This is a genomic window from Pseudomonas sp. dw_358 (assembly GCF_018449655.1).
In the GTDB taxonomy this organism is placed as follows: Bacteria; Pseudomonadota; Gammaproteobacteria; order Pseudomonadales; family Pseudomonadaceae; genus Aquipseudomonas.
In genome coordinates this window covers 115344-172610 of sequence record NZ_JAAVUX010000010.1, presented here as the reverse complement: position 1 = coordinate 172610, position 57267 = coordinate 115344, and the positions used below count along the sequence as shown (strand labels likewise).

Here is a 57267-nt window from a genome sequence, read left to right as displayed (position 1 = left end):
ATGGCAACGTCATTCACCTGGGCGAGCGCGACTGCTCCATTCAGCGGCGCCACCAGAAAGTCGTCGAAGAATCACCGTCACCCGCGGTAGACAGTGACCTGCGCAGCCGCATGGGCGAGGCCGCCGTGCAGGCCGCGCGGGCAATCAACTACGTGGGCGCCGGTACCGTCGAGTTTCTGCTGGACGCCTCGGGCGAGTTCTATTTCCTTGAAATGAATACCCGCCTGCAGGTCGAGCACCCCATTACCGAACTGGTCACTGGCCTGGATCTGGTGGCGCTGCAACTCGACGTCGCCGCCGGCGGCAAGCTGCCGCTGCGCCAGCAAGACGTCAAGATGACCGGGCATGCCATTGAGGTGCGGCTGTACGCCGAAGACCCGGCCAAGGGCTTTCTGCCACAAACCGGTGAGGTGCTGTTGTGGCAACCCTCGACCTTGCCGGGCGTGCGCACCGATCATGGCCTGAAGGCGCGCGATCGGGTGTCGCCGTTCTATGACCCCATGGTCGCCAAGATCATCGCCCATGGTGCCGATCGCGAGATCGCCCGCCGCCGCTTGCTGGCCGGCCTGGCCGACACCGTGCTGTTCGGGGTCACCCATAACAAGTCATTCCTGATGGACGTGCTGGCGGATGAAGAGTTTGTCGCGGGCAGTGCCACCACCGCGTTTATCGCACGGCGTTTTCCCGAAGGCTGGCAGGACAAGCCAGCGTCCGGCGAGCTGCTGGCAGTGGCGGCGGTGCTGTTCTGCGGCGCCGGTGCTGCCTCGGCCTTGCGCCCCGCCTGGCTGAGCAGTGAACTGAAATTGCGCATCGGCGAGGTCGACCATGTGCTCACGGCCCGCGCCGAAGGGGATATCTGGCGCGTGCGGCTGGCCGGCTGCGAGCATGTGGTGCGCCTGGATGGGACCGGCCAAGGCCACCCGCAGACGGTGGTGGTCGATGGCCTGCGCCAGCGCCTGCAAGTGCTCGAATACGAGGGGAGTCTGTTTCTGGACCTCGATGGCCGCGTGCAGCGCGTCGAAGACCGCAGCTACAGCCCCGCCGAAGGCCGGGTGGCGGGGTTCGATGGCCTGGTGCGCGCGCCCATGAGCGGGCAGGTCACGCAGTTGGAAGTGTCCCAGGGCGACGTGGTGGAAAAAGGCCACGTGATCGCGGTGCTGGAGGCGATGAAGATGGAACACCGCATTCTCGCGCCCCAGGCCGGCAGCATCGACAAGATCGCGGTCGAGGTGGGTGGCCAGGTGGCCAACCGAGACGTGTTGTTCGAGATCGGCGTCGCCCGGAAACAAGCGGTGTAGCCACCGTCACCTTGACCCACGACAAGAACAACAGGAGTCAACGAGATGCGAGCCTTTACTGTTCAACAATTTGCTCAGCCGCTTGAGGCGGTGGAAGTGACCAAGCCCATCCCCCAAGGTACTGAAGTGCTGGTTGAAGTCACGCGCTGCGGCGTCTGCCACACCGACTTGCACCTGCACGACGGCTACTACAGCCTGGGAGGTGGCAAGCGCCTGAACCTGCGTGATCGCGGTATCGTCCCGCCGCTGGTACTGGGACACGAAATCTACGGCCGCTTGGTGGCCAAGGGAGCGGATGCGCCGAGCGGCGAAGTAGGGCGGCATTACGTGGTCTATCCCTGGCTGGGTTGTGGCGACTGCGATGCCTGCCGGCAGGACCAGGACAACCTCTGCGCCGCGCCGCGGTCCATCGGCGTGGTGCGCCCCGGCGGCTACGCCGACTTCTGCCTGGTGCCGCACCCCAAATACCTGGTTGATGTGACCGGCCTCGATCCCAGCCTGGCTGCCACTTACGCCTGCTCCGGGCTGACGGCCTACAGCGCAATCAATAAGGTCGAGATCGATCGCGACCAGGAACTGCTGGTGATTCTCGGCCTGGGCGGGGTTGGCATGAACGGGCTGAACATTGCCGTGGCCCAGGGCTACCGCAAAATAGCCGTGGCTGACCTGGACCCGGCCAAGCGCGCCAATGCGCTGGCCAACGGTGCGCAATTTGCGTTCGATCCCGGCGATTCGCAGGCGGTCCTGGCGTTGATCGCCGGGCAGGGCAACGCTTCGGCCGTGGTGGATTTTGTCGGCTCCTCTGAAACGGCAGCGTTGGGCGTGTCCATGCTGCGCAAAGGCGGCACCTGTGTGATTGTCGGCCTGTTCGGCGGCGAGTTGACGCTGCCGCTGCCGCCGCTGGCGCAGCGCTCGACCGTGATCAGGGGCTCGTATGTGGGCAATCTTGCCGAGCTGCATGCCCTCGTCGAACTGGCCAAGAGCGGTAAAATCGCCGCGCTGGCCGTGGAAACCATGGACATCAGCAAGATCAACCAGGCCTTCGATCGCCTGCGGGCGGGCGGCGTCAACGGCCGTCTGGTACTCAGCCGAGACGAGGAGGCGTGATGAATCTGGACCTGCCGAGATTCGTCGATATCTTCGAAGAGGGACCCAGGGAGGGCTTCCAGATTGAATCGCCCGATATCCCTACGGCCGACAAGGTACGCTTTATCGACGCGCTGTCCGAGACCGGTGTCAAACACATCCAGTGCGTGTCATTCGTCAATCCCAAGCGGGTCCCGGGCATGGCCGATGCCGAGGCCGTGGCGTCGGCCATCGCCCGTACCGAAGGCGTGTCCTACACCGGCATCTGGTTGAACCAGCAGGGGCTTGAACGTGCCGCCCGATCGACACTGGACATGGGCGGCGAACTGCAGGTGTATGCCTCGCAGACCTTCGGGTTGAAGAACAGCAATCGCGACGACCAGCAAATGCTCGAAGAGCAACGACGCTATCTGAACTTTTACAAAGAGCATGGGATCCCCTTGGACTCACTGATCGTGATGACGGCCTTTGGCTGTCACTACGAGGGGGAAATCGCCATCAGCCGTGTCTGCGAGCAGATTGCCTCGGTGCTGACGCTGGCCAGCGAAATGGGTGTCCAGGTGCCCCGTTTGCGCCTCGCCGATACGGTCGGCCTGGCGGTGCCTACTGCGGTGCTGCGGCTGGTGGGTGCCGTGCGCGATCGATGGCCGGACTTGCGCATCGGCTTGCACCTGCACGATACCCGGGGCAGTGGCCTCGCCAATTGCCTGGCGGGATTAAGCCTGGGCGTCGACTCGTTCGACAGTGCGTGCGGAGGACTGGGTGGTTGCCCGTTCGCCGGTCATCGCTCTGCCGCCGGCAACATCTGCACGGAGGACTTTGTGTTTATGTGCCATGAGATGGGCATCGAGACGGGCATTGACCTGCACAAGATGGTCGAATGCGCCCGGCTGGCGGAGCGGATAGTCGGGCATCCGTTGCCGAGCAAGTTGGCGCGCACCGGCGTCTGAGCTGTAAGACACGTGGTCAGGGCCAGGGTTTGCTTGCTCCTTGACCCTCAATGAACCGGCGGGCATCAATCTCGGTGGTACCCGCTTTTACGATGCCTTTACGCGACCCCCGGCCTCAGCCGCAGATGTCCACTGCCGTCAGGGACAACACTTTGGCCACCGTCTCCATTTCGCTGATCACCACATAAGCGCCCTCGGGTCCGGCTGCAGCGAATGCCGCGGTAGGCCCATAGTTGACCGCGCTGACCCCGGCCTTGCACAGCCACGCCGTGTCACAGGCCGAATAGGAAGCCGGCAGGATGGCGCCGACCTGTGCCGGTGGCTTACCCATCACCTGAGTGTAACTGCTGGCCAGCGAGCGCACGATGGGCGCATCGGGTGCGACGTCCACCGGTTCCATGACCAGTCGGCGACGGCCTTTTATGAAGGCAGGTGGTGGCATTTCGATGGAGCTGTCGAAGCTGGGGTCCTCGGCGTGGATCACGTCCAGTTCGCGTTGTACATCGGCCAGTACGCTCTCCACTGTTTGCCCGGGCACGAAGTGCACATCGACGACGATGGTGCACAGGTCCGGCACATAAGGGGGCTCGGACAGGTAGTCCTGGCCGCGACCGCCGATGATGCTGCCGACATTCAGGCGCGGCAAGGCCGGCAGTGGCGGGTAGGGCTCGGCGCTGAAGGTCATGTGCTCCAGGCGTTGCAGGACTTTGGCCATCTGGTTGACCGCGTGCACGGTGTTCTCGCGCTGGCTGAGGTGACCGGAGCGGCCCATGACGTGAATGGCGAAATGCATGATGCCGCTGTGGATGGTGGCGATATTGTCGGCACCGAAGGGTTCGGTAATGATCGCCATGTCGGTGCGAAAGCCGCGGTTCATCAGGTGGTGCATGCCTTCACCCCCCTGGGTTTCACCCACCACGAAAGCCAGCACCAAGTCCCCGGCCAGGGTCACGCCGCTGCGGCGCACGGCCTCGGCAGCCACCATGAACGTGCCCAGGCCACCTTTCATGTTCTGTGCACCATGACCGTACAGACGGTCACCCTCGACCCAGCAGGTCCAGGGGTCGCGTTGCCAGCCGCGGGTCAGGGAATTGATATCCAGATGACCGTTGAACATCAGGCTGCGGCCACCGCCGCTGCCTTTCAGGGTGGCGATGACTTGCAGGCGGCCGGGCTCGACCTCATCGAGTTCGACGGTGTAGTCCCGTGCTTCGCACCACGTGGCGACATGGTGGGCGAGCGGGGTTTCCTCGCCCTTGAAACTGGGGATGGCCACCAGCTCACTGACGGTCTGGATCAGTTCTTCGCGGGTTACCCAGCGCAGTATGTCGTGCGGCTCAGCCATGGGAGGCTCCTGTCGGGCGGTCAAAGGTCAAAGGTCAAAGTCATGGCTGAGGCGGTCCAAAAGCCGTTGCAAAAAGGCGTCGCAGTCGTACAGCTGTTGCAACGTCACGAACTCTTCGGGCTTGTGCGCCTGGTCGACGCTGCCGGGTCCGCACACCACCGTTGCCAGCCCCAGTTCGTTGCTGAACAGGCCGGCTTCCGTGCCATAGGCCACTTTGCGCGTACCTGCGACGCCACAGAGCGCCTGGACGAAAGCAACGGCAGGGTGCTGCTCGTCAATGCCTAGCCCCGGATACTGGTTGTGAACGCGGACGGTCACGCCGACTTGTTCGCTGCGGGCGCGGTAAGGTTCGACGATGCGCTGTGCATCAACACTCAGGGCGTCGAGCATCGGTTGTGGATCGACGCTCGGCAAATTGCGAATCTCGAAATCGATGGTGCAGTCGCGGGGAATGATGTTGACGCTGGTGCCGCCCTGGATCCGCCCCAGATGCAAGGTGGAATAGGGCACGTTGAAGGTCGGATCGCGGTAGGGTGCGGCGCTGAACCGCGCCTGTACTGCCCGCGACGCGGCGATCATTTCACCGGCCAGATGGATGGCGTTGACCCCTTTGTCAGGCTCGCTGGAGTGACCCTCCAGCCCGGTGCAGCAAATCTGGCCCATGACCTTGCCTTTGTGCCCGGTCACCACGCCCATTTCGGTGGGTTCGCCAACGATGCACAACAACGGCAAGGTGGGCAGCTCGGCCAGCACCGGCAGCAGGCGCCGCACGCCGACACAGCCAATTTCCTCGTCATGGCTAAAAGCAAGGATCAACGGCCGGCGCAATGTGCGGGTGCTGGCCAAGGCCGCGCAGCGCAGGGCGCAGGCGATAAACCCTTTCATGTCCACGGCTCCCCGGCCAATCGCTCGGCCGCCCTCGACCCGCAGCACAAAAGGGTCGGCCTGCCAGGCCTGGTCCGCCGTGGGGACCACGTCGGTGTGCCCGGACAACACCACGCCTGCGGCGTCAGCGGGGCCAACGCTGGCGAGGATGTTGGCCTTGCGCCCGTCTTCGCTGATGACTTGCTCACTGGCGATGCCGTAGCCGGCGAGGAAGTGGTTGATGTACGCGATCAGCTCAAGATTACTGTCCGGGCTGATGGTCGCGAAACCGACAAGGTCGTGCAGGATCGACAGGCTGTCGGGGATCTCGAGTGGGGTCATGGCAAATCCTCGGCGGGAGCATCGGCGGGTTGCAGCGCACGGGCCAGATAGAGCGGCATGCGCGGTTCCCACAAGGTCCAGAGCGCTTGCAGTTCAGTGACGGGGCAGTCGTCGGTCCAGTCGACACGCAGATCGACGATGGGCCAGGGTAATTCATGCACCACTTTCATCCCTGCTGAATGCACCGGTTCGGTTTCGCCGCCGGCGTCCAGGCCAGCGCGCAAAGCCAGCAACAGGCGCTGGGCCAGATGGCCGGTGCTGGCCTCGAAGGCCTCGACCATGTGCTGTGGCACTGTGTCGGCCGCCAGCCAGTTGCCGATGGCCACACAGTCGATACCCGTGGCTGCGGCTTTGCGCAGCAGGCAGTGCTCGCCGGTATGAGCGGCCGGCACCCCCTTGGGGGTGATCACCGCCAATTGCCGGTAGTCGGGATCGCTGGCAGTGCGCGCGAGGATGTCCACCGTCTGCTCGGCGCTGGCACCTCGTGCGAGCAGCTCCAGGCCGCGCTCGCCAAGGCTGGGGTCGGTGAAATTCTGCGTCAGCACCGCGCCGTGGCCCGCCCGGGCAAAGGCGCAGCGCGCTGCGACCGCCGGCGAAGAGGATGACACGATCACGCCGAGCATGCCCGTGGCCGGGCAGCGGGCGACAAGACTGAACGTCATGAGCGGGTCCTCATTGGCCAGGGGTGCCATGAATGGCGGGGGACAGGCGTGCCGCCTTCTCCACCACGTCGGCGGCGTGCTGCCAGTCGAAGTTGCGGTACACGGCGCCGGACTGGGCGTAGGGCGGGCTCTGGGCAAACAGGTGGAATGTCAGGCGATGGCCGGCATAGTCTGAGTTGATCAGGTCACGGGCGAAGGCCAGCAGCCGGCGACGGTCGGACGCCTGCCAGTTTTCGTTGACGGAGTAGTACTTCTTCAGCCACTCGCTGGTTTCCGGGTCGTCGAACGCCGCCGCCGAAGGCGTCACACAGATTTGTCCGCCACAGAGTTCCCGCGCCAGGTGCATCATCTGCGGGAGTTGCCCGCAACCGTGCAGGCGGCCGGCATAGATCAGTGACTGGTTGGGCATGCACAGGCCACTGGGGCTGGTCTGTGCGGCCGTGATGGACGCGGTGAGGTGCGCGTTGATGGTTTCCCGATAGCAGGCCAGCTGCACCAGTTTTTCCTGCACGGCGGGCTGTTTCTCCAGGCCGGTCTGGCGCACGTTGAGTAGCGCGGTGCCGATCAACAGGTCGGCATATCGCTCCAGGCGTTGCAGGAAGGGGAACGCGGCGTAGCGGTGCAGGGTATTGCGAATGAAGCCGGCAGCGGCGGTGTGCTGGTTGAACAGCACGTTCTCCCAGGGCACCAGCACATCGTCGTAGATGACCAGCGTGTCCACTTCATCGAAACGGTTGGACAGCGGGTAGTCGTCGATCGAATGCCGACCGGCAAAACCTGATCGGCAGATGAAGCGCATGTTCGGCGCGCTGAAATCGGAGATGAAACCCACCGCGTATTCCGACAGCTTGGCGTCGCCCCAGTTGGCGATGGTCGGCTTCACGAATGCTTGATTGGCGTACGCTGCAGCGGTCTCGTACTTGGCTCCGCGGACAATGATGCCGGCATCGGTTTCGCGCACCACGTGCAGGAGCATGTCCGGATCCTGATCTTGCGGACGCTTGGAGCGGTCGCCTTTGGGATCGGTATTGGCCGAGACGTGAAACAAATCCTGCTTGAGGATGCGCTGGATGTGCGGCGCGATGTTGTCGGCGTAGTGCGAGTCGATGCCTTTGAGCACATCCAGCCCATCATGCAGCGACCACATTTCACCGATGGTTTCATCGCCCACCCGCGAGACCACGCCGCCGACATCGTCGAGCACCGCGTCGACTGCGCGCCGCTTGGCCCACAGGTCGTCCTGGGTCCAGGGCAGGGCGAGGCCGACCGGTACCTCGTCTCCGTCACGGTCACGCGTGACCATGGTCGTGCGCGTGGCAGCCTCGTGCTGCATGTCGTAGATACGCGCACGCACGTCGATCATCGGCTTGAAGGCCGGGTGTACGGTCACGTCTGCGACCCGCTCGCCATTGACCCAGATACGTCGACCGTCGCGGATCGAATCCCGGTACTGCTCACCTGTGCGCAACATAGCTGTGGTGTCCTGTTCTGGTGAAATCAAAGCGCGACTGGCATGCCGTACTGGCGTGCGCAATAGAGCAGTGGAAGGCTGTCTTCGTGACTGCAGCCGGTGACCTGACCGATCAGCAGCAGATGGCTGCCCACCGGCTGTGCGGACACGACTTCGCAAATGAATGTCGCGCTCGCTGCAGCGACGCGGGGCAGTTCGCCGGGTGCCTGGACCCAGGTCGCAGCGCTGAACGCATAGGCGTCGCCCGTGCGTGGGCGCCCCGCGAACGTGTCGGCCAAGGCGTCCTGGCCCTGGTGCAGCAGGCTCAGGCTGAAGCGGCCGTTGGCGGCGACGGCTGCGGCGCTTGGGCTGTCGGCCCGCAGGCACACCAGCAGCAAGGGGGGTTCGGCCGACACCGATGCCATGGAACTGACAGTGATACCCATGCGTCCCGCGGGGCCGTCGGTGGCGACGATGCCAACGCCCGTCACCGCATGGGCCATGGCCTGGAGGTAATCACCCTTTTGGCAGGATTGTGCGGTCAACGTCGGGAATAGTTGCGCGTTCATGTGGGCATCCAAAGGTTTTCTCGATCCGGATGGTCGCCGTGCCAGCGCTGTCCAGTCAAACTCAAACACACGAAACGACGCATAGGATTTTCCGAGGCCTTCAGGGACGTTTGAACATCCGCTCCAGCCCCAGCATTCGGCTGAAGCCCAAGACCATCAGCACCGACAACAGCGACAACAGGGTCGACATCACCGCCACCAGTGGATCGTCGACGTCGCGGATGTGCTGGTACGCGGCGATGGGCAGGGTGTTGCTGTGCAGGTCGACGAGAAACACATTGACCGAGAAGTTATCGATCACCTCGACGAACACAAACACCGCCGCAGCCAGCAGGCCAGTTCGCAGTTGCGGCAGGGTAATTGTCCACCAGGTGCGCAGTGGGCCGTAGCCCAGGTCCCTGGCCGCCTCTTCGGTGGCCGGATCCACCCCCTGATAATTGGCAGCCAGCGCCCGCAGTGCGTAGGGAAAGCAGACCACCAGCATGGCCACGCTCATGCGCACCAGGCCAATGTCCTGGTGCAGGATGCGAAACAGGCTCAGCAGTGCAACACCGGTGATCACACCCGGCACGATCAGCGGCGACAGCACCAGGGCATCGATCCAGCGCTGCCCTGCAAAGCGGTAGCGCGCCAGTGCATGAGCGGTTGGCAGCGCCATCAGCAGGCACAGGGGGGTGACCACCGCTGCCAGAATCGCGCTGGTGACCAGCGCCTCGCGAAACTTTTCCGCCCGCAGGAAAGCGCCATACCACTGCAGTGACCAGGCTTGCGGCGGAAACTGGAAGTAGCGTGATTCGCCCAGGGAATACACCGCGGTGAACACCACCGGTGCCAGCAGGAACGTCAGCATGGCCAAGGCAAACAGCAGCCACAGCGTCTTGCCCAGTATCGCCTTCATCATCCGGCCCTCCGGTACACCGCATGCGTGGCCCAACGTTCGATGGCGAAGAAACTCATCAGGACCGCCAGTGCCACCAGCAGGAAAATCGACGATACGGCGGCCGCGAAGGGCAGGTCGAAGGCCACGAACAGTTGGTCATAGATGTAGTTGGAGATCAGCCGTACACGGCCGCCGCCCAACAGCAGCGGGAAGGCGAACGCGCTGATCGCCAGTGAAAATGCCAGTGCCGCGCCGCCGACGATGGCCGGCAGGGTCAGCGGCACGGTGATCTGCAAGAACACCCGCAATGCTCCGGCGCCCAGGTCGCGAGCCGACTCTTCGATCTGTGGCGGGACCGCGCGAATGGCACCAAAGACGGTGAGCACGAAGTACGGCAAGGTGAAGTGCAGCAGGGCGATGAACACCCCGCTGACGTTGTAGATCAAGGCCAGCGGATGATCGATGAGGCCAGTCCAGAGCAGGGCTTCGTTCAATAGGCCGCGACGCCCGAGCAAAATCAGCCAGCCATACGCACGGCTGATGCTCCCGCACAGGAAGGTCACCAGCAACGCCCCGAGCAATAGTTGACGCAGCCAGGGCCGCGGCGTGCGAGCGATCAGATAGGCAAAGGGGTAACCCACCAGCAGCGTGGCGGCGGTCAGTGCCAGCGAGAAGACCAGGGTCCAGCCGAGCACCCCCAGACCGATCGGATCAGTGAAAAACCGCAGGTAGTTGTTCAGTGTCACTGGCAAGCTGTAGCCCGGCGTGCCGCTGGCCGAATGCAGTAAGCTGACAGCCGCGAAGACCAGGAAAGCACTGAAGAACACCACCATCAGCAAAGCGGCCGGCAAGAGCAGGATCCGCGGTCGAGTGCTCATGCCGTCAGCACGATGGCGAGGCGACGATTGATCGCCACCCCCACGCGCTGCCCCACTTGCAGACTGTCTTCGGTACGCGGCATCACCACGTGCACGCTCGTCCAGCCGAGGTCGACTTCGTATTGCAGGCGGCTGCCGATCAGGGTGATGAAGGCCAGGGTGCCTACCAGGTCGGCGTCCACGTCGGCAGGTGCGACCAGACGCAGCGTCTCTGGCCGCAGTGCCAAGTGCACAGGGTCACCGGCGATGGCACCCCCGTCGTGCTCAAGCGAGAGGCAGCCGTCACCGGCATGGCGGAACACCGTGCGACCTTGAGATTGGCCGACAAAGCCCGGCAGCAGGTTGGGAATGCCCATGAAACGGGCCACGAAGCAGCTCGCGGGGTGGTCATAGAGCTGCGCGGGCGCGGCGAACTGCTCGATGTGCCCACTGTTCATGACCGCGACATAGTCGGAGAGGATGAAGGCTTCGTCCTGATCATGGGTCACCACCAGCATGGTGATGCCCAGTTGGCGCTGCAATTTGCGCAATTCCACCTGCATTTCTTCGCGCAGGTGGCGGTCCAGCGCGCCGAAGGGTTCGTCCAGTAACAGCAGCTGTGGCTCGATGACCAGGCCGCGGGCCAGTGCTACGCGTTGCTGTTGGCCGCCGGACAATTCGGCGGGGTAGCGTTGCCCAAAGCTGTCCATGCGCACCAACGCCAGCGCCGCTTGCACCTTGGCGCGCAAGGCCTCGGTGCCCAGCTTGCGCAGGCGCAGGCCGAAGGCGACATTGTCGAACACTGACATGTGCGGGAACAACGCATAGCTCTGGAACACCATGGCGCTCGGCCGCCGCTCGGGGGGCTGCGCGGTGACGTCCTGGCCGCCGATCAGCACTCGGCCGGTGTCCGGACGAATGAACCCGGCGATCATCCGTAGCAAGGTACTTTTCCCGCACCCGGAAGGGCCCAGCAGCGTCAGCAGCGCGCCCTTGGGCACCGTCAGCGAGACATCGCCGACGACCTTCAGGTCGCCATACCGCTTGCCGAGCCCTGCCAATTCCAGGGCTGGAGTGGCGAGGGCCGCTGTCACCGGCTGATCTCGGCGTTGAAGCGTTCGTTCCATTTGCCGACCTGGTCGTTGATCTTGCCTTCGTCGAAGCTGACCTGATCGCTTTCCTTGGGCAGCACGGCGGCGAGCTCCGGCGCTGGTTTGACGTTGTGGTTGACCGGGCCCATGTTGTACAGGGTCGATATAGTCGACTGCGATTCGCTGGAGAGTACGAAGTCAATGAACTTCAGCGCCATCGCCTGCTTCGGGGTGTTGACCAGCGTCATCACGTCGAACATCACCGGTGCCGGTTTCGGGCTGACCACCGCGACGTCGACCTTGGCATCGCTCAACGGCTTGGCCTGTGAGGGCGGGCCGACCAGCACTGAGACTTCACCCTGGGCCAGGGCCCGGCGCGAATCGGAATCCGAGCCATAGAACATGGCGATATTGGGGCGCAGTTGCTTGAGCGCGGCGAAGCCCGGGTCAACGTTGTCGATGCTGCCACCGTGGGTCAGGGCCGCGACCATCAGCATGCGCGCCTGATAGGTCTGCACGTCGGGCACCGCAAGGCTGTCCTTGAACTCGGGCTTCCAGAGGTCGGACCAGGCCGTGATCTTGCCCTTGACCAGGCTGGGCCGGTAGATGATCGACAGGGGGTAGTAGTACGCGGCGACCCAGGTCGGCGTCTTCGCGCCAGGCATCAGGGCGCTGACGTTGCTCAGCGCGGCGTCGGGGATAGGGGCGAAGAGTTTCTTGTCGCTCGTCACTCGCGCCGCGAGGCTGGAGGTCGAGAACCACACATCGATCTTGGGCGCATCCTGCATCGATTGCAGTCGTGCGTAGCCGTCGGCCGAGCCTGATTGCGTGACCGGCACCACGTGAATGCCGGTCTGCTTCTCAAACTTGTCGGCGACGACCTGCAGCCCTTGCTCCCAGGTCGTGCCCCAGGCCATGACCGCGATCTCCTGGGAAGCGGCACAGGCGGCCTGGCTGCCACCGAACAAGACCGCCACCAGCGAAAATGCCAACGATGAGCTCAACTGCTTTTTCATATTCGATCCTGAGAAAGAAGGGAATGAGTCAGCAGTAGGGAAGGGCGCAAGCGTCAAGACATTCAGCGACAGCGGCTCTCGTTGGCCCCGGAAGTCCGGTCGCAGAAACGTTGCGGGCTGAGCATAACAGCGGTACTTCGCCTAAAGAGTATCGAATTTTACGAGTTGCTAATTAGGATTTTTATTGTTTTATACCGAGGCTCGGCCGGACTATGGTGGCTCGCGTTCAAGCGCACCGATAAGGACCGCACCCATGGCGAGCTACTCTTTGCGGCAATTGCGCTACTTTGTGGCCACGGTCGAGAACGGCGGCGTTGCCCAGGCGGCGCGGCATATCAATATTTCCCAGCCGTCGATTTCGGTGGCCATCAAGGACCTGGAAGCCAGCTTCGGGATGAAGCTGTTTTTCCGTCACCGGTCTTCGGGAATGTCACCGACCGCGGTGGGCCGCAGGTTCTACCTGCATGCGGTGAACCTGCTGCGTCACTCGCGGGAGTTTGAACAGAAGGCCTTTGGCGAGACCAACCTGATCGCCGGTGAAATCTCCCTGGCCTGCTTCGAGACCCTGGCCCCCCTGTATGCGCCACACCTGATCGCGTCGTTCCAGAAACGCTTCCCGGAAGTCGCCATTCGCCTGCACGTCGGTTCGCAGGAGCGCATCATCGAAGGCTTGCGCTCGGGCATCTATGACATTGCGATCTGCTACGTGCAGGGCCTGCCCAATGTGATCGAGCACGTGGCGCTGTTGCCCGACCTGTTTGCCCACGCGGTGTTGCCCCAGGGCCACCGGCTGGCAGAGCACGCCGCCGTGTCGCTGTCGATGCTGGCGAATGACCCGCTGGTGCTGCTGGATATCTGGCCCAGCAATGAATATTTCCTGAGCTTGTTCGAGCGCGCCGGGGTCTCGCCGCGCGTGGCTTACAAGGCCCCTTCGCTGGACATGGTAAGGGGTCTGGTCGGGCACGGCCTGGGCATCTCGGTACTGGTGACGGAACCTGCGAATTCGCAGACCTTCGACGGCAAGGAAGTGGTGACCGTACCGCTGACGGACCGTATGACTCCCTCACGCACGGTCATGGCCTGGCACGGCGCAGCCGAGTTGACCGGACCGACCCGGGAGTTTCTGCACCATTGCCAGCAGAACATCCGCACACCCCGACAAATCACCGAGCGGATGCATGCCAATAGCCAACAGGACAGCGACAATTCCCTGACCGACCAAGAGGCCAACTTTAATGATCAAGAAGCAACCTGAGCCACAGGAACGGCAACTGCGCGTTGAACTGGCAGCGGCTTTCCGTATGGTCGCGCACCTGGACTGGCACGAGGGCGTGGTCAATCATTTCAGCGTGGCAGTGTCGGAGGACGGCAAGCAATTTCTGCTCAATCCGAAATGGCGGCATTTCGCCGGGTTGTGTGCCAGCGACTTACTCTTGCTGGACGCTGACGACAGCCAGGTGATGGCGCGCGCCGATGCGCCTGACCCCACCGCCTGGAGCATTCACGGAACGCTGCATGCCAGGCTGCCGCAGCTGCGATGCCTGCTGCACTTGCACCCCCCTTATGCCACTGCGCTGGCATGCCTGGCTGACCCGCAGATCAAAGCCATCGACCAGACCACGGCACGTTTTCACCAGCGTGTGGTGATCGACCGTTACTACAGCGGCATGGCCGATGACGCGGACGAAGGCCTGCGGTTGTCGCGCCTGCTGGCGCAGCACCCAGTCCTGTTGATGGGAAATCACGGCGTCCTCGTCGCCGGCCCCAGCGTTGCCGAAGCCTTTGATACCTTGTATCACCTGGAACGGGCCTGCAGGACCTTGATGCTGGCCTACGCTTCGGGCCAGCCACTCAGCCTGCTTCCCGACCACGTGGCGGAGCGGACAGCGCGCGACTGGGAGGGTTTCAGCGAATCGAGCTTTGCACACTTTGCCGAAAATAGGCGGCTGCTGGATGCCCGGCACGAGGACTACGCGAGATAGAGCGCAAAGGGCCGGTGCCGTAATTGCGCAAGCGGAGATCGACTGCTGTGTAATGGTCGCCACTATCTGCCTGTGATATTCAATGCCTGGCTGCATCGCTACCTCAGCACACAAGTGGCGGTCTACCCCTGACTGCAGAGAGTCGTGCCGCCTAACACTTCAGCCACCCAGTCGGCGATGTAATGCCCGGCATTGATGCTGATATCAAAACTGAAGTGCTGCACACCGCCCTCGCGGTCGGTAAAGATTTTCAACTCGCGTTGCGGGCTATTGACCAACTGTTCGTAAGTGCGTTGCGCCCACTTGAGCGGGATCTGTGAGTCCTTTTCGCCGTGGGTGACAAAAAACGGCACCTATGACCGCGGTACCTCTGCCACCACTGTGGCGGTGTTCGAGATCAAAAAGCCCAGCGCGGGTGCGCTCTGCGGGCTGCCTTGGGCTGGTGGGTGAGGCGCTGACCACACCGGTATCGCGCTGTTGATAATGTTCCATGATGATCATGCGCTGCGCGTCCCTTTGCCGTTCGACGCGTACGCTGCCGTCTTGTGCCATGGCGCCCACGCAAGTGCTCAACAATACAAAGGCGGACAAAGCATAAAGGCTTTCATAATGTTGCATCGACAATGCTTTTGAGAGTGGTTATCATCCGTAACACCACTCGCATCTCTCTGACGGTCAAACGCCATCTTGCCCACGTCCCTCTCAACTTCCAGCGCCGTTGGCAGCCTGTATGTCGACCACGGCGGCTGGCTTCAGCAGTGGTTGAGCCGGCGCTTTGGTGGTTCCTTCAATGCCGCCGATGTCGCCGACCTGACCCACGACACGTTCGTACGTCTGCTGCTCAAACCCTGTGAGTTTGACGGCAGCGGTGATGCTCGGGCATTTCTGTGCACGGTGGCGCGGGGTTTGTGCATCGACCAATGGCGCCGCCGCCAGTTGGAACGCGCCTGGCTCGAGGCGCTGGCTTCGCAGCCGGGGTTCGTCGAGCCGTCGCTGGAATACCGCGCGCTGGTGCTGGAAGCCCTGGAAGAGATCGATGCCATGCTACGGCGTCTGCCCGGCAAGGCGCGGCAGGCGTTCCTGCTGGCCCAGCTGTACGGCATGGGCTACCGGGAGATTGCCGCCGAGGTGGGGGTGTCGGAGCGCATGGTCAAGAAGTACATGGCCCAGGCGATGTTCCAGTGCCTGGTGCTCGAGGCCAGCCTTTCACCATGAATCCCGATATGAACGGCGCCAATGCCCCCGGCTACCCGGTGCTGCAGCAAGCCGCCAGCTGGTACGCGCTGCTGGGCTCTGAACGCGTGACCGAACACGACCGCAGCCAGTGGCGGCATTGGCACGACCAGCACGCTGAGCACCGTCACGCCTGGAGCCTGGTGGAACGGGTAGGCGGGCGGTTCGGGCAATTCAGCGACGCGGCGGAGAAAAAGGGCGCGATGGTGGCCCTGCACGACAACGGCGGTCCGCGTCTCAGCCGACGTCGTACCTTGTTATCGCTAGGCGGCCTGACCCTGGCCACTTGGCTGGGCTGGCGTACCTTGGGCGGCAGCACCGCTGCTGGTGAATGGCTCGCCGACTACGCCACCCACACCGGCGAACAGCGACAGGTGCAATTGCCCACAGGCGGCCGGCTCTGGCTCAACACCGCCAGCGCCATGGACATGGATGGCCCCCGGCTGAAGCTGATCAGCGGCGAGGTCCACATCGACGACCGCCTTGGGCACGGCGGCAAACTGCAACTGGATACACCCTATGCCGAGCTCGGTGCCGAGCGCGCCAGGTTCAACCTGCGCCTGGGCGACACGGGGCTGTGCCTTGATGTGTACGCCGGTACCGTCGAGGTGGCCTGCAAAGGCCAGCGCCAGACCGTGCAACCGGGCCAGCAGATCACCGTCGACCGCCAAGGCCTGGGTCCGTCGTCGCCCGCCAGCGAACCGCACCGCGCCTGGGTGCAGGGCGTGTTGGTGGCTGAAGGCACGCCGCTGGGCCAGGTCATCGCCGAGCTGGCCCGTTACCGCCACGGCTATCTGGCCTGCGACCCGCGCATCGCCCGCTTGTCAGTGGTCGGCACCTTCTCCATCCGCGACACCGATCGCGCCCTGGCCTCGCTGGCCAGCGCGTTGCCGATACGGGTCAACCGCCTGCTGCCCTGGTGGGTCACCCTGGAAGCGCGTGCCTGACGACCGCGCGCTTTTTCTTCGCGAATATTTTCGATAACTCGGTTCCCTTTTCGCGACCGCCGTTCGGTATCAGGGAAAGCACGCTATTTCACCTACCTAACGTTGCGGAACCGGCCACATGTCTTCGATCTACAAGCGCTCGCGTCATTTCAACCTCACGCCCTTGGCAATCCTCGTTCCTTTGGCTTTTGGTGGGATGGCCCTGTTGGCCGTCCCCAACGCCCAAGCGGCCCAGGGCATGCAGACCTTTCACGTGCCCGCCGGTAACCTGACCCTGCAACTAGCGCGCTTCGCCCAGCAGGCCGGCATCGAGCTGGCCGGTAACGCCCAGCTCACCGACGGCCGCAGCGGCCCCACCCTGGAAGGCGACTACAGCGTCGACACCGCCCTTGCAGTGCTGCTCAGCGGTGCTGGCCTGCAAGCGCAGAAGCAGGCCAATGGCAGCTACGTACTGGACGCCAGTGGCGACCTGGAGATCGCCGCCACCGAGATTGATTCAAGCAGCGACGTCAACACCAGCTACCAGCCGGCGCCACCGACCTCCAGCTCCATCCTGCACAGCGACAAGCCGACGTTGAACACCCCACAGGTGGTCAACGTCGTCACGTCTCAGGTGCTGCGTGACCAGAAGCCGCGCAACCTCGACGATGCCCTGGCCAACGTCAGCGGCATCACCCAAGGCAACACCTTGGCGTCGACCCAGGACACCATCATGAAGCGCGGCTTCGGCGGCAACCGCGATGGCTCGATCATGCACAACGGCATGCCGCTGGTGCAGGGCCGCGGCCTCAACGCCGCCGCCGACAGCGTTGAAGTGCTGAAAGGGCCGTCGTCCCTGCTGTACGGCATCATGGACCCGGGCGGTGTGATCAACGTGGTCAGCAAGCGCCCTTCGCTGCAGGCCTACAACTCGATCAGCGCCCGCGCTTCAGGCTATGCTCACGGCCGCGATGGCAGTGGCGGCACTCTCGACAGCACTGGACCGATCGGTGACACCCCGCTGGCGTACCGCATGATCGTCGACTACGAGGACGAGGATTACTGGCGCAATTTCGGCACCCACCGCGAATCCCTGGTGGCGCCATCTCTGGCCTGGTATGGCGACGACACCCAAGCGGTGCTGTCTTACGAGCACCGCGAATACCTCACGCCGTTCGACCGTGGCACCGCGCTGAACAACAACGGCAGCTTCCTGAAAGTACCGCGCACCGAGCGCCTGGATGACACATTCAACACCATGGAAGGCCGCTCCGACCTGACCCAGCTGCTGGTCGACCACCAGTTCGACGACAACTGGAAGGGCCACTTCGGCTACAGCTGGAACCGCGAAACCTACGACGCCAACCAGTTGCGCGTCACCGCCATCGCCAACAACGGCGCGGCCACCCGCAGCAACGACGCCACCCATGGCGCGGTCAGCACCGACAGCTATGCGATCGCTTCGATGGAAGGGAACGTCGAGGTAGCCGGCTTCCAGAACGACCTGCAGTTCGGCCTCGACAACGAAAAACGCAAGATCTATCGCGCTGACCTGTTGCGGCAGACGCCGTCCAGCGGCTTCAACGTCTACAACCCGGTTTATGGCCAGATGAGCCCGTCGTCGACGGTGTCGGCCAGCGACAGCGATCAGACCGACAAGCTGCGCGCGCAGTCGGCCTTCCTGCAGGACGCGCTGCACCTGACCGAGCAGTGGACGCTGGTACTCGGCGGCCGCTACCAGATGTACGACCAACTGGCAGGCAAGGGCCGGCCATTCAAGACCAACACCGATATCAACGGCGAGAAATTCCTGCCCCGCGCCGGGCTGGTGTACCAGTTCAACGACGTGTTGTCATTCTACGGCAGCTACACCGAATCGCTGAAGCCGACCTCCAGCATCGCCCAGCTGTCCAGCGGCGTGACCATCGATTCGTCGGTGCTGCCGGAGCACGCCAAGTCTTATGAAATCGGCGCCAAGCTGGAAATCCCCGGCCGCGTGACCGGTACCCTGGCGTTGTTCGATATCGACAAGAAGAACGTGCTGGTATCGCAGTACAACAATGCCACCGGCGCCACTGACTGGCGCACCTCTGGCGCCGCCCGTTCGCGGGGCGTGGAACTGGACGTGACCGGGGAAATCACCGACGCCTGGAGCGTGATCGGCAGCTACGCGTACCTGGACGCCATCACCACCAAGGACCAGCTCTACCAGGGCAACCGCCTGTGGAACACGGCGCGCCAGACCGCGGCGCTGTCGGCGGTCTACGACTTCGGCAACGTGTTTGGCGGTGACCGCCTGCGCGTCGGCAGCGGCGCCCATTACGTGGGTGAGCGCCCGGGTGATTCGGCGAACAGCTTCTACCTGCCGTCGTACACCACGGTGGACGCGTTCGCCTCGTACGACACCCACCTCGATGGTCACAAGCTGAACCTGGCGTTCAACGTCAAGAACCTGTTCGACCGCACCTACTACACCTCCAGCGTGAACCGCTACTTCATCTCCATGGGGGATGTGCGCCAGTTCACCCTGTCGTCGACGCTGGAGTTTTAAACCATGAAGACGTTGAAACGGCTGACCTTGGCCTTACCGCTGGTGTGTGGCCTGGCCCATGGGCAAGACGCGCTGCTGTACCGCACCGAAGCCGTGCGCACCTTGCCCGGCAGCGGCCACAGCTGGGGTTTCGGCGCGCTCGACCCGAACAGTCCGACCTTGTTCGTGGCGCGCCGGGAAAACGGCCTGAGCCTGTTCGACGTGCAGCGGCAGAAAGCCCTCGGCACGCTGGCCAACTCCACCGGCGCCAACGCGGTGGTGCTGGTGCCGGTGCGCAACCGCGCCTACGTTGCCAACATGGACGGCAGTCTCGGCATCGTTGACCTCAAGCAGCGCAAGGTGCTGGAGCGCTTGCCGGTGGACAGCGGCAACCTCAACAACCTGCTGTACGACGGCCACAGCGACCGGGTGATCATCACCAGCGGCCGCCGTGGCGACCACTCGACCCTGTACTTTCTCGACCCGGCCAGCGATCGCATTGTCGGCGAGCGCGACATCGCCGCGCGCAAGCTCGATGGGCCCATTGGGCTGAAGGACGGGCGCTTTATCGTGCCGCTCAGGGATGAAGATCAGGTCGCGGTGCTCAGCGGCCCCCAGCTGGCCGAGCAGCGCCTGCTGAGCTATCCGGGTTGCGGCAAACCGAGCGCGCTGGCCGCGGACGAGGCGGGCGGGCATCTGTTCGTGGCCTGCCGTGGGGCGCCGCCGGTGCTGGTGATCGCCGACCTGGCCAGCGGCGCGCTGCAGGCCACGCTGCCGATCACCCATGCGGTCAACACCCTGGCCTATGACGCGCAGCGCAAGCAGGTGCTGATTCCCAGTGGCGTCGACGCCAGTCTTACCGTGGTCGGCCAGGACGCCGACGGCCGGTTCCGCCTGCGAGGCGCCGTGGGCACCCGCCCGTGGGCTCACAACATGGTGTTCGACGCCCAGCGCGGCCGTGCCTACCTGTTCGCCATGGACTTCACCCAACCGGCGCCCACTGCCGAGGTGCCGAAAGCCGACCCGCAGTTCCATGCCGATACCTTCAGCATCCTTACCTTGAAAGCGCATTGAAGGCCGCTCAGGCGGCCCTCAACGTCAGTGGCGCTCAGTTGGAGCTCTTCGCAACGCGTTCTATCGATTGCACGCCTCAAGCAACGAGACCTGCAGATTCACTGATCACTCCCAAACACCTGCGAAATGTATTCGGCAAAGGCATACACAATCACCGGAAGCTGACGCCCGCGAAGACCTGCCAGTACCAGTCGGCCTTTCGGAAAACCACTGTCATCAATGTCTCGGCTGATCAATTGGCCGCCGTCGGTCATGACCCCAATCGCCACTTGAAACGACAATGCCTGTTCGTAGTAGAGGTATCCGCGCAGAAAATCGAAGCTATTGCTTTCGATGGCGGGGCGCAGTTTGAGCGAGCGACGCACTAAGTAGTCATTCAACAGTTGCCGCCCGGCCATTTCGTCAGATGGCAGCACGAGCGGATATTCTGCGCAGTCGCGCAATCGTATCTTGCCGGCCTTGGCAGCCAGTGGATGATCTCTGTGCATCATGACGCACAGAGGTTGTTCCTGTTCTGCCAGTACCTGAATGTCATTCTCAGGTGCGAGATTGAAGACAAGGGCCAATTCGGCTTCGAAGGTGCGCACGGCGTTCAGTGCCTGGCGATGGCCGCCGACCTGGACATGGAATTCGACCATGGGGTGGAGCGTGCGGAAGTGCGCGATGTGCTTGGGCAGAAACACCGACGCTACGGCCTGGCTGACGACCAGGTTGACCGTACCTCGGCGCAGCCCCTGGAGGTCTTCGATCTTGGAGCGCACCTGTGCAAGGTCGGCTGCCCGCGTGCGGATATAGCTGACGAACAGCTCGCCGGCTGCGGTCAGGCGCATCCCGCGGGGCAGGCGCTCGAAGATCGGCGTGCCGAGCTCTTCTTCCAGGTCCTGAATTCGCCGATTGACTGCGGAGGGCGCGACGTGAAGACGTTCGGCGGCTTGGCGAATCGAGCCGACCCGTGCCACTTCATCCAGATACTGCAGAAAGCGCAAATGGTTCAAGGCAGTTCCCATCTTTGGTAACAGCCGTTGAGCCTGTCACAGGCTTTTGACCGGCGTCAACGCTCAGCCAGCATGGCAATATTTGCGCCTTTTTGGTACGTCCCGCACCAGTATCGAGCAAGGGGACGCCGCCGCCGATAGTCCTGTTCCTGAAGTGTTCCTGCAACCCCTTCCAAGGCGTTGGGCAAATCGCCTTCAAATCGCGGAGCGTGCAGCCATAGGCGTTTTGCGGGCATCCCCGTTGCCACGGGTGTGCACGTGCAGTGTTGCCGATACGGCAACGGTATAAGCGCGTAAAGGCAGTCATCCGAACCGGATGCTGGCATGTGCAGTGCTTTGTTCCTTGCATGAATATCAAACCGATCGACCTCATCCCTGATCCCGCCGACGGCATTGCCGCCGACGTGAAATTCGGCCCCGCCGAGCACAACGCCTGGTCGGTCAGCGATGGGGCAGTCAGCCTGGTTCGCCAGCCCCGGCTGCCTCGCACGCTCAGGTTCGCGAGCAGCCTGCTGGATCTGGAAATCGACCTGGGCCGCAGCGCCATCATCGTCGTGGATATGCAGAACGACTTCTGCCACAAGGAAGGCTGGTTCGCCCAGAAAGGCGTCAGCCTGCGTGCTACCCGCAGACCCATTCCGGTGTTGAAAAAGCTCTTGCCTTGCTGGCGTGAGGCGGGCGGGCAGGTGGTCTGGTTGAACTGGGGGATCCGTGCAGATCGGGCGAACCTGAGCCCGACCATTCACTTCAAGGGCAAGCGCACGGCGACGGGTATCGGTTATGCGGAGCGCTCCCCCATCGATCGCGGCTTGTCGGTGGTCACAGGTGAGTGGGGCGCCCAGGTGATCGATGAGCTCAAGGTCGAGGCGGCGGACCTGTCCGTCGACAAGCACCGCGTCAGTGGTTTCTGGGACAACGAGCTGGATGCAGTGTTGCGCCTGCGCGGCATTACCACACTGTTGTTCGTGGGCATCAATACCGATCGTTGTGTCTTCTCCACGCTACAGGACGCCGCGTTCCTGGGCTACGACTGCATCCTGCTCAAGGACGCCTGCAGTACGCCGTCTCCCGCTTACGTCACACGCTCCATCTTGTTCATCGTCGAGCAATTGCACGGTTTCGTCGCCACGGCGCAATCACTTCTCACCGCACTCGGATCACCTCGCTAGGAGTTACCCCATGGCTATTTTCTTTTCCGGGCCCCAGGCCTGGCGGGCGCTCTCGGCCCAAATTCGGACGACTGGCGCAGTCATAGGCCTCGGCGCAGCGTTTTGGATGGCCGCAGGCACGGCGTTGGCGGACACGCCGATCAAGCTGGTCATGTCCTGGAAATACGAAGGGCCTCAGGCGTTCTATTACCTCGCGCAGGATAAAGGCTACTTCAAGGCCGAGGGGCTGGATGTGACGATCGATCAAGGCGAAGGTTCGTCGGCCTCGGTGCCCAAGGTCGCGGCGGGCGCTTATGACGCCGGGGTCGGTGATACCAGCGCACTGATCCAGATGGCGGCGCGTGAGCCTGCCCAGGCACCCAAGGCCGTTTTCATGATGTTCAACACGCCGCCTTTCGTGATCGCAGTGAAGGCGGACAGCCCGATCAAGACGCCCAAGGACCTGGAAGGCAAAACGGTCGGTGCTCCTGCGGGAGATGGCGCCCTGAAGCTGTTCCCCGCCCTGGCCAAGCAGACCGGCATTGACCTGTCCAAAGTCAACATTACCAACATGGCGCCCAACCTGCGCGAGCAACTGCTGATGCGGGGGCAGGTAGATGCAGTGTTTGGCTACCTGACCACCATCACGTTCAGCGCCAAGGCCATGGGCATCGATCCGGACAAGCAACTGCGCTTCATCCGCTATGGCGACTACGGGATGGACCTGTATTCCAACACGATTTTCTTCTCGCAGCCGTTCATCAAGGCGCACCCCGAGGCGGTGCGCGGCTTCCTCGCGGCGCTGGACAAGGCGATCAAGGATGTCGTGGCCGATCCCGATGCCGGTATCGATGCGGTGATGAAACGTGAGCCGCTGCTCAAGCGTGATGTCGAACTGGCCAAGCTCAAGACCTCCATCGCCGTGGACATGAGCCATCCGGAAATTGCCCGCATCGGCCTGGGCGATGTGGACGAAGAACGCCTCAAGAAAAACATTGCCGTGGTGGTCGAGACCAATGCGTTGCCCGCCACGCCTTCACCTGACGCGGTGTTCGATCGCCGCTTTTTGCCGCCGCGCGACACACGGCTGTCATCGCTCTAAGACCCTTTCGGGAGAACCGACATGAATCTGCAACTCAATGGAAAAGTCGTGGTGATCACCGGCCCTGCCAAAGGCATGGGCCGTGCTGTCAGCCTGGCATTTGCCGCAGAAGGCGCGCACCTGGTCCTGGCCGGTCGGGACACCGGTGCCATCGAGCCGGTCGCCGAAGAAGTTCGGGCACTGGGTGCCAGGGCCCTGGTGGTGAGCTGCGACATGACCCTGGCAACCGACGCCCAGGCGCTGGCTGATGCGGCCTTGGCTGAATTTGGCCAGGTGGACGTGCTGGTTAACGTGGCCGGGGGGTCGGGGCCGATCGGCAAGACCGGGTGGGAAACCACCCAGGCGGAGTTTGACGAAATCGTCCAACTGAACATGACCGGCTCGTTCAATACCATGAGCGCCGTGGTGCCGGGGATGATCGAGCGCCGCAGCGGCAAGATCGTCAACGTCGGTGGCACCTTCGGCATGCGCGGCCGGGCCGGGCGCATGGCGTATTCGGCCTCGAAATGGGGCCTGCGCGGCATTACCAAAAGCTTCGCGCTGGAGGTGGGCGAGTTCGGCATCAATGTCAACTGCGTGGCCCCCGGCATGGTGGACGGCCCGCGCTTTCGCGACAAGGTCTGCGCCAACATGGCAAAAAAACTCGGGATCAGCCCCGAGGAAGCCGCTACTCGCCATGCCGCGGACTACGCCCTCAAGCGCGTGTCCCTGGACAGCGATATCGCCAACGCCTGCCTGTTCCTGGCCAGTGACGTTTCCCGCCAAATCACAGGTGTCGATCTGCCGGTAGACGGCGGATGGGCACTGCTTTAAGGAGAATTGAAATGAACGTAGTCGACCTGGTTATTCGTGGTGCAAAAGTGGTTTCCGCCGATCAGATCATCGAGGCCTGCGTGGCCATCGATGGCGAGCTGATCGTGGCGGTCGGTCGGGAAAGCCAGATGCCTCCTGCCCGGGAGGTGCTGGATGCTGATGGCATGTACTTGCTGCCGGGCGCCATCGACAGCCATGTGCATTTTCGCGATCCGGGTTATCCGAACAAGGAAACCTGGAAGACCGGCTCCGCCGCGGCCGCCTGCGGTGGCGTGACCACCGTGTTTGAAATGCCCAATACCAACCCGCCGACCGCAACCCTCGAGGCCCTGCGCCTGAAGCAGAAGGCCGCCGAGTCGTCCTATGTGGACTTCGGCATTCACGGTCTGTTGGGCGATGACACCGTGGGCCATCTGGAAGAGTTACTGGACGCGGGTGTCACCAGCTTCAAGGCCTTCGTGGGCAACACCTTCGGCAACCTGCCATCGCCCACTGACGGTGCCTTGCTCGAAGGCTTTGAAAAGCTGGCACCCCTGGGGATCCGCACCGTGGTCCATGCCGAGAACTCGTCGATCCTCGCACGTCGGCAACAGCGCATGCAGGCCGAGGGGCGCATCGATGCCCATGCGCACCTGGCGGCGCGCCCGGTGGTGGCTGAGATCGAAGCCATCGGCCGGGTGCTGACCCTTGCTGAATGGACCGGTGCACGGGTGCATATCGCGCACCACAGCGCCGCGGATTCACTCTTCGTGATTCGCGATGCCAAGCGCCGCGGCGTCGATGTCACCGTCGAGACGTGCCCTCAATACGTGCTGCTCAACACCGATCTGACCGATCACCTGGGCGGCATCCTGCGTCTGAACCCGCCGATCCGCGAGGCACGGCACAACCAGCCACTCTGGGAAGCACTGCTCGACGGCACCATCGACATGATTGCCACCGACCACGCGCCCCATGCACCTGACGAGAAAACCCGGCCCAACATCTGGGAGTGCGACTGCGGCTTCCCCGGCGTTGAAACGCAAATGGCGCTGATGCTGACCGAGGTCAACCAGGAGCGTGCCAGCCTGATGGACTACGTGCGCTGGAGCTCGGTAGCGCCGGCCAAGGCCTGGGGTATCTACGGGCCCAAAGGGGTGATCGCCGTGGGTGCGCACGCCGACATTGCGATTGTCGACATGAACAAGACCGGCATCCTCTCGCAGAACCAGTTGCAGAGCATCAGCAAGATTTCACCCTGGCATGGCCGCGCGGTGAAGGGCTATCCGATCCACACGCTCCTGCGTGGGCGCTTCGTGATGCGCAACGGCAAGCTGGTCACAGAGGCTGCGGGCTGGGGGCGTTCGGTCAAGTCGATCCAGGCCATGCCCAAGGCCAAGCCGCTGAACACCGAACACTACATCAGCGCCATCCTCAAGACCCCTGAAGGTGTACGCCCGACCGCAGAGCCCTTGCGCGAGGATTGATGGCCTTTGACCGGGAGCGCTCGCCCTGGAGGCGAGCGTTCGATCAGATCTTTTCGCAGGGCACGAACATGAATCAAGACACAACGGCTTTTGCGCCCAGACCGCTGATCGAGCTGTCTGCCGTCAGCGTGCAGTACGGTGGCGGCACCATCGCGCTGGACCGCACTGACCTGCAGATCCAGCAAGGTGAATTCGTCGCCCTCGTCGGCCCCAGCGGCTGCGGCAAATCGACCATCCTCAAGCTGGTCGCCGGATTGCTCGGCGCGACCACCGGCGGGGTGATCCTCGGTGGCCGGGAAATCGGTGCGGTGGGAACCCAGCAGCGCAAGATCGGCCTGGCCTTCCAGAACCCGACCATGCTGCCGTGGCTGACGATCCGCGACAACGTGATGATGCCGCTGAAAATCGTCGAGCCCTATCGCCGGCACTATCGCAGCAAAAAGCATGGTGAGTATCGCGAGCGGGCCGAGGCTTTGCTCGAACAGGTCGGGCTGCGGGGGTTTGGTGACAAGCGCCCGTGGCAGCTTTCCGGTGGTATGTTGCAGCGCGCGTCCCTGTGCCGGGCACTGATTCACGAGCCGGATATCCTCCTGCTCGATGAGCCGTTCGGTGCACTGGACCAGTTTACCCGCGAAGAGCTGTGGGACACGCTGCAGGCCCTGTGGATCGCCAAGCGGCCGACGGTACTGCTGGTCACCCATGACCTGCGGGAGTCGGCGTACCTGGCCAGCCGTATCTGCGTGATGAGCTCGCGGCCGGGGCGCATCATTCAGGACACTCAGGTGGGCTTTGCACGCCCTCGTACGCTGGAGTCCAGCTATGCACCGGAGTTTGGCGAGCTGGTCCACCAGTTGCGCATGAGCATCGCCCAGGCGCGGGCCGAGGGGGATGCCAAGGAGCGCAGCAGCATGGCGGCGGGCGTTGGCCTGGCGCAAGGAGTTACGCCATGAGCCGTTCCCTGTCGCGGTACCGCCGCAACCTGTTGTCGTTCGTGGCCCTGGTCGGTTTTTTCCTGCTCTGGGAATGCGCCTGCCGGGTCTTGCACGTCTCTGACCTGGTCCTGCCCAGGCCGAGCCAGATCATCGTGGTGTTGGTGGAGAAAATGCCGATTCTCTGGCCGCACACACTGCAAACGCTGATGACGACCCTGGTCGGATTTTTCTTCGGCGTGGTCGCGGGTCTGCTGATCGGCATGCTGATCGGCTCGTCACGCCTGGCCTACGATATTGCCTATCCGCTGCTGGTGGGTTTCTCAAGCATTCCGAAAGTGGCCGTGGTGCCGATCTTCGTGGTGTGGTTCGGCTCGGGAACGGTGCCGGCCATCCTGACCTCCATGGTCATCAGCATCTTCCCGGTGGTGGTGAACGTCGCCACCGGCCTGGCCTCCACGGAGCCCGAGCTTGAGGATGTGCTGCGAGTGCTGGGAGCCACCAAGCGCGACATTCTCTGGAACGTCGGCCTGCCCAGGACCCTGCCTTATGTCTTCGCCTCGTTGAAAATCGCTATCACCCTGGCCTTCGTCGGTACCGTGCTGTCGGAGACCGTCGCCTCCAACAAGGGCATCGGCAACGTGATGATGATCGCCAGCGGCAACTTCGATGTCGCGCTGGTCTTCGCCGGGTTGTTTATCCTTGCTGTTCTAGGTGTAGCGCTCTATGCCGTTTCAGCCCTGCTGGAGAGCCGCATGACCGGCTGGACACAACGCAAGACTCACTCGGACATGACCTGATGAAAACTGAACAGAACCTGCGCAGCGTGGCGGTATTTTCCGGTTCCAACTTTGGCGCCTCGCCAGAGTACGCCGAAGCCGCTCGCACCCTGGGCACCACGATTGCCCGTCGGGGCCTGATCCTGGTCTACGGAGGCACCGGTAAGGGCTTGATGGGCGTCGTTGCTGATGCCGCTTTGGCGGAGGGCGGGGAGGTGGTAGGCATCATCAATCAGCGCCTGTTCGACCGTGGCCACCTGCACCCCGGCCTGAGCCGGCACGAGGTCGCCACCGACATGCGCACCCGCAAGGCGCGCATGGGTGAGTTGGCCGATGCCTTCATCGCCCTGCCTGGAGGGCTAGGCACCCTGGAAGAGCTATTCGAGGCCGCGACCCTGACGCAGTTGGCCGACCCTGCCAAGGCGGTGGGATGCCTCAACGTGCGAGGTTTTTACAACCCGGTGCTGCACCTGCTGGACCACGCGGTGCAGGAAGGTTTCATGAAGGCCGAGCATCGCGACATGTTGGTGCTCGACGCGGCTCCCGAGAACTTGCTGGACCGCTTGCAGCAATGGACAGCGCCCACTGTCACCAAATGGATCGGCCAACCCGGTTCCTGAATCATTGACCCCAGGAGTACCTGCATGACCACGCTCAAGATCACCGCCGGCGGCTACGAGTTCCTCGCCCAGACCCACCCGGATGCGCCGCAGACGGTGGCGGCTTTCCTTAACCTGTTGCCCTACACGCAGAAGTTCATCCACGTGCGTTGGAGCGGTGAGGGTTGCTGGGTGCCCATGGGCGACTACCAACTGTTGCTCGACGACACGCCCATCGGCTTTGAGAACCACACCAGCCACCCTTCAGTGGGGGACATCCTGTTTTACCCAGGCCCGTACAGCGAGACGGAAATCATCATGGCCTACGGCGCGTGCAGCTTCTCCAGCAAGCTGGGCCAACTGGCCGGCAATCACTTCCTGACCATCACCCACGGCCAGGAAAACCTCCGCGCCCTGGGGGTGAAAACACTGTGGGAAGGCGCTCAGGACGTACGCTTCGAACTGGCATGAACCGTTCTGCTGCCTGACTCGCTACTGACGTCAGGCCGCTGATCAGCGCCGCTACCGTTCGCCGTAGCGGCTGACACTCTCGCTCATTTTCAATTCCCTGCATTTCGCGGGGTGGATAAACTCGTCCTGGAAAACGCTTGATGATCACCACTCGCACCTTTTGCAAGCTCTCTACCCTGACGTTCCTGACCGCTTGCGGCGTCGGTGACTATGCCGCCATGGCCAGCGCGGCGGATGCCGTACAAGCGGACTCGCTGAGTGACATGTTCAGCGATGGCAAGGTGTCCGGGTATGTGCGGTCGCTGTATTTCTCCAGCCACAACGCGTTTTATGAGCGCGGCAAGAACCAGGACACCGTCAGCTACGGCGGCGAGCTGGCCTTTCACTCGGCCGTCTACGAGGGTTTTTCCTTCGGCCTCAGCGCGTTGGTCCAGCGGGGCATAGGGCATGACGACAACCCCAACAAAGTGGACTCCTATTTGGGGCCCAATGTCACCTCTGTGGGTGAAGCGTATCTGCAATGGCAGCGCGACAAGTTTCGCATCACCGTGGGCGACCAGCGCTTCGACGCGCCCTTTACCGGCACCTCCGACTACCGGATGGTGCCGCAGATGTTCCAGGGTGTATCGGCCTACTACGGGGACTCGGCCAACTTCCTCACGGCCTTTCGCATGTACCGCTTCAAATCGGTCCTGGATGACAGCTACAGCCGCCACACCAGCTACAACCCACCCATCGACAGTTCCGCCGCCGGGGCAGGGGATGAAAAAACCGATGGTTTCTGGGGTGTGGGCGGGGGCAAGACCTGGGCACTGAAGCCAGTCAGCTTCGATGGGCAAGCCTGGTATTTCAAATACCTCGATTACGCCGACATGACTTACCTGCAAGCCCGGGCCATCCGTGCCGACGGCCTGGTCAAGCCTTTCGTGGCAGTGCAATACATGCATCAGGACGACGATGGCAAAGCCATCCTGGGCAAGGTCGACAGCAACGTCTACGGCGTTCAGCTGGGCATCAAGGTGAATTCGGTGACCGCCAGCCTGGGGTATGACTACATCAAGCCCAACAGCGACTCGTATCTGAATGGCGCCCCGGTCATTCCCTATGGGCACAAGCTGTCCTCCGGGGATTTCTTCGCCCAGCCCCTGCTCACCAGCACCATGGACCTGGGGGCGGGCAATGCCTACGCCATCAACGTCAAGGGGGCGCCCCTGCAAAATCTTGTCCTGGGGGCACGCTACAGCTTCATGGACCTGAAAAACGCGCCCACGGCGCAAAGCCTGGACCAATCGGAGTATCTGGTCTACGGCAGCTACAGCTTCGGGGGGGCGTTGAAGGGCGTGAAGCTCAGTGACTTTCTCGGGGTGCAGAAGTCGCCGATCAAGGATGCGACTTTTCTGCAGAATCGAGTGGCGCTCGAATATGTCTTTTGATGGCGTAGCGGTCTGATTTACGCAGAGTCTAGGCAACGTTTGTCGATCACAGGGCAGCCGGCTGTTGCGCTAATCAGGGCGATAGTGTCTGTGGTCGGGGTTGGGGGTATCCTTTTTGGAGATGGCCATTGATACCCCCATACACCCCCCCCCAGCAAGACCTGCGCAGGGGCGTCGAGTGGATGCCTCAAGAGGCATACGCTTCTTGGAGCGCCTGGTTTAACAGCCCTCAGTAAAGCTCCACCCTCATCAAAGACTCTCAGGGTCGCCAAAAACATCTGAACAGGCCTCTGGCTCAGTATTCTTAGCGGGAAATGCTCGAAAAATACCCCCAGTTGTACCCCCAGTCGCATCGTGTGGATTCGACGCCGCGCAGGGCGACTCTTATCGAAGTGCTGGATGCAAGCGCATGGATTTTTGTATACGCCTCAATCAGAACACGCCAGCAGCTTAGCGTGGGGAGATCAGGGAAAGTTCCGGCATCGCACTGGAGCGCGACTCTCTCGTCAGCAATATCCGGTTGTCGCTGTTCTACCCGCCGCTGGTGTTCAATGGCGTTAGAGCAGACCACTTGGACGTTGAACAGTTGAACCTGCGCCAGGACCGCAACCTCTTGCCAGGCATTTCTGCTCTCTGCGACCGGATTGACGCAGTCGACGATAACCGTATTACCCAGGCAAAGATTACTCAGTGCCAGTTCGTTGGCAAGCAGATACCCGGTGCGCCCGACTGCTCGTTGATGGCCTTCAGCATTGAGGATGGCCTGTTCAATCGTATCGATACGCAGGCAAGCGGCACGCGTGGCCACAGTGAGTTTCTGTGCGATGGTGGTCTTGCCTGTACCAGGAAGACCGCTGAAAACAATCAGCATTGAGTGTAATCCTCGGGATGCAGGGTTCGCGGACAGCAGCGACCCAGTCGATTTGATGATTAATCTGCTGAGGTAAACCCATGGCCTAAAGATGAAATTTACCATCGAAACTCCAAGGACCGATCAGGAGATGGCCTGTTGCTGCTACGCTCTGCGAAAGACAGGGAGTGCGATAAATGCGTGTTAAATCAGTGGCTTTTTCCGTGGTTGCGTTGGCTGTACTGGTGGCCGGATGTGCGGCGACGCCGACGCAGGAGCAGATCAACGCTGCGGATTACGGGCCTGAGGTTTATCAATACGAGGCGCAGACTGCCGCCAAGGGGTTCTTCAGTCACTACTTGAAGGATCCGCTGTCGGCCGAATACAAGTTCGAGCAGGTCCACCGTGGTTATTATACCGACAGCGTATTGACCGGTGGCCATCTGCATGGCGGCTACATGCTGCAAGTGAGCGTGAATGCCAAGAATGCCTTCGGCGGCTACGTCGGCTTCAGGCTTTATCGGTTCCTGATCAAAGACGACAAGATCGTCAACGTCTGGCGGTTGGAACCTTCGGGGAGCTTGCACAAGATCGGCTGAACCCGGCCGCCTGGACGTGCAGCGCCGTGTCGGTCGACTCAACGGGTGGGAGATACGAGGGGCATGACCGAAGTCCTTGATGCCGCCTTGCTCGAGTAACGACGAACTATGCACTACGCACTTGCATGTAAATATCAGGGTCCGACCTGTGTCACCGGAAAGTCCAATTCCACTGCATGCGCCGACATGGCTTTGCCGCGACCTTGGTTGCGTTGGTCTGGCTGCGTCACTACGTTCTCTATCAGCGCGCAAGCGCTGGATGAACCGTTCAATGTCGATACCGGGCAGGCCATGAACGGCTACCAAGGCATGGTTTGCGAGATTCTCGCGGCCAGCCACGCCGAGCGCCTGAGCCTGAGGGCGACGGCCTTGCGCTTTGGCATCCGTGAAAACCCCTTCGTCGGCAGTTACGAGGAGGTCGCCGCACAGCTGGAACAATGGTTCAGCAGCGGCGCGGCCGACGGGTTCAACATCGAGATCTCGTTGCGGGTGCGGTTCAACCAGTTTGCCAGCGGGGTACTGCCGCTTTTTGCGGAGAAGGGTCTGTTCCGTCGCGACTATGACGGCACGACCCTGCGCGAAAACCTCGGCCTGGACTTTGTCAAAAATCGCTACGTGGTGGATTGAGGCTCACTGCACAAACGCCTTCTCGAACGACCGATCAATCACCGTCCTGGTGTCCAGCGGCTGGGGCAACGCTCCAGTCTGGTGAAGGAAGTCGGCGGTGTCCTGGTAATCCTTGGCCGCCGCGGCATCCACCGGGCCGACGGTCATGTCGGCCTGGCCGATCCAGTGGCGCGACACTGCCGGGTCGAGGTTGGCTTTCGCCGCCCACAGGTCGGCGTAGGCTGGCTTGTTGGCGTTGACCCACTCGCGGGCTTTTTGCAGGCGCTTGAGGAAATCGGCGATGGCCGCGCGATTGGGTTCGATGGACTGGCCGTTGGCAGCGATGCTCGACAGCCCCGGCATCAGGCCGCGCGTGGTGAACACTGGGCGGGCACCGGAGGCGACGATCTGTTGCGAGATGTAGGGTTCCCAGACCGGGAAGGCGTCGATGCTGCCGCCCGCCAGAGCTCCGGCGGCGTCGATCGGCATCAGCTTGACGAAGGTCACGTAGTCGGCGGGCAGGCCGGCCTTTTCCAGAGCGCGCAGGGTCAGCTGCTGGCTCCAGGCGCCGGGCCAGTAGGCGACTTTCTTGCCCTTGAGGTCTTCGATGCGTTTGACCGGCGAGTCCTTGGCCACCAGCAGCGCGATGGTGTCCGGGTTCTGCCGGGACACGCCGATGAGCTTCACGTCAGCACCCTTGGCGGCGAGGAAGATGAACCCCGAATCGCCCAGAAAGCCCAGGTCCAGCGCGTTGGCCTGCAAGCCTTCAGCCACTGGCGCCGCCGACTGGAAATGCTTGAACTCGACCTCGTAGGGCGCGCCCTTGAGCACCCCCGAGGCTTCCACCGAGGCCTCGACGTTGTAGTAGTTCTGGTCGCCGACGCGCAGCACAATGCGCTCGGCGGCCTGGCTCAGCGGGGGGGGATGGCGCAGGCGGCAGCGATCAGCAGCAGCCCCCGGCACAGCAGGGGTACGAGTTTCATAGAGGCTCTCTTGTGGTTTTAAACGGTAGGGGGTCAGGCTGTGAGGCGTTGGTCGAGTTGCGCGACGTGTGCATGGATGGCCGGGATCAGGTCCTGGCCATAAAGCTTCACATCAGCCAATGGATCGAAACCGCGAATCAGCAGGGTGCTGGCGCCCAGGCTGTAGTAACGGCCCAACGCCCGCGCCACTTGCTCTGGGGTGCGCGGACCATGCGCACTTGGGTAGCGAAATCCTCCAGCGGCTCGCCCCACAGCATGTACGTGTCGGCATGCCTTGCAGCGATCTCGATGCCAGCCGGTGAGGCGCCACTGAAGTAGATCGGCAAGTGCGGTTGCTGGAAGGTGTGCACGTTGCTCGAGGCACCCTTGAAGCGACAGAACTCACCTTCGTGATCGACGGCGCCGGAAGCGGTCCACAAGCGTTTGAGGAGGTTCACGTATTCGTCGGTCCGGGCGTAGCGCTGGTCGTGAGTGAGAAAATCACCGTCGCGTTGCTGGTCGCTATCACTGCCGCCACTGATGACGTTCAACGCCAGGCGGCCTTGAACGAGCTGACCACAGCGCCTTCCGCGCCATTGGAGAAATAACCCACCAGCACCTTGTCGAAGCCGGCGTCTTCATGGGCGCGGGCGAACCGGCGCACATAGGCAGGATCGACGGCAACACCGATAGGCTGGTCGACTTCCGCACTGGGGGTGGCGGTGACCATGCCGATGATCTTTACCGTCATGGTGGGCTCCTAAGCGTTTAGCGGTTATAAGAATTCGATGGTTAGCTCTTTGTGGAATAAATAATATGGGGGATTTTCGCGTTCGATAAATTCGTTGTTTGCATAAGCTAAGAAGGGATTCTGCAAGTTCAATCGGCAGTGCCTGCATCGCGACCAAGGTCGGCTCCTACGCCATTTTTGTAACGCCACCGATGGCGTAGGAGCCGCCCTTGGGCGCGATGCAGGCACCGCTGTCATCAGAAATGGTGGGCTCCTAAGCGTTTAGTGGTTATAAGAATTCGATGGTTAAGCTCTTTGTGGAATAAATAATACGGGGGATTTTCGCGTTCGATAAATTCGTTGTTTGCATAAGCTAAGAAGGGATTCTGCAAGTTCAATCGGCAGTGCCTGCATCGCGCCCAAGGTCGGCTCCTACGCCATTTTTGTAACGCCACCGATGGCGTAGGAGCCGCCCTTGGGCGCGATGCAGGCACCGCTGTCATCAGAAGTTGTAGGTAACCCCCGTGGTGAACCCGATGCCGTCACCCACGTAGAAGTTGGCCGAATCCTGGCCCTTGAGGTCCAGGGAGTTCTTCGAGGCGGTCACGTAGTGTTTGTCGGTGAGGTTCTTGCCGTCCAGGAACACGCTCCACTTCTTGCTGGGTGCCTGGTAGCCGATGCGTGCACCGAAGAGGGTGTATTCCGGGGCTTGTACGGTGTTGGCGAAGTCCACGTAGTAACTTGAGGCGTGGTTCAGGTTGACCTCGCCGTACCAGCCGTTGGTGCGTTGAAATTGCAGCGCGGCCTGGTAGGTCTGGCGCGGCAGGCCTGGCAGTTGGTTGTGGCCGAAGGTCGGATCGTTGCGGAAGTAGAAGTCGTTGACGTTGAACGCCTGGCGCCATTTCAGGGTGTCGCCATTGGCGCCCTGCCACAGCTGGGTGCTCAGGCCCGCTTCGATGCCCTGATGGATGGTGCCGGTGGCATTGATGTCCGAATCCACTTCGTTGGACGTAGCGGTCTCGTCGATCAGCACGGCCGACAGCAACTCGCCCTGCACCCACGAACGATAGGCGGTCAGGCTGCCGTCGAAAATGCCTTGGCTGCCGCGGATGCCGACTTCAAAGGTGTTGGCCTTCTGCGAATGCAGCGGCTGCACGTAGGGGTTGCTCACCGGGCCGGTGGAGTAGTACCAGGTCACGGGCGGGTCGATGGAACGGCTGAGGTTGGAAAACACCTGCAGGGTCGGGGTCAGCGCATAGCGCAGGCCGATACGCGGCGCCGCGTTCCACTCGTCATTGCGCTGGGCGCTGGGGAATTCACTGGTGTTAGGCGCGGTGGTGTAGACCGCGCGCACATCACGGATGATGTGGGTTTCCGACAGGCCGGTGGACAGCCAGGTGCGGTCATTGAGCTGGGTTTCGTTGCCGAGGGACAGCACGGTGTCGCGCGAGCCGGTGAACTTCACGTGTTCCACGTCTTGCCAGGTGGCGGGGTCGCGGGACTTCACGTCGCCGGGCATCAGCACGGTGTCGGTCAAGGCGACAGTAGTGTTGCTTGGCAGGCCGAACAGGGTGTCCTTGCGCAGGTAGCGGATCGAACTGGACAAGTCGGTGGAGTCCCACTGGCCATCGTCGGCGTAGTAGCCCAGGCCGTCGGTCAACTTGTAGTGATGGTAACCCAGGCCAAATTCGAGCTTGTTGCCGTCGTCGAAGGTGTAGGTGGTGGTGTCGCCGATAAAGATCGTGCCCGGTTTCTTGCGTTCCCAGTGGTAGTTGTTGGCGGTCGGGTCGTGCTTGATCTGTTCCTTGGTCAGGGTGCTGGCGTTGACGTTGTCTTCATCGCGCCAGCGGAAGGTCAGGCGGGTGTCCCAATGGTCGTTGAAGATGTGGCCGAAGTTGCCCACCACATCGTTACCGTGGTTGGCCGAGTCCACCTGGTAACCGTTGCGTTCGTTGTGCAGGATGGCCAGGTAATAATCGGTGCTGCCGACCACACCACCGGTGCTCAGTTGCTCTTTTTCGTACCCATAGCTGCCGCCTTCGTAATGAATGCTGGTGCCGGGGTTGGTGTAACCACTGTTGGTGATCATGTTGATCGCACCCCCCAGGGTCAGGGCGTTGTACTGGAAGGCGTTGGCACCCGACAGCACTTCGGTGTGGTCGACGGCCGCCATGTCGAGCAAGTCTTCCTGGGTGCCACCTGGGCCGGTGATCGGGATGCCGTCGTACAGGTACTTGATGCCCAGGGCGTAGCCGCCGTAAAAGCTGTCCAGCCCGGAGCCGCGTATTGAGATCTTGGCGGCGCTCTGGCCGCTGGTGGTCTGGGCATAGACCCCGGGTACGTAGGCCAGCACGTCTTCGGCGGTGGCCGAGCGACCCTTGTTGACTTCCTTGTTGTCTACCACGTGCACGGTGCCGGGGACGTTGTTCAGGCGTTTGACGTCGGCCTGGGCTTCGGTTTCGGCATGGGCCGAGACTTGCACGGTCTTGAGGGTGGTGGTCTTGGCGGTGCTGGTGTCAGTGCTGCTGGCGTCGTCGGCGTAGACACGGCCCTGGCTGAGCAGGGTAACCAGACCGATGCCGATGGCCAGTGACAAAGAGCGGGACGAGCGTGCAGCGGGTGGCAGACGCAACTTCATGAGTTCTCCAGAAAGTCCGATTAACTTGAAACGATGGACCATCTGTACGCACAGTCTGGTGATGCGGGAGGGAGTGCACGTAGTGTGCCAGCTGGCACGGTCCCGGAACGTCATGGTTTCCGGGAACAGGCAAAGGCGGGAGGTGTTGAAAGTGTGAAAATTATGTCGAAAGACTGTGGCTGGATGAACAGTCATCTTGCTGATCATGCTGAGTTTTTATTTAATTAACGTGCGTACTTGGTATTGCTCTGTCGCCCGGTGGGCAATGTGAGTGGCGCGGGCTTCAATGGCCAGGCGCTCTTCCTGAGTGAATACGCCACGGTCCCAAAGCTCCTTGCCGGCTGACAAAACCCAGCCATGAAAGAAGGCTTTGGATACCTCACGGGTTTCGGCGGCCATGGCTTCGAGGACGGCGTCCAGTTGGGTCATCTTTCGAGCTTTGAGGGCTTCGGGAGTTTCGGCGGGTGCTGGAGTTTCGGTGGTCGTGGCGGGCCTTGGCCTGGGGGTAAAGGCGGGGAGTTTGCCGGGGGCGGCGCCAAGGAGCAAGCGTTTGTCCCCATCGCGAGCAAGCCCTGCTCCCGCAGGTTGATCGTCAGTTTCGAAACCTGCGTAATTCTCGTGGGAGCAGCCCTTGGGCGCGATGGCCGTTACTCGGTGTGGAAGGCGATCACGCCACCCCGATGCGCCACTGATAAGGCGGCAACGTCCCGTTCACCGCAAAATCCCCAACGATACGGTCCTTGTAGATGCGCGGGTTGTGCGAGGACAGCGTGCGCGCGTTGCGCCAGAAGCGGTCCAGCGCCAGCGGTTGCAGGGTCGCCGAGGCGCCGAGGGCGTCGAACAGGCGGGTGCTGGCGTTGAGGATCAGGTCGATGATCACGGTTTGCGACTGCGCCACTTCCAGTTCGGCGATGGCATTGGCGTGCAGCACGGCGGCTTCATCCAGATGGCGGCTGTCGTAGGCGCGCTGCAGGGCTTCGGCGTTCTTCAACACGATGGCGCCGCTGGTGTAGGCGGCGCCGCGCAGTTGCCCGACCACTTGCAGGATTTGCGGGTCGAGGGCGGCCCGGGGGCCGTTGCCGGTGCTGTAGGTGCGTTTGCGGCTGGCCACGTGCTGGGCGACTTCGCCGCTCAACGCGCGGCCGATACCGGCGAGGGCAGCAAAGTGAAAGAGCTGAAAGAAGCCGGTGGCGTAAAGAAATTTGCTCTCCAGTTCCAGGTCCGGCAACTCCACGCGCACGTTGTCAAAGTACGCCGTGCCGCTGGCGGTCAGGGTCTGGCCGAAGCCGTTCCAGTCGTCCAGCACGGTTACGCCGGCGCCCTGGCGGTTGATCAGCGCACCGCCGCCCTTGCCATCCGGGGTGCTGACGCCCACATCGATCCAATCGGCATACAGGGAGCCGGTGGTGTAGAACTTGCTGCCGTTGAGTACCCAGTGGTCGTTTTCATGCTGCACGCGGGTGCCGAAGTCGGTCTGCTTGGCGTCGCCCACTTCGCTCCAGGCCGGGCCTATCAACTCGCCCTTGGCCACCCGTGGCAGCCAGCGTTCGCGGCGCGCGGTGTTGCTGCTGGTCAGCAGGCCCTCGACAAAACCCATGTGGCCACGGATGGCCTGGACAAGGTTGGAGTCGGCTTCCCCCAGCTCGATCAGCAGGTTGAAGAGCTCCGGCAAACTGATGCCGCTGCCGCCGTATTCGGTGGGCACGCGCAGGGCGGTGAAACCCGAGTCCTTGAGCCACTGGATCTGCTCGAAAGGGAGTTCGCGGTGGATTTCCCGGTGGATCGCACCTTGGCGGATCCGGGCAAAGAGCGGACGAAAGCGCTCTGCCAGTTGTTCGTAGCCTGCACTGGCGCCGGCGCCCCATGCCGCGTCGATCTGAGTCATGGTCAATGGTTCCTTGGGCAATGCTCAGGGCAAAGCACAGCCCGTGCCACAAGGTAGTTGTTTGATTTTAAAGAGATTTATGTTTTTGTCTTCGGCGCCGCTGTTGGCGGAGCAACACTTTTACGACCTTGCTGTTGCCGAGGCGACAGTCGCCCGGGGCTATATCGTTAGCGCTCGAAAATCTAATGGGCACCCGTGCACCTCAGTAGAGTGAATAGCACAGTTCACTGTGCAGGAACGGGTCATGTCGCAACCTTCAAACGAAGTGGTATGGATCACCGGCGTCGGTGCCGTGGAGGGTCTCGGTGCTGCCTTGGCCCGGCGCTTTGCCCAAGGCGGCTATCGCGTTGCGGTCAGCGGGCGCAGCCCGGATAAATTGCAAGCGGTGCTTACGAGCATTGAGGAAGGGGGCGGCGTGGGGTTGGCGTTGCCGGGAGACTCCGGGGTCGAGGCGGACATTCTTGCCGCCCTTGAGCAGATCAAGGCGTTCGGCCAGTTGCGCGTGGCCATCTTCAACGTCGGCAACTCGGTGGCCGCCCCAAGCCTTGAGCTCAGCGCCGAGCTGTTCGAGCAAACCTGGCGTGCCTCGACCTTCGGCGGCTTTCTGTTCGCCCGTGAAGCGACCCGCACGCTGCTGGCCCATGGCGGCGGCACCTTGCTGTTCACCGGCGCCACCGCATCGCTGCGCGGCAAGCCGCCGTTCGTGGCCTTCGCGGCGGCCAAGGCCGGCCTGCGCTCGTTGAGCCAAAGCTTTGCCCGCGAGTTCGGCCCGCAGAGCGTGCACGTCGCCCACGTGGTGATCGACGGCAGCATCGACGGCGAGCGGGTGCGCAGCAAGGCCCCGCAACGCTTGCAAGCATTGGGCGAAGAGGGCGCACTGCGTCTTGAAGACATCGCCGAGGCGTATTGGTACCTGCATTCACAGCCGCGCAGCGCCTGGACCCAGGAGCTGGACCTGCGGCCGTTCAAGGAGCCCTTTTAACCTGTCGAGGAGGTCGCCCCATGGGCACTCATCAAAGCAACCTTGCGCCAGCCTCCGTGCTCGGCGAGCTCAACTACCTGCTGGACGACGGTGTACGCCCGGTCAACTACGCCTACGCGCAGCCCGACGGCCAGCCGAAGCGCTCCGGCACCTTGCAGCCCACCCAGGTGCAAATCCACAACGCCCGGCTGCTGGCCACCCCCGCCAGCCTGGATGCCAACGGCTTTGCCCAGGTCGAGCAGGCCAGCGCGGTGGCCAACCTGGAAGATGAAGAGCAGGTGGTGCAACGCTATTACGCCGAGGCCGACGCCTTGTTGCGCCAGCACACCGGCGCGGTGAAGACCTTCATCTTCGATCACACCATTCGCATCGACGAGCCGGGCCGTGAAGCCAACGGCCTGCGCGAGCCGGTGCGCTACGTGCACAACGACCAGACCGAACGCTCGGCCATCCGCCGCGTGCGCGACCATCTGCCGGCCGAGGAAGCCGAACAGCGCCTGCAAAAGCGCTTCGCAATCATCAACCTGTGGCGCCCCATCGGCACCCCCGTGTTGACCACGCCGCTGGCGGTATGCGACGCGAGCACCATCGACCCGGCCGATTTCCTGCCCAGCGACCTGGTCTACCGCGACAAGGTCGGCGAAACCTTTTCGGTGCGCGCCAACCCGCAGCACCGCTGGTATTACTACCCACAACTGCGCCCGGAAGAGGCCCTCCTGCTGAAGATCTATGATTCACGCACAGACGTGGTACGGGCCGGAGCGCACACGGCATTCGATGACCCGACCACGCCGGTGGGAGCGCCGCCGCGGCGCAGTATCGAGTTGCGGGCGTTGGTGTTTTGGGGGGAGTGAGTGCGGTTACCCGGTGGGAGCCGCCCTTGGGCGCGATGGCAGTACCGCGCAATACTGTCGGGCCGCGGCCCGTCGCGCAGCCAAGGCTTGCCAAGAGAGCCGTCACCCCGGCACTTTGAACATCCCGCTCAACACAAAAGCAACGCCGCACCCCGCTTGACCCCTAGCGCCCTGGCCAGGGGCAGGTCGGCTTGTTGGGCGCGGATGGCCAGGTCGGCGCGGCGCACGGGCAGGCCGGTCACGCTTTCGAGGATGGAGTAGATCGGCTGCTCTTCCACCTGCGCCCAGTCCACGGTGCTCAGTTCCAGAGGCAGGTAGCTGCGGCCCAAGGCGATGGGCTCGTCGTCGACAAAGTGCAGGCGCTCGACGCACCCTGGCTCAGCGCTCTCGATAACGTGCGCTTCGGCCTGCGCATGGCGCGGTGCGGCAGCGAGGCCGAGCAGCCAGAAACAGCCCTGAGTTACCTGCGTCTGATGGGCCTCGAACAGGCGGCGCCGCGGCTGGTGCATCAACTCTCCGGCGGCATGTAGCGGCGCGTGTCGCTGGCCCGCACCCTGGCCCTCGAGCCCACCGTGCTGCTGATGGATGAGCCGTTCGCGGCTTTGGACGCCATCAGCCGCAACACCCTCAACGAAGAAACCCTGCGGATCTGGGCCGAGCTAGGCCAGACCGTGCTGTTCATTAACCATGACATCGACGAAGCGGTGCCCCGCGAAGTGCAGGGCCGTATTGCCCTGGCGGATCTGCCACTGGCAGCGGGGCGCGAGCATCCGCTATTCATCTGCGCTCGGCAGCGGGATCAGTCTCGGGTGTGGACATCGGCGTTGTTTGTGACACTGGGGTAGGAGGAGAAGTGTCCGTACGGTCAGCGTAGGAGCCGACCTTGGTCGCGATGCAGACGACGTGCTCTTCGGGAGACCGCGTAACGGCCATCGCGAGCAAGCTCTGCTCCTACGCCTGAGGTGGCTCGTGTAGGCGCTGCGTTAGAATGAATATGCATTTCAGTTATTTATAAAGATTCCTAAGGAATATAGTTAGCGTCGATCTCGTATTCAGGACAGTTTATTTGTCTTCGATAGCGTTTTTTTGATCGTTACAGTAGATAGTCTTCTCCAAATCCAACCATTCTCAAGGCTCCCACAGCATTTGATGCTGTTCTGCCGCCGTCTTGCCTCTGCCCCGCATCCGCCTAGAATCGCCTCCATCAGGTTTGCCCCCCAATTAAAATTGAACGAGGACTGTTCCATGATGAATGCAATGCAGATGCCCATGTCGATGAACACCACCATGCCGATGATGGGCATGCCGATGATGATGGCCGTCATGACCTGCGAAATGATGGACGATGGCATGATGTGCACCATGAAGCCGGCAGCGGGCATGGACATGAAGATGTTCAAGAACAACGCCGACATGATGCAGATGATGATGAACTGCGGCATGCCGATGATGATGCAGTGCGGCAACCTGTCGATGATGTGCCTGTCGCCAGCGGCCATGGCCATGCCGATGATGATGGACAGCATGATGCCGATGAACATGCCGATGCCAATGATGAAGTGCATGATGGAATGCACCATGATGACCGACGGCATGACCTGCAAGATGATGCCCATGGCCGGTATGAACATGGACATGATGAAAAACTGCTGCACCCTGATGATGAAAATGATGAACGACTGCAGCATGCCCATGATGATGAGCTGCAATGGTATGCCGATGATGTGCTGCACGTGCTGAGAGGCTATGTGGCGGTTCAGTGTGCGTGACTGAAAGTTGGCCAACGGTTCACACCGCATAAAAAAGCCCCTGTTACCGAAAGGTAGCGGGGGCTTTTTTACGAGCGCGTTCAGCGGCGTTTTTCAAGGTAGTTGTCGCGTCCACCGTCGTGCTACGCGACCTTTACGACCACGGTCAGCTCCCTTTCAGGGTTCAGATACACCGTCCCGACAGGGTTCCAGTTGCGTGTCTTGCCTGACCATCGTTCCGGTTTTTTTTCCTTGGCCTGCCCGTATATCGCATCTCGACGGGCCAATATTTCCCGGTCTTTACCCTCGTGACGTTGAGCGGGTGTCACGAAGCGGATTCGGCTATGGCGGTGCACGGTGTTGTACCAGGTCATAAAATCTCTCACCCAGATCGAGCATCATCCAGGCTGGTAAATCCATCCTTCGGCCACTGGGGGCAGTACTTCAGCGTCCTGAACAGTGACTCCGAGTATGGGTTGTCATTACTTACCCGAGGTCGTCCACGCGACGGCGTGATGCCCAGATCGTACATCTTGCTCAGCAGCGTCACCGATTTCATCGGTGCTCCGTTGTCCGAGTGCAGCACCAGAGGCTGACGCCAGCATTTCTCCTGATTCACGCTTCGTTGCAGTAGTACCGCCGCTTTTTCACCGCTTTCAGCATCGTAAACCTCCCAGCCCACCGCCTTGCGGAGATACCGTTCTGGCAACAAGGTCAGGTGCCCTCGTCGTCGCTTCCCCAGTAGGCATTGAGCTTTTTTCGCAGCACCAGTAACGCAACGGTTTCAGCCAGCGCCGCATCCTTTCGGCGCAGCTCGCGCTCCAGTTCACGGATGCGATTTTTGTCTTCCTTCGACTCCCCGGCCACTCCCTTTTTCAGAGCCTGATGGTTACTGCTGTTGGCGATAAACGCCTTGCGCCAGCCATTGATCTGCTCAGGGAAAATGCCTTTACGACGGCAATACTCACCCAACTCCAGCTCCGACAGGGAGGAGGACTCGATGATGGCGGTCAGCTTGGATTCGGCAGACCAACTTTCGGCCGGCTGCTTGTTTTCGGACAACTGGGAACCTCTGGCAGCAGCTTGCTTGCGCCAATAATGGAGGGACATATCGCTGCAACCTTCGCGGCGCGCAACCTCCGCCGCCGTGAGGCTCAGGGGCGGAAGCATCATTTTCAACAACGCAGCTTTACGTTCTTCTGAGTAGAAACCCATGACCATACTCTTGCCGCCCCCGGAATGCTTTTAAAAAGCGGGAGACACGATAACTACCCTGACACCGGGGGCTGGGCTCAGTTCAACTGCTCAGGATGCGTCACCACCAGATACGCCACCGTCTCGCTGTCCACAGGATTGCGGTAGATGTGCGGCTGGTCAGCATAAAACAACATTGAATCGCCAGTTGAGAGCAAGAAGCGCTCTTCATTGACACTGACCTCCAGCGCCCCCTGGGCCACCACCAGGTTTTCCTGCACGCCGGGGCCGTGGCCCAAGGATTGTTCTTCGCCCAACGGGCTCAGGCGCATCTCGTAGAATTCAACCTGGCGGGCGGTGTCGTAGGGGAACAGGGCGCGAGTGACAAAAGCACCGCTGGCGCTGACCAAACGTTTGCTTTCCCTAGCTGGCAGAACCGAGACGCCATCGAAATCGCGGTGTTCGAGAAAGGCCGCCACCGACACCTTCAAGCCTTTGGCAATCTTGCACAGCACCTTGATCGACGGCACGCTGCGGCCCGACTCGATCTGCGCCAGCATGGCCCTGCTTACGCCACTGGCTCGGCCCAGACCGTCCAGGGACAGTTGGCGCTTGCTCCGCAGGCGTTGCAGGTTGAGCGCCACGCGCTGGCCCACAGGGTCATCATCATCTCGCTGGGAGTGGGCTTCAAAGTCGATGCTCTGCTCGTCGTTGGCCGTCAGAAAGCCGGTAGGCGTCGCCACGGTCAGGCCTGCCGCGATGCGTCGTCCTTGATGGCCTGTATCCATTGCGCGGTAGGCAGCGCCCCGCCAGTGGCGTAATGGGCCCAGAGCGCGCGGCCAAGCTCTTGGGCCTGCTTGCGCTTGCGGTACAGCACGAGGTCGGTAACAGAGGCGGTAGCAGGGGTCATGTCGTGTCTCGATGGCTTGAGCGCTTGGAATGCCCCGAGATTACCCCTGCCGATTTATATCCAGAAATACTGAATATTCATGTGCAGGTCTTATTTGGTTATTACGCGCATCGTGCAGGTTACAGCGACTCGCGCATCCCCGTCGCGGCCACCAGGTCGGGGATCAATACATCGACAAAGCCGCCCTTGAGCGCCCCGCGAATGGCTTGCACCTTGCGGCTGCCGCTCGCCAGCGCCAGCACCCGCGGCACGTCGTGCAGCTTGGGCAGGGCCATGGACACCACGAACTCTTCGTCTTCTTCGAGCACCGGCTGGCCGTTCTGTTCGAAGTAGCGCGGGCAGATGTCGCCCACCGCGCCGCGCTCGGCCAGCACCCGCAGCATATCCTCGGTGTAGTCGTTGACGCTGTTGCGAAACAGCTGTGAAGGCTCCAGCTCACCGATGCCGACGATGGCCAAGGTTACGCTGTCGAAGCGTTCGAGCACTTCGCCCATTTGCAGGATGCGATCGCGGCTCTGTACCGATTGTTCGATGCTCTCGGAGGGCAGCAGGTAGGCCGGGCAATTGAGCAGGGTGGCCAGGCGCTGGGTCAGCAGGGTGGCCTCGAAGGCGCCCTTGTTGCCGACGCCGCCCAGCAGTTGCACCACTTCGTGCGCCGCCTGGCGCCCACGATGACACGGCGTACGCCGTAGCGCTGTTGCAGCTCGCGTTTCAGTTCCAGGTGCCCTGGGGGCGCATGACCGTGATTTTCACCACGCCGTCCTGCAGCGCGCGCTGCAAGGCGTGGCTGATGCTCCGCTGCACACTGTATTTGGCCGTTTTTAGGGAGTAGCGCTGAGTGCTGGGCGAATTACGGCATGCCATCGCTGCGCGGCAAGTTGATCCGAGCTTCCCTGGCGGAGCAACATTGTTCGTCAAGTCGCGGCGCGCTTCCCGAGCAAGATCTCGGGCTTCCTTAAGGCCGATATCGGGATAGCTGCCAATGGCAAATATGTTCTCTTTACCCAGCAGCCGATATTTCATACGCCAGTGCTTGTAAGCAGGCCTGTCGGACTTACGAGAGGCCATCACGTCCCAATTGTACCCCCAGCTTCCCTGGAATCCAGTGGAAATAGAGGGGTGGCCATGGATGAGAGAATTTCATAATCTATTGTTTATTATAGATTTTCTAGATCTCAGTGGAACTCAGTCAAAGGCTATCCGGATCCCCAAAAAACATCTGAATCCGCGACCGTAGCCACCGCTCCCCCGGATCATTATCCTGAGACCCCCGCCAGGCCATATGCAGTTCAAACGTCTGCATCTCCAGCGGCAAAGGCTCGGCCCGGACCCCGCCAGCTGCCGTCAGCGAATCGGCTGTGTAATCCGGCACGATGGCAATGATGTCCGTCCCCGCCAGCAAGGTACTCAAGCCGTTGAACTGCGGCACGGCGAGCACCACGTGGCGCTTGCGGTCGAGTTTTTCCAAAGCGGTGTCGACAAAACCACTGAGATCCCCGGCGTAGGACACCAATGCATGGGGCCGGGCACAGAAGTCGTCCAGGCTCAAGGGGCCAGGGACGGTATCGGCGCGCAGGAGCCGCGAGGTGCTGCGGCGCAGGACCTTGCGCTTGGCGTTGGCCGGCAGTTCGTTGGTGTAGCTGACGCCGATGGAGATCTCGCCCGAGGCCAGCAGGGCCGGCATCAGGATGTAGTTCGCGCGGCGCACCACCAGCACGATGCCGGGGGCTTCGGCGCGCAGGCGTTTGAGCAGCATCGGCAGCAGGGCGAATTCGGCGTCGTCCGACAGGCCGATGCGAAACACCGCGGTGCTGGTGGCGGGGTCGAAGTCCGAGGCGCGGCTGACGGCGGTGGAGATGGAGTCCAGCGCCGGGGACAGCAGGGCGAAGATCTCCACGGCCCGGGCCGAGGGCTCCATGCTGCGCCCGGTGCGCACGAACAGTGGGTCGTCGAACAGCCCGCGCAGGCGCGACAGCGCGGCGCTGATGGCGGGCTGGCCGAGGAACAGCTTTTCCGCGGCGCGGGTCACGCTGCGTTCGTGCATCAAGGTTTCGAAGACGATCAACAGGTTCAGGTCGACGCGGCGCAGGTCGTTACGATTCATCCGGATTCGCTTCGCTGGAATATGAAGAAGATAGGACGCGGCGTGAATCTTACGGGGAAAGGCTGTTAATCTGCACCGGAAAATTGAGTTTTCCCACGCCTTCCGGGTCTTTAATCAATGGCAGGCATGGTGACTATCAATCGCCACGGATGGTTTGGCGGGTAAAGCCCGGATAGAGTTCATGGCATTAGAGGTTCATTAAGGCGAGGTTTGCGATGTCCCGCACGATTCGTTTCCACAAATTTGGTCCGGCCGATGTGCTCAAATGCGAAGAGCATGCGGCTCCATCTCCGGCTGCCGGGGAAGTGCAGGTGCGGGTCGAAGCGATCGGCATCAGCTGGTACGACATTCTGTGGCGCCAGAACCTGGCGTCGTCCCAGACCCGCCTGCCGGCCGGTATCGGCCAGGAAATGGCGGGTGTGGTGACCGCCATCGGTGATGGCGTCGAGGGGTTTGCCGTGGGCGACAAGGTCGCCAGCTTCCCGAGCCAGAGCCCCAACGATTACCCGGTGAGTGGCGAGCTGATCGTCATCCCGACCCAGGCGCTGACTCGCTACCCGGACATCCTCACGCCGGTCGAAGCGGCGGTGCACTACACGCCGATGCTGCTGGCCTGGTTTGCCTACGTCGAGCTGGCCCGCTGCAAGCCGGGGCAGACCGCGCTGGTCACCGATGCCAGCCACTGTGCCGGGCCGGCCTTCGTGCAGCTGGGCAAGGCGCTGGGCCTGAAGGTCATCGCCGCCACCAAGCAGCCCGAGCAGCGCGATTACCTGCTGGCGCTGGGCGCCGAGAAAGTCATTGTCACCGAAGAGCAGGACCTGCTGATGCAGATCCGCAAGTACACCGAGGATCGCGGTGTGGACATGGTCCTCGATGGCCTTGGCGGCCCGCAGATGGCCTTGCTCGGCGATGTCCTGGCGCCCCGTGGCAGCCTGGTGCTGTACGGGCTGCAGGGGGGCAACCAGACGCCGTTTCCAGCCTGTGCGGCGTTTCAGAAGAATATCCAGTTCTTCGTCCATTGCCTGGGCAACTTCCTGGGCAAGCCGGAGCTGGGCATCGCCCAGGATCAGGAGTCCTTGCAGCGGGCCCTGCGTGACATCAACCAGCTGACGGCTGATCGGGTCCTGGTGCCCCAGGTGACCAAGGTCTTCCCTTTCGAGCAGTTCGTCGAAGCGCACCGCTACATGGACGGTTGTCCTTGCGGTGGTCGAGTGGCCCTGGAACTGCCTTGAATCGCTCTGGAAAGCCCCTTGGCTTGGGCTTTCCAGTCTCCTGAACACCCCGCGGGATCAAGCCATCCCGCAAAGTGGGTAAATTTTCAGAAATTTCCCTGTCGATTTTCGGAAAACGCCCGTTGTGGGTGCCTGTGGGTCTGCGTTGTCATGGCCTGGCGAATTTATTGTGTCGATCGCGGCACGTCAGCCATCAGGTACCCCATGAGCGCACTCCATTCCCAGGCGATGACCCACGTCCACGCGCAACTGCTCCAGCGCCTGCTGGGCTGCTTCACGCCCGCTCAGCGAGCGTCCTTGCAGATGTTGATGCAGCGGCTCTGTATCGAGGCCGGTGGCCTTCCCGAACTGGAGCGCTACAAGGTCCTGCTGGCCTGTGCCGGGGGCAAGGACAGCCTGCAGACGCTGGCCTTTCTGCGCGCCGCCCAGCTGAGCTTCGCCCAGGAGCATGGCGCCACCTTCACCCTGCGCGTTGCCACGTGCCGCCAGGCTGGCATCAGCCATGCCGCCTTCGCCAATGTGCAACGTGCCTGCAGCGCGCTGTTTCTTCAGGACGACTCGAGGGTCGAGTTGCTGTTGCTCGACGAGCGGCGGGTGAGTCCCCTGGAGCCGCTGCCGCCGTTGAGTGAAAACGCCCGCCTCAGCCAGCGCATGAATCTGCTGGTCAGCGGCCATCTGACCGGGGGCGATGAACGGGTGACCTTCAGCAATGGCTGCTACCTGGCCATGGCCGGTTTCTACCAGCGCGCAATAAGCTGGGCGGGCGGTGTCGATGCCGTCGCGGTGGCCGACGAGCCCCGCCAGTTGCGGCATTACCTGGCGTGGGGCATGCGTGCGGCCCGTCAGGCCCGGGGCGGTGAGGCGCCGCGCAATCCGCTGTCCATCGAATTGTTGCAAGCGCTGGAATCGTTGAGCGATGTCTATTACCAGCAACTGCACGGGCTGCACAACGGCGCGGGCGACGGTCGTCCGTGGCGCCAGGTACCGCGCCTGCCCGTGGAGTTCCTCAAGCTGCACAGCGTGATCGATGGTGCCAACCCTGATCACTGGCATTTGCTGATGGATTTTCTCGGCTTCCAGTTCATTGGCTGCGGCAGCGGTTTCACCGAGCTGGATGGCGCCAGCCCGGTGTTGCTCGCGCATATGCGCGGTCTGCGCGCTGAATGCCTGCAAGGTCGCAACTATCGGCGTGGGGTCCATGATTACCTGCGGGTGCTGGTGCCGCAGATGCGCGCGCGGGGGATGTCCCGGACGCTGATCCTGCGTGCCTTGCATGCCTGGAGCGGCGACGAGGCCCTGGGCGCGCGGCGCGCCGAAGCCAATGAGCAGGCCGACGCCGCTTTCGGGGTGACCGAGGAGCAGTTGGTCTGCCTGCTCTATGCGCCGTTCGTCGAACACGGCGCCGCGCTCAAGGCCTTTGTCCAGCGCCGCTACCCACAGTGGTTGCCGGGTCTGGCGCAGCTGCACGGGGCCTTGCAGGGGCAGGGCGGCACGGAGGCGGCGCAGGGCTGGCTGCGGGAGGTCAGCGGGTTGCCGCTGGTGGCGCTTCGGCGTCTTTATCATCTGCAGCGAGTGGATCTGGCGGGCCGCCGCGATCTGATCGCAGTGATGCACGCCAGTGATCCCCGGCGGCGTCAGGAGCAGGGAGCGAAGCTGACCGGGCCTGCCTTGCGCGACCTGATCGCCGACCGCTCGTGAGCGCTACGGGGGCATTTGCCTATCAGGCCGTGTATCGCTACCTGGGCGAACTGATCGATGCGGCAGGGCCGGGCCAGCGCCTGCCGCCGTTGCGCTTGCTGGCGCGGCAGCTGAGCGTGTCGATGTCCACGGTGCAGTCGGCGTATTCATTGCTGGAGACGCAGGGCCGGGTGTATTCGGTGCGCAAATCAGGTTATTTCACCTGTCCGCGGTCGCAAACCGGTTCTGACCCGGGCGGCGAAGACCTGCTCGAACGCCTGAACGCGCTGGCCCAACAGGAGCAACTGCAGCAGATGAGCCATGCCAGCGCCGTTCTCGAGCAACCGCTGGAAATCCTGTTGCACCGCTGGGAACGGCACCTGCTGCGGCTGTCCCCGCGCTTGGCCGGGAGCCTTGCGCACCCTTGCGGCGACACGCAGCTGCGCCGAGCATTGGCGGCCCGGTACAGCACGGCCGTGGACCAATGCTGGAATGCCGATAACCTTTACCTCGGCGTGGACGCAGCCTCGGTTCTGCGTTTGCTGATACTGGCCCTGGCACTCAAGGGGCAGACGGTGGTCGTGGTCACCCCGTGCCCCTGGCCGTTGCTGCGGGCCCTGCGCGACGCCGGCGTGCAGGTGTTGGAGCTGGCGCTTTGTGACCGTGGGCGAATTGACCTGCAATGGCTGGAGCCCCAGCTCAAGGGGGGGCGGGTCAGGCTGATGTTGCTGGACTCTCGGGTCAACCTGCCCCATGGCACGCTGATGCCGTTGGCCCAGCGTCGCGCGCTTGGCCGCTTGCTCGTCCACTATGGCACCTGGCTGCTGGAGCACGATGGCGGTGGCGAGCTGTGCTTCAGTGAAACACCGCGCCTGCGCGAACTGATCGATCCGCAGCGGCTGTTGATTCTCGGCTCGCTGGAGCAGGGCATTGGTGCGGAAGGCGGTTACGGGTACCTCATGTCCCGACATTTCGCTCCCTCCCTGCGCCAGGTGTTTCTCCAGCGCGCTTGCCGGTTGCCGCCGATCCGCCAGCAGGCCATCGCCCGCTTGTTCGATGGCGGCCAGGTGGACGCCCACTTGCAGCGCCTGCGTTGTCTTTGGCAGGTGCGTCTGGGCACATGGCAGCAGCAGCTCGATCGCCATTTGGCCGAGCATGTCGAGTACACGCGCCCCAAGGGCGGCACGGGCCTCTGGCTCCGCTGTCGCCAGCCGGTCAACGGCAGGCGGCTGTTCGAGCGCCTGGTGCAACGGCGCATAGTGGTCACCCCCGGCGAGCTGTTCAGCCTGCGTGGGGATTTCAGCCAGTGCCTGCTACTGGCCTGCCCAGACCTGAGCGAGGCGCAGCATGAGGCGCTTTGGCCGGTGGTGGCCGAGGTGTTGGCGCGTGAGGGCAGGGAGTCGTAGGTGCCCCCGCGGCATGACCCCTGCCGCCTGTCCCCGCAACTTGTCAGCGTGCCAATCTGTATGTATAACCAGTGCCGTATTTCCTGCCGATGCCGTGCCGTGAACCCCGACGCCTTTGACGACCCTTTCTACTACCTGGCCAACTTCCAGCGGGTGCTGAGCTGGCTGGCGAGCCGTTATGCCGACTTGCTCGACCGCGAAGAGCAAGCGTTCATCGAGGGTTTCCAGGTTGTGCCCCAAGCGTCCCAGGCATTGCTCGTGCGCATGGTGATGCGCAAGGGCGGGTTCTTTCGCGAGTCGCGCCTGCAATACGCCGAGATCGGCTGCCCGCGCCTGGCGGCCGCCAGTCTGCTGGCCCAGGGCTGGCTGCAAGCCGATGGGCCCATGAGCCTGGCCGAGCTGTTCGAGGTGCTTCAGAAGGCCGAACTGGTGCGCAGCTTCAGCCGCCATGGGGTGCGCAGGGCGGTGCGCAAGGCCGAGCTGTACGAGGCCATTGCCACCTTGCACCCTCAGGCGCAATCCTTCACGAACTGGTGCCCCGATCACCCCGAGCAGGTCTACGCGCTGCGGGTGCGGCCGCTGTGCGATCGGCTGCGGCTGATGTTCTTCGGCAACCTGCGCCAGACCTGGACCGATTTCGTACTGGCCGACCTCGGCGTGTTCCGCTACGAGACCGTCGCCCTGGAAGCCGACTCCCGGGCCCTGCGCCAGCGCGCCGACGTGCAGTTCTACCTCGCGTTGCACGCCTGCCGAGAGCGCCTGGAGCAGGGCGACGATCCCCTGTTGATCGGCGAGGCGATCGCCGCCCTGCACAGTGAAAACCCCTGGTTGCTCAGCCGACGGGACAAGGCACTGTTCGAGATCGCCCAGTTGCATGAAAAGGCCCAGGATTGGCCGGCCGCGTTGCAGCGTTACAGTCAGTCGCGCTATCCCGGTGCCCGCCTGCGGCGCATCCGCGTGCTGGAACGCAGCGGCGCCGACGCCCAGGCGCTGGCACTGGCCGAGGAGGCTGGCGGGGCAGTGGAGGGCGCGGCCGAAGCTCAGGCGCTGGAGCGCATCGTGCCGCGCTTGCGCAAGCGCCTGGGCCAGGCGGTGGCCGGGCGCCGGAGCCGGGTGCCAGTCACTCGGCTGGACCTGAACCTGCCTCGGGACGAGCGCCTGGGCAGCGTCGAGTCTCAGGTCCAGGCGCATTTGCACGACCCGCAGGCGCCGGTGCACTACGTGGAAAACAGCCTGATCAACTCGCTCTTCGGCCTGCTTTGCTGGCCGGCGATTTTCGCGCCGCTGCCGGGGGCTTTCTTTCACCCGTTCCAGAGCGGCCCGGCGGACTTGTTGCAAGCCGATTTCCACGCCCGCCGCGCCACGTTGTTTGCGGCCTGCCTGGCGCAATTGGACGACGGCCGCTGGAAAGACAGCATCCGTGCCTGCTACCGCGACAAGTGGGGACTGCAGTCGCCCTTCGTCTATTGGTCGGTGCTCGAACCGCCGTTGCTGGAGCAGGCGCTGGCCTGCCTGCCGGCGGTCCATCTGCGGCATTGCTTCGAGCGCCTGCTGAGCGATGTGCGCAACAACCGCTCGGGCATGCCCGACCTGATCCAGTTCTGGCCTGAAGAGGGGCGCTACCGCATGATCGAGGTCAAGGGACCGGGCGACCGGTTACAGGATAACCAGCTGCGCTGGATCGAGTTCTGCGCCCAGCATCGGATGCCCGTCGAGGTCTGCTACGTACAGTGGGACACCGCGTGCGCCTGAGCTACCCGGTGGCGGTACGGGCCCTGTGCGAGTTCACCGCCAAGGTCGGCGACCTGGACCTGCGCTTCACCCCGTCGCCCACAGCCCAGGAGGGCATGGCCGGCCATCGCCGGGTGGCTGCCGGGCGCGGCGCGGGCTACCAGAGCGAGGTCAGCCTCAGTGGCCAATACGCCGAACTGCAGGTGCGTGGGCGTGCCGACGGTTACGACCCAGTGCTCAATCGCCTGGAGGAAATCAAGACCTACCGGGGCGACTTGAGTCGCCAGCCGGACAATCATCGCCAGCTGCACTGGGCTCAGGCGCGGATGTACGGCTGGCTGCTGGCCGATCAACTGGGCTTGCCCGAGCTGCGCCTGGCATTGGTCTACCTGGACGTCGACAGCGACCGTCAGACCCTGATCGAAGAACCCTGGAGCCGCGAGGCCCTCAAGCGCTGGTTCGAGGCGCAGTGCGAGGTCTTTCTGGCCTTCGCCCGTCCGGAGTTGAAGCGCCTGGCCGAGCGCGATCAAGGCCTGCGCGAGCTACGGTTCCCTTATGCGGACTTTCGCACCGGCCAGCGCGACCTCGCCGAAACCGTGTACAAGGCGGCCAGCACCGGACGCTGCCTGCTGGCCCAGGCCACCACCGGCATCGGCAAGACCCTGGCCACGCTGTTCCCGCTGCTCAAGGCCATGGTCCCGCAGCAGTTGGACAAGATCTACTTTCTGACCGCCAAGACCCCTGGCCGCCAACTGGCCCTGGACGCCCTCCAGCAAGTCGTGCGCAGCCAGCCTGGGCTGGCGTTGCGCGGGTTGGAACTGGTGGCCCGGGACAAGGCCTGCGAATACCCGGACAAGGCCTGCCATGGTGATGCCTGTCCGTTGGCCAAGGGCTTTTACGATCGCCTGCCTGCTGCCCGCGTGGCCGCCCTGAAGCGGCCGCTGCTGGACCAGGCCAGTGTGCGCGAGGTCGCCCTGGCCCATCAGGTGTGCCCGTACTACCTGAGCCAGGAGCTGGCCCGCTGGGTTGATGTGGTGGTAGGCGACTACAACTACTATTTCGACCTCACCGCCTTGCTCATGGGGCTGGCCCAGGCCAACCAATGGAACCTGGCGCTGCTGGTGGACGAGGCCCACAACCTGGTCGACCGCGCCCGCCAGATGTACAGCGCCAGCCTCGACCCGTGGCGCCTGCAAGCCTTGCGCAAGGCGCCGCCGGCACGGCTCAAGACCGCCCTGCAACGGCTGAACCGTGAATGGAACGCCCTCTGCAAGGACCAGCTGACGCCCTACCAGGCCCGTACTGCGTTGCCCGACAAATTCCTGCTGACCTTGCTGCGCTGCGTGTCGCTGATCGGCGACGAAATGAACGAAAACCCCCTGAGCCTGGACCGCTCCCTGCTGGACTTCTACTTCGAGGCCTTGCAGTTCACCCGGGTCGCGGAGCTGTTCGACGAGCACTACCTGTTCGATATCACCGTACGAGAAGGGGCAGGGCGCAAGCGCCAGGCCACCCTGTGCCTGCGCAACGTGGTGCCGGCGCCGTTGCTGGCACCTCGGCTCAAGGCCCCCCGCAGCAGCGTGCTGTTTTCCGCCACGCTGAGCCCGCGCCGCTACTACCAGGACCTGTTGGGGCTGCCGGCCGACTGTGCCTGGGTCGACGTGGCGTCACCCTTCAACGCCGCGCAATTGCAAGTACGCATCGCCGATCACATCTCCACCCGCTATGCCCATCGGGAGCGCTCGCTGGTGCCCATCGTCGAGTTGATGGCCGAGCAGTTCGCCGAGGCAACAGGCAACTACCTGGCCTTTTTCAGCAGCTTCGAGTACTTGCAGCAAGTGGCCACGCTGATGGCCGTCCGTTACCCGGCGATTGCGCTCTGGCTGCAAAAGCCGAAGATGGATGAGGGCGCCCGCCGCGATTTTCTCGGGCAATTTGCCGAACACACTCAAGGCATTGGCTTTGCGGTGCTGGGCGGTGCGTTCGGCGAAGGGATCGACCTGCCGGGCAAGCGCCTGATCGGCGCGTTTGTCGCCACCCTCGGGTTGCCCCAGTTCAACCCGGTCAATGAACAGATCAAGCAGCGCATGGGCGCTATCTTTGGCGCCGGTTACGATTATGCCTACCTGTATCCGGGCTTGCAGAAAGTGGTGCAGGCCGCAGGCCGGGTGATCCGTGGCGTCGACGACGAGGGTGTGGTGGTGCTGATCGATGACCGTTTTGCGCAAGCCAAGGTCCAACAGCTGTTCCCGCGCTGGTGGCAACTGGCAGCGCCGGTGGAATAATTATCGGGCCGGGGGATACAACAGCGGGCACAGGGGTCAAAGTGCCAGTAAACTGTCACCCGATCATTCACCGTCATCTTTCTGTACCCGAGGTTTTGCATGAAGCTCAGTCCGTTTGCGGGCAAACCTGCTCCCGCCGAGTTGCTGGTCGACATCCCGCGACTGGTCACTGCCTATTACACCGCCCAACCCGACGCGGCCGTGTCCACGCAACGCGTCGCCTTCGGTACGTCCGGCCACCGTGGCAGTTCATTCGATTCAAGCTTCAACGAAGGACACGTGCTGGCGATCAGCCAGGCCATCTGCCTGTACCGTCAGACCAAGGGCATTGATGGCCCGCTGTTCGTCGGTATCGACACTCACGCCTTGTCCACCCCGGCGGGCGCCAGTGCCCTGGAAGTGTTTGCCGCCAACGGCGTGCAGGTGATGATTGCCGCCGACGACGAATACACGCCGACGCCGGCGGTGTCCCACGCGATCATCTGCTATAACCGCGGCCGCGAACGTGGACTGGCCGATGGCGTGGTGATCACGCCGTCGCACAACCCGCCCCAGAGCGGTGGCTTCAAATACAACCCGCCCAACGGCGGCCCGGCCGATACCGACGTCACCAAGTGGATCGAGGCCAAGGCCAACGAACTGCTGGGCGAGGGCCTCAAGGGCGTCAAGCGCATCAGCTACGAAAAGGCCCTGAAGGCCAACACCACCCACCGCCATGATTACCTCAACACCTACGTGGCGGACCTGATCAACGTCATTGACTTCGATGCGATTCGCAAGGCCGGTCTGCGCCTGGGCGTCGACCCGCTGGGCGGCGCCGGGGTGCGTTACTGGACAGCCATCGCCGAGCACCACACGCTTGACCTGACCGTGGTCAACCCCAACGTCGACCCGACGTTCCGCTTCATGAGCGTGGACTGGGACGGACAGATCCGCATGGACCCGTCCTCGCCCTACGCGATGCAAGGTCTGATCGGCCTCAAGGACCGTTTCGACGTAGCCTTTGCCTGCGACCCGGACCATGACCGTCACGGCATCGTCACCCCGAGCGGCGGCCTGTTGGCGCCGAACAACTACCTGGCCGTGGCCATCGATTACCTGTACCGCCATCGCCCGCAATGGCGCAGCGATGCGGCCGTGGGCAAGACCGTGGTCAGCAGCGGCCTGATCGACCGCGTCACTGCGCGTCTGGGCCGTCGCCTGTACGAAGTGCCAGTGGGCTTCAAGTATTTTGCCGACGGTCTGTTTGACGGGTCCTTGGGGTTTGGCGGGGAGGAAAGCGCGGGTGCCTCCTTTCTGCGCCGCGACGGCACGGTCTGGAGCACCGACAAGGACGGCCTGATCCCGTCGCTGCTGGCGGCCGAGATGACCGCCACCCAAGGCAAGGATCCCAGCCAGCTGTACCAGGACCTGACGGCCGCTCTGGGCACGCCTTACTCGACTCGCGTCGAGGCCAAGGCCAACCCACAGCAGAAAGCCGCGCTGGGCAAGCTGTCTCCCGAGCAGGTCACGTCCAAGGAGTTGGCAGGCGAGCCGATCGAACAGATCCTCAGCCACGCACCGGGCAACAACCAGGCCATCGGCGGCTTGAAAGTCAGCACCGCCAACGGCTGGTTCGCCGCACGGCCGTCGGGCACCGAAGACATCTACAAGATCTACGCCGAAAGCTTTGTCGATGACGCGCACCTGCAGCGTCTGGTGGCTGAGGCGCAGGTGTTGGTGGACACCGCCATTTCCTGATCGAACCTGCTGCAGGACCGCCCTTGCTCGGGAATCTGCCCAGGAGAATTCCGGTGCCCAGGCAGTGTCGCTATCTCGAGCAAGCTCGGTCCTGCAGGCTTCAAGCCACATCCACCAATACGATCTCGCTGTCCTGCAGCGCTGTCACTCGCAGCACACGCTCGTCTTCCACGGCCACGCCATCGCGCTCGGCGGCTTGCACGCCGTTGACGTCGATCAGGCCGGTGGCGGGTACCAAATAGGCGCGGCGACCGGCGCCCAAGGCGTATTCGGCCGTTTCGCCAGCCTTGAGTGTGGCGGCCACCAGCCGCGCGTCGGCACGGATGCGCAGGCTCTGGTCATCCTCCGCACGGCCGCTGGCCAGGGTCACGAAGCCTTCGTTGCGTTCGCCCTTGGGAAACGGTCGGGCACCCCACGACGGCGCTTCGCCGGTCTTGTCGGGGATGATCCAGATCTGGAAAATGCGCGTCGGGCCATCCTCCAGGTTGTACTCGCTGTGGGCGATGCCGGTGCCGGCACTCATCACCTGTACGTCGCCCGCTTCGGTACGGCCCTGGTTGCCCAGGTTGTCCTGATGGGTGATGGCGCCTTCGCGCACGTAGGTGATGATTTCCATGTCCCGATGCGGGTGCTGGGGGAAGCCGGTGCCGGAGGCGATGACGTCGTCGTTCCACACCCGCAGGTTGCCCCAGTGCATGCGCCGGGGGTCGTGGTAGCTGGCGAACGAGAAATGATGGTGCGCGTCGAGCCAGCCATGATTGGCGGCGCCGAGGCTGTTGAACGGTCTGAGTTGCAGCATGGGGACTCCATTGAAAGGCTCGGCAGTCGACACATCACCGAGCACCTATCTTCCAATACGGCGTGTCGAGTAAAAAGCGCAAAGAATGGCAAGGAGTGATCGAATATTCTGATATCAGACTTCAGGTTGCACTGTGGCATAGTGCACTAATTCATTGATTCATCAGCCATACCCGTTCAAATGTCGCCGTTGGAGCCTTCATGTCGTCTTCCCCCTTCCTGCAGCGCTGGGCTTCTCGTCTGTTCGGTGAAAAGACCGCACCTGCCGACAATACACCCGCCAGGGTCGATGAAGGCGAGCCCGCGCCGTTCATGCTGTTCGACGACTGGAAGTTCGCCCTGACCCCCGGGCTGAGGAAGCGCATCAAGGCCGACGCTGCTCAACGGCTGCCGGAACACGCCCAACCCAGCGCCGCTCAGTGGAAGATGATCTTCAGTCAGGCGCC

At 62.8% G+C, this 57267-nt stretch carries 49 protein-coding genes and 7 pseudogenes (2 of these 56 running past the window's edge); 31 read left to right on the top strand and 25 right to left on the bottom strand.

The window, feature by feature from the left end; all coding sequences use genetic code 11:
* The 3 genes in view from HB675_RS16365 to HB675_RS16355 are tightly spaced (at most 45 nt apart) and all read left to right on the top strand, a layout consistent with a single transcriptional unit that may run on beyond the window.
* Positions 1 to 1298, top strand: partial view of an acetyl/propionyl/methylcrotonyl-CoA carboxylase subunit alpha gene (locus tag HB675_RS16365; protein WP_213879377.1) — the 3' portion only. Its footprint begins 658 nt before the window's first position; the window shows 1298 of its 1956 coding nt (coding positions 659-1956); its start codon lies off the left edge, out of view; the stop codon is at positions 1296 to 1298.
* Between the two features lie 45 nt (positions 1299 to 1343).
* Complete coding sequence (locus HB675_RS16360) at positions 1344 to 2405, top strand: alcohol dehydrogenase (protein WP_213879376.1); 1062 nt, start codon at positions 1344 to 1346, stop codon at positions 2403 to 2405.
* Entirely contained in the window at positions 2405 to 3334 is a 930-nt protein-coding gene (locus tag HB675_RS16355; protein WP_213879375.1) for a hydroxymethylglutaryl-CoA lyase, read from the top strand. Before HB675_RS16360 ends, HB675_RS16355 begins: the two co-directional genes overlap by 1 nt.
* Positions 3335 to 3449: 115 nt before the next feature.
* On the opposite strand, the gene HB675_RS16350 is transcribed toward HB675_RS16355, so the two are convergent.
* The 9 genes from HB675_RS16350 to HB675_RS16310 all read right to left on the bottom strand — a co-directional run bounded on the left by HB675_RS16350 (position 3450) and on the right by HB675_RS16310 (position 12410).
* Entirely contained in the window at positions 3450 to 4679 is a 1230-nt protein-coding gene (locus tag HB675_RS16350; RefSeq protein WP_213879374.1) for a M20/M25/M40 family metallo-hydrolase, read from the bottom strand.
* A 27-nt stretch (positions 4680 to 4706) separates the two neighbouring features.
* Positions 4707 to 5885 carry an acetylornithine deacetylase gene (argE, locus tag HB675_RS16345; RefSeq protein WP_213879373.1) on the bottom strand — a complete coding sequence of 393 codons (1179 nt, stop codon included), beginning with the start codon at positions 5883 to 5885 and terminating at the stop codon, positions 4707 to 4709.
* Positions 5882 to 6547, bottom strand: coding sequence for a DUF1028 domain-containing protein (locus HB675_RS16340; protein WP_213879372.1), 666 nt, complete (start codon positions 6545 to 6547; stop codon positions 5882 to 5884). The genes argE and HB675_RS16340 overlap by 4 nt, the downstream gene beginning before the upstream one ends.
* A 10-nt stretch (positions 6548 to 6557) precedes the next feature.
* Entirely contained in the window at positions 6558 to 8018 is a 1461-nt protein-coding gene (locus tag HB675_RS16335; protein ID WP_213879371.1) for a 4-hydroxyphenylacetate 3-hydroxylase family protein, read from the bottom strand.
* A gap of 26 nt (positions 8019 to 8044) precedes the next feature.
* On the bottom strand, positions 8045 to 8566 hold the full coding sequence (locus tag HB675_RS16330) for a flavin reductase family protein (RefSeq protein WP_213879370.1): 522 nt from the start codon (positions 8564 to 8566) through the stop codon (positions 8045 to 8047).
* Positions 8567 to 8666: 100 nt separating this feature from the next.
* On the bottom strand, positions 8667 to 9467 hold the full coding sequence (locus HB675_RS16325) for an ABC transporter permease (protein ID WP_213879369.1): 801 nt from the start codon (positions 9465 to 9467) through the stop codon (positions 8667 to 8669).
* The gene (locus HB675_RS16320) at positions 9464 to 10324 is read right to left on the bottom strand and encodes an ABC transporter permease (RefSeq protein ID WP_213879368.1); all 861 of its coding nucleotides are present in this window, start codon (positions 10322 to 10324) and stop codon (positions 9464 to 9466) included. Before HB675_RS16320 ends, HB675_RS16325 begins: the two co-directional genes overlap by 4 nt.
* Complete coding sequence (locus tag HB675_RS16315; protein ID WP_213879367.1) at positions 10321 to 11430, bottom strand: ABC transporter ATP-binding protein; 1110 nt, start codon at positions 11428 to 11430, stop codon at positions 10321 to 10323. The genes HB675_RS16320 and HB675_RS16315 overlap by 4 nt, the downstream gene beginning before the upstream one ends.
* On the bottom strand, positions 11394 to 12410 hold the full coding sequence (locus HB675_RS16310) for an extracellular solute-binding protein (RefSeq protein ID WP_213879366.1): 1017 nt from the start codon (positions 12408 to 12410) through the stop codon (positions 11394 to 11396). The genes HB675_RS16315 and HB675_RS16310 overlap by 37 nt, the downstream gene beginning before the upstream one ends.
* 253 nt (positions 12411 to 12663) lie before the next feature.
* On the opposite strand from HB675_RS16310, the gene HB675_RS16305 reads away from it, so the two are divergent.
* Both HB675_RS16305 and HB675_RS16300 read left to right on the top strand, forming a co-directional pair.
* Positions 12664 to 13665, top strand: a complete 1002-nt coding sequence (locus tag HB675_RS16305) for a LysR substrate-binding domain-containing protein (protein WP_213879365.1) — start codon at positions 12664 to 12666, stop codon at positions 13663 to 13665.
* Entirely contained in the window at positions 13646 to 14392 is a 747-nt protein-coding gene (locus tag HB675_RS16300; RefSeq protein ID WP_213879364.1) for a class II aldolase/adducin family protein, read from the top strand. Before HB675_RS16305 ends, HB675_RS16300 begins: the two co-directional genes overlap by 20 nt.
* 122 nt (positions 14393 to 14514) lie before the next feature.
* Here HB675_RS16300 and HB675_RS16295 read toward each other — a convergent pair.
* Positions 14515 to 14745: pseudogene (locus tag HB675_RS16295) on the bottom strand (alpha/beta hydrolase); the annotation flags it as partial.
* Between the two features lie 334 nt (positions 14746 to 15079).
* On the opposite strand from HB675_RS16295, the gene HB675_RS16290 reads away from it, so the two are divergent.
* The 4 genes from HB675_RS16290 to HB675_RS16275 all read left to right on the top strand — a co-directional run bounded on the left by HB675_RS16290 (position 15080) and on the right by HB675_RS16275 (position 20155).
* The gene (locus HB675_RS16290; RefSeq protein ID WP_218626573.1) at positions 15080 to 15607 is read left to right on the top strand and encodes a sigma-70 family RNA polymerase sigma factor; all 528 of its coding nucleotides are present in this window, start codon (positions 15080 to 15082) and stop codon (positions 15605 to 15607) included.
* An 8-nt stretch (positions 15608 to 15615) separates the two neighbouring features.
* Entirely contained in the window at positions 15616 to 16572 is a 957-nt protein-coding gene (locus HB675_RS16285; RefSeq protein WP_213879363.1) for a FecR domain-containing protein, read from the top strand.
* Positions 16573 to 16690: 118 nt separating this feature from the next.
* Complete coding sequence (locus HB675_RS16280; protein ID WP_213879362.1) at positions 16691 to 19102, top strand: TonB-dependent receptor; 2412 nt, start codon at positions 16691 to 16693, stop codon at positions 19100 to 19102.
* Positions 19103 to 19105: 3 nt separating this feature from the next.
* Positions 19106 to 20155: a hypothetical protein gene (locus tag HB675_RS16275; RefSeq protein WP_256737580.1), complete on the top strand. Its 1050-nt coding sequence runs from the start codon at positions 19106 to 19108 to the stop codon at positions 20153 to 20155.
* A gap of 98 nt (positions 20156 to 20253) precedes the next feature.
* Here the strand turns inward: HB675_RS16275 and HB675_RS16270 are convergent, their stop codons facing one another.
* Positions 20254 to 21162: a LysR family transcriptional regulator gene (locus HB675_RS16270; RefSeq protein WP_256737579.1), complete on the bottom strand. Its 909-nt coding sequence runs from the start codon at positions 21160 to 21162 to the stop codon at positions 20254 to 20256.
* 335 nt (positions 21163 to 21497) lie between these two features.
* On the opposite strand from HB675_RS16270, the gene HB675_RS16265 reads away from it, so the two are divergent.
* From HB675_RS16265 to HB675_RS16225, 9 genes are all read left to right on the top strand, one after another.
* The gene (locus HB675_RS16265) at positions 21498 to 22319 is read left to right on the top strand and encodes an isochorismatase family cysteine hydrolase (RefSeq protein ID WP_213879360.1); all 822 of its coding nucleotides are present in this window, start codon (positions 21498 to 21500) and stop codon (positions 22317 to 22319) included.
* Positions 22320 to 22329: 10 nt separating this feature from the next.
* Positions 22330 to 23400, top strand: a complete 1071-nt coding sequence (locus tag HB675_RS16260; RefSeq protein WP_256737578.1) for an ABC transporter substrate-binding protein — start codon at positions 22330 to 22332, stop codon at positions 23398 to 23400.
* 21 nt (positions 23401 to 23421) lie between these two features.
* Positions 23422 to 24213 carry an SDR family NAD(P)-dependent oxidoreductase gene (locus HB675_RS16255; RefSeq protein WP_213879359.1) on the top strand — a complete coding sequence of 264 codons (792 nt, stop codon included), beginning with the start codon at positions 23422 to 23424 and terminating at the stop codon, positions 24211 to 24213.
* Positions 24214 to 24224: 11 nt separating this feature from the next.
* Positions 24225 to 25679, top strand: a complete 1455-nt coding sequence (allB, locus tag HB675_RS16250) for an allantoinase AllB (RefSeq protein ID WP_213879358.1) — start codon at positions 24225 to 24227, stop codon at positions 25677 to 25679.
* 68 nt (positions 25680 to 25747) lie between these two features.
* Complete coding sequence (locus HB675_RS16245) at positions 25748 to 26629, top strand: ABC transporter ATP-binding protein (protein WP_213879357.1); 882 nt, start codon at positions 25748 to 25750, stop codon at positions 26627 to 26629.
* Positions 26626 to 27408, top strand: a complete 783-nt coding sequence (locus HB675_RS16240; protein WP_213879356.1) for an ABC transporter permease — start codon at positions 26626 to 26628, stop codon at positions 27406 to 27408. Before HB675_RS16245 ends, HB675_RS16240 begins: the two co-directional genes overlap by 4 nt.
* On the top strand, positions 27408 to 28007 hold the full coding sequence (locus HB675_RS16235; RefSeq protein ID WP_213879355.1) for a TIGR00730 family Rossman fold protein: 600 nt from the start codon (positions 27408 to 27410) through the stop codon (positions 28005 to 28007). Before HB675_RS16240 ends, HB675_RS16235 begins: the two co-directional genes overlap by 1 nt.
* A gap of 24 nt (positions 28008 to 28031) precedes the next feature.
* A complete protein-coding gene (locus HB675_RS16230; RefSeq protein WP_213879354.1) occupies positions 28032 to 28457 on the top strand; it encodes a DUF3830 family protein in 426 nt (141 codons plus the stop codon).
* A gap of 140 nt (positions 28458 to 28597) precedes the next feature.
* Positions 28598 to 29890, top strand: coding sequence for an OprD family outer membrane porin (locus HB675_RS16225; RefSeq protein ID WP_213879353.1), 1293 nt, complete (start codon positions 28598 to 28600; stop codon positions 29888 to 29890).
* A gap of 304 nt (positions 29891 to 30194) precedes the next feature.
* Here HB675_RS16225 and HB675_RS16220 read toward each other — a convergent pair whose 3' ends face one another.
* Positions 30195 to 30761 (bottom strand): AAA family ATPase, encoded by a 567-nt coding sequence (locus HB675_RS16220; protein ID WP_213879352.1) that lies wholly within the window; start codon positions 30759 to 30761, stop codon positions 30195 to 30197.
* Between the two features lie 176 nt (positions 30762 to 30937).
* Here HB675_RS16220 and HB675_RS16215 point away from each other — a divergent pair, with 176 nt between their 5' ends.
* Together HB675_RS16215 and HB675_RS16210 are read left to right on the top strand one after the other, a co-directional pair.
* Positions 30938 to 31339, top strand: coding sequence for a hypothetical protein (locus HB675_RS16215; protein WP_213879351.1), 402 nt, complete (start codon positions 30938 to 30940; stop codon positions 31337 to 31339).
* A 186-nt stretch (positions 31340 to 31525) separates the two neighbouring features.
* A complete protein-coding gene (locus tag HB675_RS16210) occupies positions 31526 to 31966 on the top strand; it encodes a hypothetical protein (protein WP_213879350.1) in 441 nt (146 codons plus the stop codon).
* Between the two features lie 3 nt (positions 31967 to 31969).
* On the opposite strand, the gene HB675_RS16205 is transcribed toward HB675_RS16210, so the two are convergent.
* The 5 genes and pseudogenes from HB675_RS16205 to HB675_RS16185 all read right to left on the bottom strand — a co-directional run bounded on the left by HB675_RS16205 (position 31970) and on the right by HB675_RS16185 (position 38160).
* Entirely contained in the window at positions 31970 to 32908 is a 939-nt protein-coding gene (locus HB675_RS16205; RefSeq protein ID WP_213879349.1) for an aliphatic sulfonate ABC transporter substrate-binding protein, read from the bottom strand.
* Between the two features lie 53 nt (positions 32909 to 32961).
* Positions 32962 to 33658, bottom strand: a pseudogene (locus tag HB675_RS16200) (LLM class flavin-dependent oxidoreductase).
* A gap of 481 nt (positions 33659 to 34139) precedes the next feature.
* The gene (locus tag HB675_RS16195; RefSeq protein ID WP_213879348.1) at positions 34140 to 36275 is read right to left on the bottom strand and encodes a TonB-dependent receptor; all 2136 of its coding nucleotides are present in this window, start codon (positions 36273 to 36275) and stop codon (positions 34140 to 34142) included.
* 216 nt (positions 36276 to 36491) lie between these two features.
* Positions 36492 to 36704, bottom strand: a complete 213-nt coding sequence (locus HB675_RS16190) for a hypothetical protein (RefSeq protein WP_213879347.1) — start codon at positions 36702 to 36704, stop codon at positions 36492 to 36494.
* Positions 36705 to 36942: 238 nt separating this feature from the next.
* Complete coding sequence (locus HB675_RS16185; protein WP_213879346.1) at positions 36943 to 38160, bottom strand: acyl-CoA dehydrogenase family protein; 1218 nt, start codon at positions 38158 to 38160, stop codon at positions 36943 to 36945.
* Positions 38161 to 38404: 244 nt separating this feature from the next.
* Between HB675_RS16185 and HB675_RS16180 the strand changes: the two genes are divergently transcribed.
* Both HB675_RS16180 and HB675_RS16175 read left to right on the top strand, forming a co-directional pair.
* Complete coding sequence (locus tag HB675_RS16180) at positions 38405 to 39142, top strand: SDR family NAD(P)-dependent oxidoreductase (protein WP_213879345.1); 738 nt, start codon at positions 38405 to 38407, stop codon at positions 39140 to 39142.
* A gap of 20 nt (positions 39143 to 39162) precedes the next feature.
* Positions 39163 to 39996 carry a CmcJ/NvfI family oxidoreductase gene (locus HB675_RS16175; RefSeq protein WP_213879344.1) on the top strand — a complete coding sequence of 278 codons (834 nt, stop codon included), beginning with the start codon at positions 39163 to 39165 and terminating at the stop codon, positions 39994 to 39996.
* 134 nt (positions 39997 to 40130) lie between these two features.
* Here HB675_RS16175 and HB675_RS25960 read toward each other — a convergent pair.
* Positions 40131 to 40364: pseudogene (locus tag HB675_RS25960) on the bottom strand (UTRA domain-containing protein); the annotation flags it as partial.
* Positions 40365 to 40367: 3 nt separating this feature from the next.
* Here HB675_RS25960 and HB675_RS25955 point away from each other — a divergent pair.
* Positions 40368 to 40703: pseudogene (locus tag HB675_RS25955) on the top strand (ATP-binding cassette domain-containing protein); the annotation flags it as partial.
* Positions 40704 to 41241: 538 nt separating this feature from the next.
* Complete coding sequence (locus HB675_RS25950) at positions 41242 to 41736, top strand: hypothetical protein (protein ID WP_256737577.1); 495 nt, start codon at positions 41242 to 41244, stop codon at positions 41734 to 41736.
* A 151-nt stretch (positions 41737 to 41887) separates the two neighbouring features.
* Here the strand turns inward: HB675_RS25950 and HB675_RS16155 are convergent.
* The 6 genes and pseudogenes from HB675_RS16155 to HB675_RS16130 all read right to left on the bottom strand — a co-directional run bounded on the left by HB675_RS16155 (position 41888) and on the right by HB675_RS16130 (position 45952).
* Positions 41888 to 42959 (bottom strand): annotated as a pseudogene (locus HB675_RS16155) (integrase core domain-containing protein).
* 77 nt (positions 42960 to 43036) lie between these two features.
* Positions 43037 to 43726, bottom strand: a complete 690-nt coding sequence (locus HB675_RS16150) for an XRE family transcriptional regulator (RefSeq protein WP_213879341.1) — start codon at positions 43724 to 43726, stop codon at positions 43037 to 43039.
* Entirely contained in the window at positions 43684 to 43848 is a 165-nt protein-coding gene (locus HB675_RS16145) for a hypothetical protein (RefSeq protein WP_213879340.1), read from the bottom strand. The genes HB675_RS16150 and HB675_RS16145 overlap by 43 nt, the downstream gene beginning before the upstream one ends.
* A 119-nt stretch (positions 43849 to 43967) precedes the next feature.
* Positions 43968 to 44640, bottom strand: a pseudogene (locus HB675_RS16140) (sugar-binding domain-containing protein); the annotation flags it as partial.
* 117 nt (positions 44641 to 44757) lie between these two features.
* Positions 44758 to 44871: pseudogene (locus HB675_RS25945) on the bottom strand (Arm DNA-binding domain-containing protein); the annotation flags it as partial.
* Between the two features lie 166 nt (positions 44872 to 45037).
* On the bottom strand, positions 45038 to 45952 hold the full coding sequence (locus HB675_RS16130; protein ID WP_256737576.1) for a LysR family transcriptional regulator: 915 nt from the start codon (positions 45950 to 45952) through the stop codon (positions 45038 to 45040).
* Between the two features lie 215 nt (positions 45953 to 46167).
* On the opposite strand from HB675_RS16130, the gene HB675_RS16125 reads away from it, so the two are divergent.
* The 6 genes from HB675_RS16125 (at position 46168) to pgm (ending at position 56023) form a co-directional block, all read left to right on the top strand.
* Positions 46168 to 47184 (top strand): zinc-dependent alcohol dehydrogenase family protein, encoded by a 1017-nt coding sequence (locus tag HB675_RS16125; RefSeq protein WP_213879339.1) that lies wholly within the window; start codon positions 46168 to 46170, stop codon positions 47182 to 47184.
* A 204-nt stretch (positions 47185 to 47388) separates the two neighbouring features.
* Positions 47389 to 48882 carry a hypothetical protein gene (locus tag HB675_RS16120; RefSeq protein ID WP_213879338.1) on the top strand — a complete coding sequence of 498 codons (1494 nt, stop codon included), beginning with the start codon at positions 47389 to 47391 and terminating at the stop codon, positions 48880 to 48882.
* Positions 48879 to 50267: a PLP-dependent aminotransferase family protein gene (locus HB675_RS16115; protein ID WP_213879337.1), complete on the top strand. Its 1389-nt coding sequence runs from the start codon at positions 48879 to 48881 to the stop codon at positions 50265 to 50267. Before HB675_RS16120 ends, HB675_RS16115 begins: the two co-directional genes overlap by 4 nt.
* 99 nt (positions 50268 to 50366) lie before the next feature.
* The gene (locus tag HB675_RS16110; protein WP_345945773.1) at positions 50367 to 52019 is read left to right on the top strand and encodes a VRR-NUC domain-containing protein; all 1653 of its coding nucleotides are present in this window, start codon (positions 50367 to 50369) and stop codon (positions 52017 to 52019) included.
* Positions 52016 to 54283, top strand: a complete 2268-nt coding sequence (locus tag HB675_RS16105; RefSeq protein ID WP_213879417.1) for an ATP-dependent DNA helicase — start codon at positions 52016 to 52018, stop codon at positions 54281 to 54283. Before HB675_RS16110 ends, HB675_RS16105 begins: the two co-directional genes overlap by 4 nt.
* 99 nt (positions 54284 to 54382) lie before the next feature.
* On the top strand, positions 54383 to 56023 hold the full coding sequence (pgm, locus tag HB675_RS16100; RefSeq protein WP_213879335.1) for a phosphoglucomutase (alpha-D-glucose-1,6-bisphosphate-dependent): 1641 nt from the start codon (positions 54383 to 54385) through the stop codon (positions 56021 to 56023).
* A gap of 100 nt (positions 56024 to 56123) precedes the next feature.
* Here pgm and HB675_RS16095 read toward each other — a convergent pair whose 3' ends face one another.
* Positions 56124 to 56822: a pirin family protein gene (locus HB675_RS16095; RefSeq protein ID WP_213879334.1), complete on the bottom strand. Its 699-nt coding sequence runs from the start codon at positions 56820 to 56822 to the stop codon at positions 56124 to 56126.
* A gap of 200 nt (positions 56823 to 57022) precedes the next feature.
* Between HB675_RS16095 and HB675_RS16090 the strand changes: the two genes are divergently transcribed.
* On the top strand, positions 57023 to 57267 hold the beginning of the coding sequence (locus tag HB675_RS16090) for a UvrD-helicase domain-containing protein (protein ID WP_213879333.1). 2035 nt of this gene lie beyond the right edge of the window; 245 of the gene's 2280 nt are visible here — the first part of the coding sequence; it begins with the start codon at positions 57023 to 57025; its stop codon lies beyond the right edge, outside the window.

Coding starts and splice junctions, on each gene's coding strand:
- HB675_RS16220 (WP_213879352.1), bottom strand. CDS start 30,761: ATGCTGATTGTTTTCAGCGGTCTTCCTGGTACAGGCAAGACCACCATC.
- HB675_RS16255 (WP_213879359.1), top strand. CDS start 23,422: ATGAATCTGCAACTCAATGGAAAAGTCGTGGTGATCACCGGCCCTGCC.
- HB675_RS16280 (WP_213879362.1), top strand. CDS start 16,691: ATGTCTTCGATCTACAAGCGCTCGCGTCATTTCAACCTCACGCCCTTG.
- HB675_RS16270 (WP_256737579.1), bottom strand. CDS start 21,162: ATGGGAACTGCCTTGAACCATTTGCGCTTTCTGCAGTATCTGGATGAA.
- HB675_RS16180 (WP_213879345.1), top strand. CDS start 38,405: ATGTCGCAACCTTCAAACGAAGTGGTATGGATCACCGGCGTCGGTGCC.
- HB675_RS16305 (WP_213879365.1), top strand. CDS start 12,664: ATGGCGAGCTACTCTTTGCGGCAATTGCGCTACTTTGTGGCCACGGTC.
- HB675_RS16130 (WP_256737576.1), bottom strand. CDS start 45,952: ATGAATCGTAACGACCTGCGCCGCGTCGACCTGAACCTGTTGATCGTC.
- HB675_RS16145 (WP_213879340.1), bottom strand. CDS start 43,848: ATGACCCCTGCTACCGCCTCTGTTACCGACCTCGTGCTGTACCGCAAG.
- HB675_RS16260 (WP_256737578.1), top strand. CDS start 22,330: ATGGCTATTTTCTTTTCCGGGCCCCAGGCCTGGCGGGCGCTCTCGGCC.
- HB675_RS16265 (WP_213879360.1), top strand. CDS start 21,498: ATGAATATCAAACCGATCGACCTCATCCCTGATCCCGCCGACGGCATT.
- HB675_RS16215 (WP_213879351.1), top strand. CDS start 30,938: ATGCGTGTTAAATCAGTGGCTTTTTCCGTGGTTGCGTTGGCTGTACTG.
- HB675_RS16195 (WP_213879348.1), bottom strand. CDS start 36,275: ATGAAGTTGCGTCTGCCACCCGCTGCACGCTCGTCCCGCTCTTTGTCA.
- HB675_RS16340 (WP_213879372.1), bottom strand. CDS start 6,547: ATGACGTTCAGTCTTGTCGCCCGCTGCCCGGCCACGGGCATGCTCGGC.
- HB675_RS16350 (WP_213879374.1), bottom strand. CDS start 4,679: ATGGCTGAGCCGCACGACATACTGCGCTGGGTAACCCGCGAAGAACTG.
- HB675_RS16175 (WP_213879344.1), top strand. CDS start 39,163: ATGGGCACTCATCAAAGCAACCTTGCGCCAGCCTCCGTGCTCGGCGAG.
- HB675_RS16225 (WP_213879353.1), top strand. CDS start 28,598: ATGATCACCACTCGCACCTTTTGCAAGCTCTCTACCCTGACGTTCCTG.
- HB675_RS16125 (WP_213879339.1), top strand. CDS start 46,168: ATGTCCCGCACGATTCGTTTCCACAAATTTGGTCCGGCCGATGTGCTC.
- HB675_RS16355 (WP_213879375.1), top strand. CDS start 2,405: ATGAATCTGGACCTGCCGAGATTCGTCGATATCTTCGAAGAGGGACCC.
- HB675_RS16245 (WP_213879357.1), top strand. CDS start 25,748: ATGAATCAAGACACAACGGCTTTTGCGCCCAGACCGCTGATCGAGCTG.
- HB675_RS16235 (WP_213879355.1), top strand. CDS start 27,408: ATGAAAACTGAACAGAACCTGCGCAGCGTGGCGGTATTTTCCGGTTCC.
- HB675_RS16330 (WP_213879370.1), bottom strand. CDS start 8,566: ATGAACGCGCAACTATTCCCGACGTTGACCGCACAATCCTGCCAAAAG.
- pgm (WP_213879335.1), top strand. CDS start 54,383: ATGAAGCTCAGTCCGTTTGCGGGCAAACCTGCTCCCGCCGAGTTGCTG.
- HB675_RS16310 (WP_213879366.1), bottom strand. CDS start 12,410: ATGAAAAAGCAGTTGAGCTCATCGTTGGCATTTTCGCTGGTGGCGGTC.
- HB675_RS16095 (WP_213879334.1), bottom strand. CDS start 56,822: ATGCTGCAACTCAGACCGTTCAACAGCCTCGGCGCCGCCAATCATGGC.
- HB675_RS16210 (WP_213879350.1), top strand. CDS start 31,526: ATGGCTTTGCCGCGACCTTGGTTGCGTTGGTCTGGCTGCGTCACTACG.
- HB675_RS16240 (WP_213879356.1), top strand. CDS start 26,626: ATGAGCCGTTCCCTGTCGCGGTACCGCCGCAACCTGTTGTCGTTCGTG.
- HB675_RS16325 (WP_213879369.1), bottom strand. CDS start 9,467: ATGATGAAGGCGATACTGGGCAAGACGCTGTGGCTGCTGTTTGCCTTG.
- HB675_RS16275 (WP_256737580.1), top strand. CDS start 19,106: ATGAAGACGTTGAAACGGCTGACCTTGGCCTTACCGCTGGTGTGTGGC.
- HB675_RS16320 (WP_213879368.1), bottom strand. CDS start 10,324: ATGAGCACTCGACCGCGGATCCTGCTCTTGCCGGCCGCTTTGCTGATG.
- argE (WP_213879373.1), bottom strand. CDS start 5,885: ATGACCCCACTCGAGATCCCCGACAGCCTGTCGATCCTGCACGACCTT.
- HB675_RS16150 (WP_213879341.1), bottom strand. CDS start 43,726: ATGGATACAGGCCATCAAGGACGACGCATCGCGGCAGGCCTGACCGTG.
- HB675_RS16315 (WP_213879367.1), bottom strand. CDS start 11,430: ATGGAACGAACGCTTCAACGCCGAGATCAGCCGGTGACAGCGGCCCTC.
- HB675_RS16230 (WP_213879354.1), top strand. CDS start 28,032: ATGACCACGCTCAAGATCACCGCCGGCGGCTACGAGTTCCTCGCCCAG.
- HB675_RS16190 (WP_213879347.1), bottom strand. CDS start 36,704: ATGACCCAACTGGACGCCGTCCTCGAAGCCATGGCCGCCGAAACCCGT.
- HB675_RS16335 (WP_213879371.1), bottom strand. CDS start 8,018: ATGTTGCGCACAGGTGAGCAGTACCGGGATTCGATCCGCGACGGTCGA.
- HB675_RS16185 (WP_213879346.1), bottom strand. CDS start 38,160: ATGACTCAGATCGACGCGGCATGGGGCGCCGGCGCCAGTGCAGGCTAC.
- HB675_RS25950 (WP_256737577.1), top strand. CDS start 41,242: ATGATGAATGCAATGCAGATGCCCATGTCGATGAACACCACCATGCCG.
- HB675_RS16120 (WP_213879338.1), top strand. CDS start 47,389: ATGAGCGCACTCCATTCCCAGGCGATGACCCACGTCCACGCGCAACTG.
- HB675_RS16360 (WP_213879376.1), top strand. CDS start 1,344: ATGCGAGCCTTTACTGTTCAACAATTTGCTCAGCCGCTTGAGGCGGTG.
- HB675_RS16300 (WP_213879364.1), top strand. CDS start 13,646: ATGATCAAGAAGCAACCTGAGCCACAGGAACGGCAACTGCGCGTTGAA.
- allB (WP_213879358.1), top strand. CDS start 24,225: ATGAACGTAGTCGACCTGGTTATTCGTGGTGCAAAAGTGGTTTCCGCC.
- HB675_RS16285 (WP_213879363.1), top strand. CDS start 15,616: ATGAACGGCGCCAATGCCCCCGGCTACCCGGTGCTGCAGCAAGCCGCC.